Here is a 56873-nt window from a genome sequence, read left to right as displayed (position 1 = left end):
TCCACGAGCCGAGGAACACGAAGATCGACAGCGTCGCCAGGGCGGGCTTGACCTGCGGAATCACGATCCGCCAGAAGATGTACCACTCACTGGCGCCGTCCACCCGGGCCGCTTCGAGCAGCTCGTCGGGCACGGTCGACATGAACTGCCGCATCAGGAACACCCCGAAGGCTCCTGCCGCGAAGGGCAGGATCAGCGCCGCGTAGGTGTCGATGAGGCTCAGCTTGCTCATCATCACGAACTTCGGCATCAGCATCAGGTTGCCGGGCACCATCAGGGCGGCCATGACGACACCGAAGACCGCCTTCTTGCCGGCGAACTTCAGCTTGGCCAGGGCGTATCCGACCATGGAGCAGAACACCAGGTTGCAGAGGGTCACGAAGACCGCGACGACGACCGAGTTGCCGAAGAAGAGGCCGACGTCCATCCGGTCGAGCAGTTCGCTGAAGTTCGCCAGTGTCCACTCGGTGGGCAGCCAGGCCGGCGGGCTGGCCGACAGGTCCGCGGGCGTCTTGAACGCGGCGAGCGCCATCCACAGGAACGGGCCGGTCATGACCAGCAGGCCGAGGCTGAGCAGGACGTAGGTCAGGGCCCGCCGCATCCGGGTACGGCGGTCCCGGGCCGCGTAGCCGTCGCTGCGCGTGGCGGGCGCCGAGGTGTCGGTGAGTGAGCTCATTTCGTCCTGTCCTTCAGGAGCCGCAGTTGAAGCAGCGTCACGGCCAGGATGATCACGAACAGCGTGTACGCCATCGAGGACGCGTAGCCCATGTGGAAGAAGTCGAAGCCCTCGCGGTACATGTACAGCGAGACGGTGAGCGTGCTGTCGGAGGGGCCGCCGTCGGTCATCACGAACGGCTCCTCGAAGACGTTGAGGAAACCGATCGTCGTCATCACCGCGACGTACAGCATCGTGGGCGTGAGCAGCGGGACCGTGATCTTCCTGAACTCCTGGAACGCGCCCGCGCCGTCCACCCGCGCGGCCTCCCGCACCTCGGTGGGGATGGCCTGCAGTCCGGCCAGGAAGAGGACCATCGCGGTGCCCATGTTCCGCCAGACCGCCATCACGATCAGGGACGGCATGGCGAGCGCTTCCGAGCCGAGGAAGTCCGGGGCGGTGAACCCCAACTCCCGTGCAAGGCCCGCGATCAGGCCCTCGGAGGGATCGAGGACGAACTTCCACACGACGGCGACCGCGACGATCGCGGTCACCACCGGCGCGTAGAACCCGACGCGGAAGAACGTACGGAACCGTTCGATGCCCGAGTTGAGGAGCACGGCGGCGAACAGGCCGCTGCCGATGGTGAGCGGCACCCCGAGGACGACGAAGTAGGCGGTGTTGAACAGCGCCTTCAGGAACAGCTCGTCCTGGAACAGCTTGGTGTAGTTCTCCAGGCCGATGAACTCGGCGTCCATCGGGTTGGTGACGTTGCGCAGGCCGAAGTCGGTGAAGCTCATCAGGAGCGTCGCCGCGATCGGGAACGCCATGAAGGTGAGGAAGAAGGCCAGGAACGGCGTCGAGTAGAGCCAGCCGGCGAGGTTGTGCCGGGAGAGCCGGTCACGGCGGAGCTTCGGGGTGCCGTCTGCGGACCTGTCGCTCGCGGGGGTCCTGGGCGCCGGTGCCTTCCCGCCGGACGCGGCCCGCTCGGCGGAGGCAGAGGAAGAGGAAGAGGCGGAGGCAGAGGTCGTGGGCGTGGTCGTGGGCGTGGACGTGGTCGGAGCTCTCATCGCTCAGGACACCAGGCTCTCGGCGTTCTTCTGCAGCTCCGCGGCGAGCTTCGCCGGGTCGCCGCCCTTGGCGAGCTTCTCCAGGGTGAGGTCGATCTGGTGGGCTATCTCCTCCCACTTCGCGATCGGCGGGATGGCCTGCGCGGCGTCGAGCGAGGCCTTGAAGTCCTCGACGTCGGCCTTCTTGAGCTGCGGCTCGTTCCAGGCGTTCTGGTTGGCGGGCAGCGACTTGGCCATCTCGTACCACTTGGCCTGCGTCTTCGCGTCGGTGAGGAACTTGGTGAACTCCTGCGCCGCGGCCTTGTGCTCGCTGCCCGCGAAGGTGACGAGGGAGGCGCCGCCGATGATGTTGCCCTGCTTGGCGCCGGACGGCAGCGGCACCGTCTCGTACTGGTCGGCGACCTTCGGGACCTGGTCCTCGATGTTCTGGACCATCCACGGGCCGGAGGCGAACATCGGCACCTTGTCCGCGCCGAAGTCCTTGATCACGTCATAGCCGGGGGTGGGGCGGGTGCCGCGCGCGAGGCCCTTGTCGAAGTACTTGGCGTACTCGGTCAGCGCCTTGACGGACTCCGGGGAGTCGAGGGTGGGCCTGCCGTCCTTGTCGACCAGCGTGCCGCCCGCCTGGAAGAGGTACGGCAGCCAGTTCTGCCAGGCGCCGTCACCGCCGGCGGGCAGCGAGAACGCCCACTTCGTGGAGTCGAGCTTCTTGTACCCCTCGGCCAGCTTCAGTTGGTCCGCCCAGGTCTTGGGCTCGCCCTGCACACCGGCCTTCTTCGCCAGGTCCGTGCGGTAGTAGAGGACGCGGGTGTCGACGTACCACGGCACGCCGTAGACCTCGCCGTCCTTCTCGTTGCCCTGCCAGGCGGCCGGGAAGAAGTCCTTCTCCTCGAACACCTCGGTGTCGACGGGTTCGAGGGCGCCCAGCTCGATGAACTCGCCCACCCAGGTCGAGCCGAGCTGCGCCATGTCGGGCAGCTGGTCGGCGGCCGCGGCGGAGACCAGCTTCTGGTGCGCGACGTCCCAGCCGACCGGGGTCACCTTGACGGTGATGCCCGGGTGCTCCTTGTTGAACGTCTTCGCGATCTCCGCGACCCGGTTGCCCTCCTCACCCATGGCCCACACGGTGAGGGTCTGCTTCGCGTCCGCGCTCACCTGCTTCTCGTCGCCGCCGCCACAGGCCGTGAGACCGAGGGACAGGACCAGAGCGGTCGCGGTCAGAGTCGTACGAGACATGGCCGTGCGGGACATGTGGGCTCCTCCTTGAGTACGCGCGCCGCTGTTCTGTAAGCGCATACAGGACTCTCTAGGAACCACAGCTTCCGGACAAGGGTGGCCTGGTAACGGTTCCGTAAACCTGCCGACACCTCGGTGCCCCCAGGAGGACGTACGGACTCTGACGCCCCCTGGGACCCCGGCCCTACGCCCCGCAGCCGCAACTCGCCCGGCGGGCCACGGCGGTCGGCAGGGTCGGCGAGACCACGGGGCGCTCCCGGTCGGCGAGACGGGCGAGGAGCAGTTCCACGGCCCGCTCGCCCAGGCGCGGCATCGGCTGCCGCACCGTGGTGAGGGCGGGCCGCACGAGCCGCCCGAGCGGAATCCCGTCGAACCCGGTGACGGCGAGGTCACCGGGCACCGACACCCCACGCTCGGCGAGGGCGTGCAGCGCCCCGACCGCCATCTGGTCGTTGGCGAACACCAGTCCCTGGAGCCGCGCCCCGTCCCGGTCGAGCAGTTCCAGGGCGGCCTTGCGGCCCGCGGCCAGCGTGAGGTCACCCCGGGTCGCCGGCAGCTCGGGCAGCGGCAGACCGGCGGCGAGGTGGGCGGCCTGGAACCCCCGGAAGCGCGCACCTGCGTCCGGCGAGTCCTCGGGACCACCGATGAACGCCAGGTCACGCAGCCCGTGATCCTCGATGAGATGGCGGGTGAGCTCCATCTGCCCGTCGAAGTTGGCGACGTCGATCCGGTCGACACTCCCCCGCCCCCGCGCCTGGTCCCCGGCGAGGACCACGACCGGCAGCCGCCGCGACACCATGTCGAGCGCGTCGGCGGGCACGTGGTGCGCGAGCACGGCGAGGCCGTCCACCCGCCCCGCCACCTCCGGCAGCACCTCGCCGGCCCGGTCCATCGGCGCGGCGGCGATCAGCAGGGCGTACCCACGCCGGCGCGCGGCCCGCTCCATACCGCGGATGACCTCGTCCCCGTAGAAGCTCAGCTCGACGTCCTCCATGGCGCCGTCCGGCACGGAACCCTCGGCCCGCGCCTCCGCCTGGGCCTCGGCCTCGGGGTCGGCGAAGTCGGGGAAGAACAGGCCGAGCACTCCGGTGGACCTGCTGGCCAGCCCCCGGGCGCTCGCGCTGGGTACGTAGCCGAGCTCCTGCCCGGCCGCCAGGACCTTCTCCCGCGTCGCGGCCCGTACGGTGTCGGGGTTCCGGTAGACGCGGGACACCGTGGCGATGGACACCCCGGCGCGCTCGGCCACGTCGTACACGGTGGGCCCACTCGTCTCACTCACGCTCACGTGCCCCTCGTCTCCGGTCGGCTCCCTGCATGGAAGCGCATTCAGAGTATCCGCGGGTGGGAGCGGGTGACAAACAGGACAGGGCGGGTGGGGTCGCCCAGGCGGGCGGGCACGAGAACCACGCCCACCCGCACACCACCCACCCCCGCCCAACCACCCACCGGAGCGGGCGAGTTGAGGTGGCCCCTCTCCTCACCACCCGTCCAACCTCCGGCCACGCCCCGTCCACCCACGAGCCCTACCTTCCACTGCGCGCGACCCCGTCGCCGCATCCGGTGGCGGGCCGGACTCCACACCCCTCTGGAGTGACAGTGGAACGTCGAACCTTCCTGCGCGGCGCGGTCATCGGCGGCTCGGTGGCCGCCTTCGGTGGTTCGCTGTGGGCCGGTGCCGCCCACGCGGCCCCCGCCCAGCCCGGCGCCGGACCGTACGGGGCGCTCGGCCCCGCCGACGCCAACGGCATCCGCCTGCCCAGCGGCTTCGGCAGCCGGGTCGTCGCCCGCTCCGGCCAGCAGGTCACCGGCACCGACCACACCTGGCACAACGCCCCGGACGGCGGCGCCTGTTACGAGGACGGCGCGGGCTGGATCTACGTATCCAACTCGGAGATCAACCCGGGCGGCGGCGCGAGCGCGGTGGCGTTCTCCTCGACCGGCGCGATCACGGGCGCGTACCGCATCCTCTCCGGCACCCGGCAGAACTGCGCGGGCGGCAAGACGCCGTGGAACACCTGGCTGTCCTGCGAGGAGGTGGACCGCGGCTATGTCTTCGAGACCGACCCGTGGGGCGTACAGGCGTCCGTCCGCCGGGACGCGATGGGCCGCTTCAAGCACGAGGCCGCGGCGGCCGACCCGGTCCGCAGGACGATCTACCTCACCGAGGACGTCACCGACGGCTGCTTCTACCGCTTCACGCCCACGACTTGGGGCGATCTGTCGGCGGGCACGCTGGAGGTCCTCGTGGCGGACTCGGGCACGAGCGGCCCGGTGACCTGGGCCGAGGTCCCCGACCCGAGCGGCGCGTCCACCGCCACCCGCAACCAGGTCTCGGGCGCGAAGCGCTTCACCGGGGGCGAGGGGTGCTACTACGCGGACGACACGTGCTGGTTCACCACCAAGGGCGACAACCGCGTCTGGCAGTACAACGCCGCCGCGCAGACCGTCGAGCTGGCCTACGACGACTCGTTGGTGGACGGCGACGCCCCGCTCACCGGCGTCGACAACGTGACGGGTGCGGCCTCCGGTGACCTCTTCATCGCGGAGGACGGCGGCAGCATGGAGATCTGCCTGATCACCCCGGACGACGTGGTCGCCCCGTTCCTGCGCGTCGACGGCCAGTCGGGCTCGGAGATCACGGGCCCGGCGTTCTCCCCGGACGGGACGAGGCTGTACTTCTCGTCGCAGCGCGGGACTTCGGGGTCTTCGTCGGGCGGGATCACGTACGAGGTGAGCGGCCCGTTCCGGGCCTAAAAATCAGCCCCTCCGGCGTTTGAGGAGCGGGGTCTGGGGCGGAGCCCCAGTTCGGGAAGGCGCGGGGAGGGGAAACGCAAAGGGGGCGCCCCCGCACAAGGGCGCCCCCTTCCGTGGTGAACCGGGACCGGTGCCGGATCGGTGAGGGTCGGGTGACACAGCTCCGGTCCCGGGGTTCAAGGGCCCAGGCGGGCCCTGGTCTCAGCGGCTGTCGCTGCCCTTCGACTCCGCCGCAGCCCGCCCCGCCTCAAGCCGCGCGACCGGAATCCGGAACGGCGAGCAGGAGACGTAGTCGAGCCCCACCTCGTGGAAGAAGTGCACCGACTCCGGGTCACCGCCGTGCTCACCGCAGACGCCGAGCTTCAGGTCGGGCCGCGTCTCACGCCCCGCCTTCACCGCGTTGCGGACGAGCGAGCCGACGCCGTCCTTGTCGATCGTCTCGAACGGCGAGACACCGAAGATGCCCTTCTCCAGGTACGCCGTGAAGAACGAAGCCTCCACGTCGTCCCGGGAGAAGCCCCACACGGTCTGCGTGAGGTCGTTCGTGCCGAAGGAGAAGAACTCGGCGGCCTCGGCGATCTGCCCGGCGGTGAGCGCCGCACGCGGCAGCTCGATCATCGTGCCGAGCGCCAGCTTCAGCTCGACGCCGGTCTGCTCCTGAACCTCCGCGATGACCTTCTCGGCGTCCTCGCGGACGATCTCCAGCTCCTGGACGGTGCCGACGAGCGGAATCATGATCTCGGCGCGCGGGTCGCCCTTGGCGTTCTTGCGCTCCGCGGCGGCCTCGGCGATCGCCCGTACCTGCATCGTGAACAGGCCCGGGATCACGAGACCGAGACGGACACCGCGCAGACCCAGCATCGGGTTCTGCTCGTGCAGGCGGTGCACGGCCTGGAGCAGGCGCAGGTCGTTCTCGTTGGAGTCCTTGCGGGACTCGGCGAGCGCGACGCGGACCGACAGCTCGGTGATGTCGGGCAGGAACTCGTGCAGCGGCGGGTCGAGGAGGCGGACGGTGACGGGCAGTCCGTCCATCGCCTCGAACAGCTCGACGAAGTCCTTCTTCTGCAGCGGCAGGAGGTCCTTGAGCGCGGCCTCCCGCTCGTCCTCGGTGTCGGCGAGGATCAGCTTCTCGACCATCTCGCGGCGCTCGCCGAGGAACATGTGCTCCGTGCGGCACAGGCCGATGCCCTGGGCGCCGAAGCGGCGGGCGCGCAGCGCGTCCTCGGCGTTGTCGGCGTTGGCGCGCACCCGAAGGCGGCGCTTGCCGTCGGCGAACGACATGATCCGGTGGACGGCGGCGACCAGCTCGTCGGCCTCGTCGGCGCCCGCGTGCATCCGGCCCTCGAAGTACTCGACGACCGGGGACGGCACGACGGGGACCTCACCGAGGTACACCTTGCCGGTGGAGCCGTCGATGGAGACGACGTCGCCCTCCTCGACGACGGTGTCGCCGACGGTCATCCGGCGCCGCTTGGTGTCGACCTCCAGGTCCTCCGCGCCGCAGACACAGGTCTTGCCCATGCCGCGGGCGACGACGGCGGCGTGCGAGGTCTTGCCGCCGCGCGAGGTCAGGATGCCCTCGGCGGCGATCATGCCGTCCAGGTCGTCCGGGTTGGTCTCACGGCGGATCAGGATGACCTTCTCGCCGGAGCGCGACCACTTGACGGCCGTGTACGAGTCGAAGACGGCCTTGCCGACCGCGGCGCCCGGCGAGGCGGCGATGCCGCGGCCGATCTTCTCGACCTTGGCGTCGTCGTCGAAGCGCGGGAACATCAGCTGCGCGAGCTGGGCGCCGTTGACGCGCTGCAGCGCCTCGGCCTCGTCGATCAGGCCCTGGTCGACGAGCTGCGTGGCGATACGGAAGGCGGCACCGGCGGTCCGCTTGCCGACGCGGGTCTGCAGCATCCACAGCTGGCCGCGCTCGATGGTGAACTCGATGTCGCAGAGATCCTTGTAGTGGTTCTCAAGCGTCGTCATGATCTCCATGAGCTGGTCGTACGACTTCTTGTCGATCTGCTCCAGCTCCGCGAGCGGCACGGTGTTGCGGATGCCCGCGACCACGTCCTCGCCCTGCGCGTTCTGCAGGTAGTCGCCGTACACGCCGGGCTGGCCGCTGGCCGGGTCACGGGTGAAGGCGACACCGGTGCCCGAGTCGGGGCCGAGGTTGCCGAAGACCATCGAGCAGACGTTGACGGCGGTGCCGAGGTCGCCGGGGATGCGCTCCTGGCGGCGGTACAGCTTGGCGCGGTCCGTGTTCCACGAGTTGAAGACCGCCTCGATGGCGAGGTCCATCTGCTCGCGCGGGTCCTGCGGGAAGTCCCGGCCGGCCTCGGTCTTGACGATCTTCTTGAACTTGGTGACGAGCTTCTTGAGGTCGGCCGCCTCCAGGTCCGTGTCGACGGCGACCTTCTTGGCGGTCTTGGCGGCCTCGAGGGCGTCCTCGAACAGCTCGCCGTCGACGCCGAGCACGGTCTTGCCGAACATCTGGATCAGACGGCGGTACGAGTCCCACGCGAAGCGGTCGTCGCCGGCCTGCTTGGCGAGGCCCTGCACGGATTTGTCGGAGAGCCCGATGTTGAGGACGGTGTCCATCATTCCGGGCATCGAGAACTTGGCGCCCGAACGCACGGAGACGAGCAGCGGGTCGTTGCCCTGGCCGAGCTTCTTGCCCATCTGCTTCTCGAGCGCGTCGAGGTGGGCGGTGACCTCGTCCCGGAGCGCGGCCGGCTCCGCACCGTTGGCGAGGTACTCCTTGCAGGCCTCGGTGGTGATCGTGAAGCCGGGCGGCACGGGAAGACCGAGGTTGGTCATCTCGGCCAGGTTGGCACCCTTGCCACCGAGCAGGTCCTTGAGGTCCCTGTTGCCCTCGGTGAAGTCGTAAACAAACTTCTGGCGGTCTACGTGTTCCGACACGGGCCTGTCTCCTCGGTGCGGCTGCCCTGACGGCGAGGAACATACCCAGATCGAAGGCATCTGGGTACGTCCACTCAGACGTCATAGGGCCGCAACCACCCGTCCGCCAGCAGATCAAAAGTAATGCCCAGGTCATGTCGCGCGCGGCGCGGTGTTCAGGGCGCGAAGTGGACTACCCCCGTAGATCCCGATTTGGCGCTCAGATGAGCGGGGTTCTCCCTCACTTGCGTTCAAGTCTTGAATGGAAAATGGATGGCACTGAGTGCCAGCGTTGGAGAGGTGCAGACGATCAAGATCCGCTCATCTGAGCGTGAGCCCTATCAAGGGTGGCGAGAATCACGCCCCGAACGGGGCTCGTACGGGGCTCGAACGGGGCGCGTCTTCCACGATCCGGACGCCTCCCGGACGCCCCGAGGACGCCTTCCCGACGTGCTGCGGGACGCCCGAGCCACGGCTCAGCCGTCCAGCGCGAAGGCGTTCTTGGCCTGCTCGACGGACTCCTCCGAGGCGGGCCCGCCCGCGTTCTCGGTGGCCAGCGCCTGGTTGAGCGCCACGAAAGGGCGCATACGACGCTCGTACGCGGCATACGCCTCCCCGTGATCGCCGCCCGCCCTCGCCAGGCAGGCGGCCAGCTCATGAGCGCCGACGAGCGCCAGGCTCGTGCCCTGCCCCGACAGCGGGGACGGGCAGTACCCGGCGTCGCCGAGGAGGACGACCCGGCCCCGCGACCAGCGGTCCAGGTGGATCTGGGCCATGGCGTCGCAGTAGAAGTCCGGCGCCGTGCGGGCGGCCTCGGCCAGGCGGGCGCCCTCCTCCCAGGGCAGCGCCGCGAGCCGCTCCGCGACGCGCCGCCGCAGCGCCTCCGCCGTCCGCAGGTCGGCGCTCAGCGGCTCGGACTCGAAGCCGAAGGCGATCCTGAGCTCCGCGTTGTCGCGTACGGGCATGACGCCGAAGCCGATGTCGCCGTCCCGCAGCCACACCTGCCAGTCGTCCAGGCCGAGGAGGTTCTCCGCGCCGAACACGGAGACGTACGAGCCGAGGTGGCGGACGAACCGCTCCTCCGGGCCGAACGCCAGGCGACGCACGGTGGAGTGCAGGCCGTCGGCGCCCACGACCAGGTCGAAGGTGCGGGACGGGCCGTGCGCGAAGTCGACCCGTACGCCCGACTCGTCCTCGTCGAGCCCGGTGACGCTGTCGCCGAAGAGGTACTCCACATCCGCGCGCGTCCGCTCGTACACGATCCGCACCAGGTCCTCGCGCAGCACCTCGATGTCGCCGCTGTCCAGCCGGCCGCTGCTGTAGGCCACCTCGGTGGAGCGGTGGAGCTCCTTGCCGTCGGGGGCCAGCAGCGACATGCCGCGCATCCGGGTCCGCACGCGGTCGAGCTGTTCCGACAGACCCATGCGCTCCACGACGCGCAGGGCGACGCCGCGGATGTCCACGGCCTGGCCGCCGGAGCGCGGGCTCGGGCTGCGTTCGACGACGGTGGGCACGAAGCCGTGGTGGCGCAGCCAGTGCGCGAGAACGGGTCCGGCGATGCCGCCGCCTGAGACGAGAACGGTTCGCATGAGGGCTCCTTCAGCGGTGTGTACGGTGTACGCCCTGAGTAAGGTACGACCCGCCCACACGGCCCTCAACTGGGCTTTCCCTTCGCTGTACTAGGGCAGAAGACGCCCGCCGCCCGGTCGCCGCTGCTAGCCTCTGCACTAGTACAGGAGCGAAAGGCGGTCGGGTGTGACGAAGGCCACAGGGGCGGCTGGCGCTCCTCCCTATCTGCGGATCGCCGCCGAGATCCGGCGGCGTATCGCGGACGGTGAACTCGCGCCCGGGGACCGGGTGCCGTCGACCCGGCAGATCTCCGCGCACTGGGGCGTCGCGCTCGCGACCGCCACGAAGGTCCTGACGACCCTGCGCCTGGAAGGGCTCGTGGAGGCCCGCCCTCGGGTCGGCACGGTCGTCGCCCCTGCCGCCCCGTCCGCGCCCACGTCCGCGCCCACGTCCACGTCCACATCCGCGCCCGCCGCGCCGACCGCCGCGGCGGCCCGTGACCGACCCGCCCCGGACGCGGAGTTGAGTCTCGGCCGGATCGTCCGCGCCGCCATCGACATCGCCGACGCCGAAGGGCTTGCCGCGTGCTCTATGCGTGCCGTCGCGGCCCGGCTCGGTGTCGCCGCGATGTCGATCTACCGGCACGTGCCGGGCAAGGACGAGCTCGTCCTGCACATGGCCGACGCCGCGTTCGGCGAGGAGACCTACCCGGCGGAGGCGGACGCCCCCGAGGACTGGCGCACCCGGATCGAGCTCGGCGCCCGGACCCTGTGGCGGCTGCACCAGAAGCACCCGTGGCTGGCCCAGATCGGCTCCCTCACACGGCCGCTCCTCGTACCGAATCTGCTGGCGCACGGCGAGTGGATGCTGAGCGCCCTCGACGGCCACGGCCTCGATCCGACCAGGCTGTTCGACATCCACGTCCTGCTCTACAGCCATGTCCACGGCCTGGCGGTGCACCTGGAGATGGAGGCGCACGCCGAGGCGGCCACCGGCCAGTCCGAGGAGCAGTGGATGGACAGCCGCGCACCCGTCCTCGGGGAGCTCACCGAGTCGGGCCGCTTCCCGCACTTCACGAAGGCGGTCGGCTCCTTCGAGAACGGCTACGACCTACGGCTCGACGTGCTCTTCGAGTTCGGCCTCAAGGCGCTGCTCGACGGACTCACCCCGGTGATCGAGGCCGGAAATTCCAGCCCCACCGGCGCACAATCCACTCCGTCCGGCGCACAATCCAGCCCGTCCGGCCCACAATCCAGCCGGTCCGGCGCTCAATCCAGCCGTCCGGCCCGCAACCCAGCCCGTCCGGCGCTTGAGGACGAGCCCGCAGGGCGACAATCAAGCCCGTCCGGCGTTTGAGGACCAGGCCGAAGGGCGACAATCCAGCCCGTCCGGCGCTTGAGGACCAGGCCGAAGGGCGACAATCCAGCCCGTCCGGCGCTTGAGGACCAGGCCGAAGGGCGACAATCCAGCCCGTCCGGCGTTTGAGGACCAGGCCGAAGGCCGAGTGAGGGCGCGGGGTCCGGGGCGGCAGCCCCGGGAGACCGAGCCCCGGACCACCCGCACCGCACTACGACCGAAGAAACCCTCACCCCCCGGACGTGTCCAGCTCCGCCTCCTCGCTGATCCCCGCGCAGTCGTACGGATCCTTCAGCCAGCCGTCCGGCAGGACCACCCGGTTGTTGCCCGACGTGCGGCCGCGGGGGCCGTCCGCGCCGTCCGGCCAGTCCTGGTCGAGGTCCAACTCGTCGAGCCCCGCGCGCAGTTCGGCCAGCGACGAGGTGATCGCCAGGCGCTTGCGCATCTCGGAGCCGACCGCGAACCCCTTCAGGTACCAGGCGACGTGCTTGCGGAAGTCGATGACGCCCCGCGACTCGTCCCCTATCCACTCTCCGAGCAGCGTGGCGTGCCGCACCATCGCGTCCGCGACCACCCGGAGCGTCGGGCGCACGCGGTCCTCGCGCCCCTCGAACGCGGCGACGAGGTCGGCGAAGAGCCACGGCCGGCCCAGGCAGCCGCGGCCCACGACCACGCCGTCACACCCCGTCTCGCGGACCATGCGCAGCGCGTCGTCCGCCGACCAGATGTCGCCGTTGCCGAGGACCGGGATCTCCGGGACGTGCTCCTTGAGGCGGGCGATGGCGTCCCAGTCGGCCGTGCCGCCGTAGTGCTGGGCGGCCGTTCTGCCGTGCAGGGCGATGGCCGTGACGCCCTCCTCGACGGCGATCCGGCCCGCGTCCAGGAACGTGATGTGGTCGTCGTCGATGCCCTTGCGCATCTTCATCGTGACCGGGAGGTCCCCGGCGCCGGTCACGGCCTCGCGCAGGATCGCGCGCAGCAGCGGCCGCTTGTACGGGAGGGCCGAGCCGCCGCCCTTTCTCGTCACCTTGGGCACGGGGCAGCCGAAGTTGAGGTCGATGTGGTCGGCCAGGCCCTCCTCCGCGATCATGCGGACGGCCTTGCCGACGGTGACGGGATCGACGCCGTACAGCTGGATCGAGCGGGGCTTCTCCGTCTCGTCGAAGTGGACCAGCTGCATCGTCTTCTCGTTGCGCTCGACCAGCGCTCTCGTCGTGATCATCTCGCTCACGAACAGGCCCTTGCCGCCGCTGAATTCGCGGCAGAGCGTGCGGAACGGCGCGTTCGTGATGCCCGCCATGGGGGCGAGCACCACCGGTGGCTGCACGGTGTGCGGTCCGACGGCGAGGACGGTGGCGGGCTGCTCCTGGGCGCCCTGGGCGAGCGTGGTCATGCCCCCCATTGTCGCGTACCGAAGCCCGGTCCCGGTCCGCCTGTGGATACTCGTTAGTTAGCCGTACTAGTGAGACGTAGCATGGAACCCATGCCCGAGCCGACCCCCCACGAGCTCACCCAGGAGCCCACCGCCCCCACCGCCCGCCGACGGCTGCTGATCCTCGCCATCTGCTGCATGAGCCTGCTGATCGTCAGCCTCGACAACACCGTCCTGAACGTCGCCCTGCCCTCGATCCGCGAGGACCTGCACGCCGATGTGGCGGGCATGCAGTGGACGATCGACGCGTACACCCTGGTCCTGGCCTCACTCCTGATGCTCGCCGGGTCGACGGCCGACCGGATCGGGCGCCGCAAGGTCTTCAAGGCCGGGCTCGTCCTGTTCACGCTCGGCTCGGTGCTCTGCTCGCTCGCGCCGAACCTGGAGTCGCTTGTCGCGTTCCGCGCGGTGCAGGCGGTGGGTGGTTCGATGCTCAACCCGGTGGCGATGTCGATCATCACCAACACCTTCACCGAACCGCGCGAGCGCGCCCGCGCGATCGGTGTCTGGGGCGGCGTCGTCGGCATATCCATGGCGGCAGGTCCGCTGGTCGGCGGGCTGCTCGTGGACACGGTCGGCTGGCGCTCGATCTTCTGGATCAACCTGCCGGTGGGTCTCGCGGCCCTCCTCCTGACCATCCGGTACGTCCCCGAGTCCCGCGCCCCGAAGCCCCGCCGCCCCGACCCGGTCGGCCAGCTCCTGGTCGTGGCGCTGCTCGGCTCCCTGACGTACGCGATCATCGAGGCGCCCGCCGCCGGCTGGACCTCGCCCGAGACACTGCTGCTCGCCTCGGTCGCCGCGCTCGCCCTGGCCGGGCTCCTGATCTACGAGCCCAGGCGTGCCGAACCCCTCATCGACCTGCGGTTCTTCCGCAGCGCACCGTTCAGCGGCGCCACCGTGATCGCGGTCTGCGCCTTCGCCGCGCTCTCCGGTTTCCTGTTCCTGTCGACGCTGTACCTGCAGGACGTACGGGGACTCGGCGCGCTGGACGCGGGCCTGTGGATGCTGCCGATGGCGGCCCTGACGTTCCTGTGCGCACCGCTGTCCGGGCGGCTCGTCGGCAGCCGTGGGCCGAGACTCTCGCTGCTCGTGGCCGGAGTGGCGATGAGCGCGAGCGGGGTGCTTTTCGCGGCCTTCGACGCGGAGACCTCCGACGTCACGCTCGTCCTCGGCTACGTCCTGTTCGGGCTCGGCTTCGGCTTCGTCAACGCGCCCATCACCAACACCGCCGTCGCCGGGATGCCGCGCGCCCAGGCCGGGGTGGCCGCCGCGGTCGCCTCCACCAGCCGGCAGATCGGCGGCACCCTCGGCGTCGCGGTGATCGGCGCGGTCCTTGCCTCCGGCCTCGCCGGGCCGGGCGGGGCCGGATTCGTTGCGGCGAGCCGGCCCGCCTGGTGGATCATCACCGGGTGCGGCCTCTGCGTATTCGCGGTGGGCGCGCTCACCAGCGGACGCTGGGCCCGTACGACGGCGGCACGGACGGCGCAGCAGCTGGACGAGGCGACACGGGGGCAGTCCGCTCGTGCCGGTGCCGTCGTTCGGCCGCGGCGCCGTCGTGGCTGGTCGCGCCCCGCGGGGAGCCGCTGATGTCACAGCCCCGCGCCCCTGAGACAGCCCCTCCGGGGCCGGTCTCTGCCGACGGTGAGTGATCGCTCACCATCGGCAGAGACCGCATGAACTACGAAGCGGACTGCGCGCGATGAACTACGAAGCAGACTGCGCGCGTTCGCGCATCTTGCGGAGGAGTTCCTGCTTCTTCTCGGCGGCGGTCCTGCGGTCGGCCGCGCTGTCCGCTGCGGCGCCCTGTCCGTCGGTGCGGGACAGCTTCTTGCGCTGTCCGCCGACGCCGAGCAGGTTGTTACGGCTCTTGGCCATGCGTGCTCCCGTTCACGGGTGAAAGGTGGGTGTCGACTCGTCGACGCGTGGCGAGGGGCGGGATCTCGGCCCGCGCGCTCTCACTCGTAGAGCGGAAGCTGGAAGAACATGCCGCGACGGTAGCGGAGGCCGACGCGGGAGCGCACCCGGTTTTCCGGGCGGCGGTCAGCGCTCGCTGTCCAGGTGGCCCATCTGCGCCGCCGGGTACCGCTCGCCCGCCGCCGCGTCCGCCGGCACGGCCTGCTCGATCGCCGCGAGGTCGGACGCGTCGAGCGTGACGTCCAGAGCGCCGAGGGCCTCGTCGAGACGGGTCCGGGTACGGGCGCCGACGAGCGGCACGATGGCCGTGTCGTGGCGCGGCCCCTGGGCGAGCACCCAGGCGATGGCGGTCTGCGCGACCGAGACGCCCTTCACCTCGGCGACCTTCCGCAGCGCGTCCACGAGGTCGAGGTTGTGCCGCAGGTTGTCGCCCTGGAAGCGCGGGCTCATGCCGCGGAAGTCGCCGGGCGCCAACTGCCGGTCGGCGCTGAAGTGGCCGCTGATCAGGCCGCGCGAGAGCACGCCGTACGCGGTGACGCCGATGCCCAACTCGCGGGCGGTGGGCAGGATCTCGGCCTCGATGCCGCGGGAGATCAGCGAGTACTCGATCTGCAGGTCGGAGATCGGCGCCACGGCGGCGGCCCGGCGCAGGGTCCGCGCGCCGACCTCGGACAGGCCGATGTGCCGCACATGCCCGGCGTCGACCAGCTCCTGGATGGCGCCGACGGTCTCCTCGATCGGTACGTCGGGGTCCACGCGGGCGATCCGGTAGATGTCGATGTGGTCGGTGCCGAGGCGCTGCAGCGAGTACGCGGCGAAGTTCTTGACCGCGTTCGGGCGGCCGTCGTACCCGGTGAAGCCGCCCTCGACGGTGCGCAGGGCGCCGAACTTGACGCTGGTGAGGGCGCGTTCGCGGGCCTCGGGGGCGGCGCTGCGCAGGGCTTCGTTGATGAGCAGTTCGTTGTGGCCCATGCCGTAGAAGTCGCCGGTGTCGAGCAGGGTGACGCCCGATTCCAGGGCGGCGTGGATGGTGGCGACGGACTCGGTCCGGTCGGCCTCGCCGTACAGGGCGGACATGCCCATGCAGCCGAGGCCGAGGGCGGAGACCTGGGGGCCGGTGGTGCCGAGGGTGCGGGTGCGCATGGGGGCTCCTTCGAACTCCATGAGGGGTGCTCCATGAGGAGTGGGCGGACCTCCACGATGACACGGTGACTGACAGATTTCAAATTTTGTCATCTGTCAGTCCGTCGTCGCGGGCGCCTCGTTCCCCCGTCCCGCCTGCGGGTACCGTCGACCCCATGGCACCCTCCGCACCCCTGACCGCCGAACGCATCCTCGAAGTCACCGAGGACGTGCTGCGCCGGCACGGCCCCGCGAAGGCCACGGTGGTCGACGTCGCCCGGGAGCTGGGCGTCAGCCACGGCAGCGTCTACCGGCACTTCCGTACGAAGGCGGCGCTGCGGGAGGCCGTGACGAAGCGCTGGCTGGACCGCACGACGGAGCGCCTCGCCCAGGTGGTCGACGGGCCGGGGGACGCCTCGGCGAAGCTGCGCCGCTGGCTCTCGGAGCTGTTCGCGGCCAAACGCCGCAAGGCGGGCGACGACCCGCAGCTGTTCGCCACGTACTCCGTACTGACCGGCGAGCTGAGCGACCTGGTCGACCAGCACATCGACGAGCTGGTCGGGCAGCTCACCGTGATCGTCGAAGAGGGCGCGCGCACAGGCGAGTTCGCGACGGGCGACCCCGCGGTGACGGCGCGAGCGGTGTTCGTCGCGACGGCCCTGTTCCACGATCCGCGGCACGCGGGCATGTGGTCGAGGGAGGGCATCGAGGAGCAGTTCGGCGAAGTGTGCGCACTGTTGCTGCGCGGGCTTCGGCAGGGTTGATGCTCGGGTCGTACGGGGCTCGGTACCGGGGCTGCCGCCCCAGGCCCCCGCTTCCGTCGGCCTGCGGCCTCGTCCTCAAACTCCCCCAGCCTCCGGCCGGGAGGTGCCCCCAGACGGGCTGATTTACGGGCTGACCGTCGCCTGGTGCGCCTCCGCAAGATGCTCCTCCGCCTTCAGCCAAGGCAGGAACTGCGCCCGCCTCCGCCAGTCGCACGTCTCGCAGACGAGGGCGCGCTGCACCCCCGACCTGCTGACGCGGACGATGTGTTCGCGGCCGTGCTGGTCCCAGCGGCTGACCTTGCTGGACTGCATGGCCCTCTCGGGCTGCGTGGACGGCATCCGTGCCTCCTGGCACTCGCGTACGGGGCGGCCGATCTGCGTGCGCCGCCCAGTCTGCAACAGGAGCAACATCAACAGGCTTACGTTGCAGGGTCGTTGTGCGCACGGAAGCTCCGCGTACGCGAAAGGCGCCGAGCCCGTACAGATACGGACCCGGCGCCTTCAGCGAGACGTCGCGGGAGCTCAGCAGCCGATCAGACGGGCCGCGAGGTAGCCCTCGATCTGGTCGAGGGAGACGCGCTCCTGCTTCATGGTGTCGCGCTCGCGCACGGTCACCGCGTTGTCGTCGAGGGTGTCGAAGTCGACGGTGACACAGAACGGCGTACCGATCTCGTCCTGGCGGCGGTAGCGCTTGCCGATGGCGCCGGCGTCGTCGAAGTCGATGTTCCAGTTCTGCCGCAGCGCGGACGCCAGGCCCTTGGCCTTCGGCGACAGCTCCGGGTTGCGGGACAGCGGCAGGACGGCGACCTTGACCGGCGACAGGCGCGGGTCGAGGCGCATCACGACGCGCTTCTCCATCTTGCCCTTGGCGTTGGGCGCCTCGTCCTCGGCGTACGCGTCGAGCATGAAGGCCAGCATGGCGCGGCCGACACCGGCCGCGGGCTCGATGACGTACGGAGTCCAGCGCTCACCGGCCTCCTGGTCGAAGTACGAGAGGTCCTTGCCGGAGGCCTCGGCGTGCGCGGAGAGGTCGAAGTCCGTGCGGTTGGCGACACCCTCCAGCTCGCCCCACTCGGAGCCGCCGAAGGAGAAGCGGTACTCGATGTCGGCGGTGCGCTTGGAGTAGTGGGAGAGCTTCTCCGACGGGTGCTCGTACCAGCGCATGTTCTCCTCACGGAGACCCAGGCCCGTGTACCAGTTCCAGCGCTGCTCCATCCAGTACTCCTGCCACTTCTCGTCCTCACCCGGCTTGACGAAGAACTCCATCTCCATCTGCTCGAACTCACGGGTGCGGAAGATGAAGTTGCCCGGAGTGATCTCGTTCCGGAAGGACTTGCCCATCTGCGCGATGCCGAACGGCGGCTTGCGGCGCGAAGTCTGCTGGACCTGGGCGAAGTTGGTGAAGATGCCCTGGGCGGTCTCGGGCCGCAGGTACGCGACCGAGCCGGAGTCCTGGGTCGGGCCGAGGTGCGTGGCGAGCAGGCCGGAGAACTGCTTGGGCTCGGTGAACTGGCCCTTGTTGCCGCAGTTGGGGCAGTTGACCTCGGCGAGCGACTCGGGCTCGCGGCCGTGCTTGGCCTCGAAGGCCTCCTCCAGGTGGTCCGCGCGGAAGCGCTTGTGGCAGGAGGTGCACTCGGTGAGCGGGTCGGTGAAGGTGGCGACGTGACCGGAGGCCTGCCAGACCTCGGACGCCAGGATCACCGACGAGTCGATACCGACGACATCCTCGCGGGACGTGACCATGTAGCGCCACCACTGGCGCTTGAGGTTCTCCTTGAGCTCGACGCCCAGCGGCCCGTAGTCCCAGGCGGCACGCTGGCCACCGTAGATCTCACTGCAGGGGTAGACGAAGCCACGGCGCTTGCTCAGGCTGACGATGGTGTCGATCTTGTCGGCGGCCACGGTGCTCTCTTCAGTACGGACGGCATCGAATTGATTCAGGTTACCGGCGCTGCCCACCTCCGGGCCAAATCGGTCCCTGTCTGCACGCGCTATGCACCAGCCTGACCTTTATTGACAATCGTTCTCATCTTTGATGAAAATGAGTGTCATGAACGTACGACGCTCCCGAATAGCCGTCCCCGCCGCCGCCCTCGGCCTGCTGGCCCTCTCCGCCTGCGGCAGCTCGAACGCCGCCGACGGCAAGGACGGCGGGAAGCTCGACGTGGCGGCGTCGTTCTATCCGATGCAGTTCCTCGCCGAGGAGATCGGCGGCGAGCACGTCAGCGTGGACGCCCTGACGAAGCCGGGCATCGAGCCGCACGACCTGGAGCTGGCGCCCCGGCAGATCGCCGAGCTCGGCGAGTCCGACATGATCCTCTACCTCGGCGGCATGCAGCCCGCCGTGGACGAGGCCGTAGAGCAGTCCTCCGTCGCGAACAAGGTGGACGCGGCCGGCCTCACCGACCTCGACCTGCACTCCTCGGGCGACGGCCACGACCACGCTAACGGTCACGAGGAGGAGCACGGCCACGGGGAGGAGCACGGTCACGAGGAGCACGGCCACGAGCACGAGGAAGCATCCGGCGAGGGTGAAGCCACCGACCCGCACTTCTGGCTCGACCCGGTGAAGTACGCCGAGGCCGCCAAGGGCGTCGGCAAGGCCCTGGAGAAGGCCGACCCCGACCACGCCGCGGACTACAAGAAGAACACCACCGCCCTGGTGGAGAAGCTCGACGGCCTGAACAAGGACTTCGAGGACGGCCTGAAGGACACGAAGACGAAGACCTTCATCACCTCGCACACCGCCTTCGGCTACCTCGCCGAGCGGTACGGCCTGGACCAGGAGGGCGTCACCGGCATCGACCCGAAGGCCGAGCCCAGCCCCGCCCGTATGAAGGAACTGCAGCAGGTCGCCAAGGAGGAGAAGGTCTCCACGATCTTCTTCGAGACCCTCGCCAGCGACAAGACGGCCAAGACCCTCGCCGCGGACACCGGCCTGAAGACCGGCGTCCTGGACCCGCTGGAGGGAATCACGGACCGGTCGAAGGGCGATGACTACATCGAGGTCATGCGCGCCAACCTGACCGCCCTGAAGACAGCGCTCGGCGCGAAGTGACATCGCTTACAGCGGCAGCGGAGGCGCACATGGACACCCAGGAACAGGAAAACGAGGGCCGCGAACCCGTCATATCCCTCACGGGAGCCAGGGCGACCCTCGGCTCGCGCCCCGTGCTGCGCGGCGTCGACCTCACCGTGCGCCGCGGCGAGGTCGTCGCCCTGCTCGGCGCCAACGGCTCCGGGAAGTCCACCGCCGTACGCGCGGTGGTCGGCCAAGTACCCCTCAGCGACGGCTCGTTGGAGCTGTTCGGCACCGACCTGAAGCGCTTCCGCCAGTGGTCCCGGATCGGGTACGTGCCGCAGCGCACCACCGCCGCCTCCGGTGTCCCGGCGACCGTCCGCGAGGTCGTCTCCTCCGGCCGTCTCGCCCGTACGAAGCTGGGTCTGCCCGGCCGCGGGGACAAGGCCGCCGTGCTGCGCGCCCTGGAGCTCGTCGGCATGGCGGACCGGATCAAGGACTCCGTCAACGCCCTCTCCGGCGGGCAGCAGCAGCGCGTCCTGATCGCCCGCGCCCTGGCCGCCGAGCCCGAACTCCTGATCATGGACGAGCCGATGGCCGGGGTCGACCTGGCCAACCAGGAGGTGCTCGCGGGCGCCCTGCGCGAACAGGTCGCCGCCGGCGTCACCGTACTGCTCGTGCTGCATGAACTCGGGCCCCTGGAGCCGCTGATCGACCGTGCCGTGGTGCTCCGGGACGGCTGCGTGACGCACGACGGCCCGCCCCCGAAGGCAGTCGGCCAGCATGCCCTGCCGGGCCACGACCACGTACATCCGCATGCGGCGCACGCCGTCGAGCCGATCCGGACGGGGCTGTTGACCTGATGCTGGAGATCCTGAACTACGACTTCATGCAGCGGGCGCTGATCGCCGCCACGCTCGTCGGCATCACGGCGCCCGCCATCGGCACGTATCTGGTGCAGCGGCGCCAGGCGATCATGGGTGACGGCATCGGGCACGTCGCGATGACCGGTGTCGCGCTCGGCTTCCTGATGAACACCAGCCCGGTGTGGATGGCCACGCTCGTCGCGATCCTCGGCGCCGTCGGCATGGAGATGGTCCGCTCCCGCGGCCGCACCAGCGGTGACGTGGCGCTCGCGATGCTCTTCTACGGTGGCATGGCCGGCGGCGTCATGCTCATCAACCTGTCGCCCGGCAACTCGACGGCCAGCTTCAACACGTACCTCTTCGGCTCGATCACCACGGTCTCGCCCGAGGACGTGACGGCCATCTGCGTCCTCGCGGCGTTCGTCGTCGCGATCACGCTCGGGCTGCGGCGGCAGCTGTTCGCGGTCTGCCAGGACGAGGAGTTCGCGCGGGTCACCGGGCTTCCGGTGCGGCTGCTCAACCTGCTGATCGCGGTGACGGCCGCGGTGACCGTGACGGTCGCCATGCGGATCGTGGGCCTGCTGCTCGTCAGCGCGATGATGGCGATCCCGGTCGCGGCGGCGCAGCGCGTCACGCGCGGCTTCGTCACGACGCTCGCGCTCGCCATGACCATCGGCGTCACCGTGTCCCTGACCGGCACGGCCGCCACGTACTACGTGGACGCGCCGTCCGGTGCCGCGATCGTGCTGCTCGCCGTCGCCGTCTTCCTCGTCCTGGCGCTGCTCGCGGCGCCGCTTGCCCGCAGGAGGGCGCGGAGCAGGGCGGCCGCCGAGGCAGCGGAGGTTACGGACGCCCTGGAGTGCACGCTTCCGCCTGCTCGGCGGACGGAGGACAATGTCAAGGTCTGAGCCGCACCCCGGCCCTCACCGGGCCGGAGCGGCGCAGCCCGCGACGCCGTCGACGTAAGGCATGCCTTACGTTCCGGGCCGACCTGGCACAATGGCCCGGCAGCGACGTGAGGAGGTCCCAGTGACAGCGCCCGTACGCGGCCGGTCGACCCGGCAGCGAGCCGCCGTGGCGGCTGCCCTGGACGAGGTGGACGAGTTCCGCAGCGCCCAGGAGCTGCACGACATGCTCAAGCACAAGGGCGATTCGGTCGGCCTGACCACGGTGTACCGCACCCTGCAGTCCCTCGCCGACGCCGGCGAGGTCGACGTGCTGCGCACCGGCGACGGAGAGTCGGTCTACCGCCGCTGCTCCACCGGCGAGCACCACCACCACCTGGTGTGCCGGGTCTGCGGCAAGGCCGTCGAGGTCGAGGGACCGGCGGTGGAGAAGTGGGCCGACGCGATCGCGGCGGAGCACGGGTATGTGAACGTCGCCCACACGGTGGAGATTTTCGGTACGTGTGCGGAGTGCGCGGCCGACGGCAAGAGCTAAGGGTTTCGCGGGGGCCCCGCCCCCGGCCCCCCGCCGGGGCTCCGCCCCGAACCCCAGGCCTTCACCGGTCGTAACAGTCGTACGACCCGTCCTCGTTGCGGCCGACGCTCTCGTGCTCCCAGCACGGCAGCATCGGCGCGAGCACGAACGTCCGCCAGCCGAGCACGGCGACCAGGCACAGGCCGAGTACCTCGGCCGTGCGCGGGACGCATCGGGGCTGCGCCCCGGACCCGGCTTCGTCGTTCGGCAGCCGCGCCGTCGTGGCTGGTCGCGCCCCGCGGCGGAGCCGCAAATGTCACAGCCCCGCGCCCCTATCGGGGCACAACTCAGCCCTCCGTCGGGCGCCCCCGCATGTCCCGTTCCATCCGCTCCAGCTCCTCGTTCGGCACCGCGCCGCCGAAGCGGCGGTCACGTTGGGCGTACTCGACGCACGCCCGCCACAGGTCGCGGCGGTCGAAGTCGGGCCACAGGACGTCCTGGAAGACCATCTCCGCGTAAGCGCTCTGCCAGAGCAGGTAGTTGGACGTGCGCTGCTCGCCGCTGGGGCGCAGGAACAGGTCGACGTCCGGCATGTCCGGGTAGTACAGGTACTTCGCGAACGTCTTCTCGCTGACCTTCGACGGGTCGAGCCGCCCCGCCCTCACGTCCTCCGCGAGCGCCTGCGCCGCGTCCGCGATCTCCGCGCGGCCGCCGTAGTTCATGCAGAAGTACAGCGTCAGCTTGTCGTTGTCCTTGGTCTGCTCCTGGGAGACCTCCAGCTCCTTGGCGACCGACTTCCACAGCTTCGGCATCCGGCCGACCCACCGCACGCGCACGCCAAGGTCGTCGAGCTGGTCACGCGTCTTGCGGATGAAGTCCCGGTTGAAGTTCATCAGGAAGCGCACCTCGTCCGGCGACCGCTTCCAGTTCTCCGTGGAGAAGGCGTACAGCGAGATCGCCCCCACGCCCATCTCGATCGCGCCCTGCAGTACGTCGAGGACGCGCTCGGCACCCACCTTGTGGCCCTCGGTGCGCGGCAGCCCCCGGTCCTTGGCCCAGCGGCCGTTGCCGTCCATGACGACGGCGACATGGCCCGGCACCAGCTCGCCGGGGAGCTTCGGCGGCTTCGCCCCCGACGGGTGCGGCTCGGGCACCTTGTACTCGCGCCGCGACCGGCCGCCCAGAATCCCGCGTCGTGCCATGGTGGTTACTCGCTCCCGCTCTCTGCTTACCAGGTCTTGCCAGCCTCTTGCCAGCTCTTGCTAGGTCTTCTCGACGTACCGCAGCGAGCGCAGTCCGCGCTCCAAGTGCCAGTGCAGATACGCCGACACGAGCCCGCTGCCCTCCCGGACGTGCCGCGCCTCGCAGGCGTCCGCCGTCGCCCAGTCCCCGGTCAGCAGGGCACCGAGCAGGCCGATGGCCTCCGCAGAGGGTACGACGCTTCCCGGTACCCGGCAGTCGGCGCAGACCACTCCTCCCGCCGCGACCGAGAAGAACCGGTTCGGTCCCGGCATGCCGCACTTCGCGCAGTTCACGAAGCTCGGCGCGTACCCGTTCACCGCGAGCGAGCGCAGCAGGAACGCGTCCAGGACAAGATGCGGGGCGTGCTCGCCGCGTGCCAGGGTGCGCAGTCCGCCGACGAGCAGCAGGTACTGCTGCACCGCCGGCTCGCCCTCGTGGTCCGTGAACCGCTCGGCCGTCTCCAGCATGGCCGTACCGGCGGTGTAGCGGGCGTAGTCCGTCACGATCCCGCCACCGTAAGCAGCGATCGTCTCACTCTGCGTGCACAACGGCAGCCCGCGGCCGATGAGTTCACTGCCGCGCGCGAAGAACTGCACGTCCACGTGCGAGAAGGGTTCGAGCCGCGCACCGAACTTGGACTTCGTACGACGCACACCGCGCGCCACGGCCCGCACGCGCCCGTGTCCGCGGGTGAGCAGCGTGATGATGCGGTCGGCCTCGCCCAGCTTCTGGGTGCGCAGGACGATCCCATCGTCACGGAAAAGGCTCATGCGTTCATTGTCGCGTACGGGATGTGGCGCCGGGGGCGGTGGGCCGAGGTCGGAGGGGTCACAGGGGGTGGCTAGCGGGAGCCTGCCGTGCGCTCCTTGTGGCCCTTGTAGTCGGGGTGGCCGATGTGGTTCGGCTCACGTTCCACCTCGCCGAGCCAGAGCGGCTGCGCGTACCGCTGTACCGCCTCCGCAAGGGCCGACTTGTTCTTCCGGCCGACCGGGATGCGGTAGCGCAGGCGCGGCAGGTCCGGGTGCAGGGGCTCCTCGTCGCGGACCAGGTGCCACAGGACCGGGTGGTCCGGGTCGATCGGGCCGTTCGGGCACAGCTCCAGGGAGTACACCAGCTGCGACTTGCCCTTGCCCGCACGGCTCCAGTGCACACCGGCCCCGGCGAGGGTGTCCCACGGGACGACCTTGTTGCCGGTGGGGTTGCTGATCCAGACGCCCACGTGGTCGACGGCGATGAACGCGTTCCGGGCCTTGATGCCGCGCTTCAGGAACAGTCCCGCGACGATCAGCGGGATCAGGCCGACGCCGATGGCGCCCCAGCCCCCGTTGCTGGGGGAGCCGGTGGCGCCCAGTACGGCCATCAGCCCGGCGCCGATGAAGAACAGCGCGAAGACGGAGCAGCCCGCCGCGCCCTTCACGGACTGCTGCATGACCTCACCGCCCAGCTTGACGACGGAGGCGGTGGGGGCGGGGCCGTGTGCGTAGGGACTGGACATGGGCATGCAGTGTACGGAACGTCCTCCCCCTAGGATTCGGTGCCATGGACATCCGGGGGAACTCACCACAGGGGCAGGGCCCGACGCCCGATCAGGCTGAGCTGCGGGCGGCGTTCGAGCGGCAGAGTCAGGCGGGACGCGCCCGCGGTCGCTCGCTGGACGCGCGGACGTCTCGCTGGGCGGGGATGATCGCCTCCGTGCTGCTCGGCCTGGGCGCGGCCACGATGCTCGTGACACGGCTCAGCCAAGGTCAGCCGGCGGGGCTGTGGACCGCATTGGGTGCCGTGTGCCTGCTCCTGACGGTCGTGGGCTGCCTGCTCGCCAAGGCGGGCCGTACCCGCTGGACCGTGGCAGCGCTGGTCATCGCTCTGGCGCTCGCCCAACTCGGAGACATGCCCGCCCTCCGCCCCAACTGATCCCCTACGACCCGTACTCGCTGCTGCGGTCGGGGTGAGGCGGCCGGCTCAGCGGGCGTTCCGGGCATTGCGGGCGGCACGGGTGCGTTCGCGGTGGCCGCGCAGGTCGGGCAACTCGCCGTACCCGCGCTCGCGTTCCACCAGGCCGAAGTACAGGTGCGGCAAGTACCGCTGGAAGGCCTCGTGCAGGCGGGTTCGGGGGCGCGTCGCGTTCGCGGGGATGCGGAAGCGGAGGCGGGGCAGGCCGGGGTGGAGTGGTTCGTCGTCGCGGATCAGGTCCCGGAGGACCGGGTCGTCGGGGTCTGCGTGCCAGGCGGGGCACAGCTCCAGTGTGTACGTGGGGAGGCCGCGCCAGTCCCGCGTCCAGTGGAAGCCGACGGCGCCGAGGGAGTGCCAGGGGATGTGGCGGGTCCCGTGCCGGTTCCGCAGTCGTATGCCTGTTTCGTCGAAGCCCAGGAACGTTGTGCGGCGGTGGTCGAGCACGAGGGACACCACCGCACCGACACACATCAACGCGAGCCCCCCGAAGGCGATACGGGTCCCCGTGACGGCGCCGGTCCTGGAGCCCACCTGCCCCATGGCGACGGCCATCAGGGTGCAGACCAGGAACACCCTCCCCGCACCCGGCGGACTCAGGATGACAACAGTGGACCTGTGCCCGGGACCCCTCGGAAAGCTCATGGCGCTACCCTCACATGACATGGGCACACGGGGTGAACAGCCTTACGAGAATGATGTGTTGGAGCAGATCCACCGGGCTCGGGCCGCTCGGCGGGGGATGGCAGCGGCGGCAGCGGTGCTCGCCCTGCTCGGTCCCGCCGTGGTCTGGTTGCGGGTGGCGCGCGGCGCGCCGTGGGGGTGGTGGATCGTTCCGTGCGGGGCGGCGCTCCTGCTGTGTGTCGGGGCGGCCGGGCTCGCCCGGTTCGGGCGGACCAAGCGGGCCCTCGCCATGATCCTCGCCGGGCTCGCCCTCGTACTCACCGGGGACCTGCTCGCGACCGCCGCGGTCACGTGACAACGGTCAGCTGACCGTCACCGTCCCCTCCCTGTGGTCCAGGCGGATCGCCACCCGGCGGCCGTCCGCCGTGATCCGGGTGCGTACCTGCGTGCCGACGGGGAGGTCCGGGGCGCGGATGCCCGCGTCGAGGCGGGCCCGGTCGAGGATCGCGCGCATCGTCACCGGGTCCGGGCGGGTGCCCAGGTACCAGGCGTGGCCCGTGCCGTAGGGGTTGCGGGTGGCGGCGGGGCGGCCGTCGGCGTACGTCAGTATCGGGGCCGCGCCCTCCAGGGCCAGCTCCTCCGACCACAGCGTGCCCTCGCCTCCGCCGCCGAACCGCAGCGCGCCGCCCTCCGGCAGCGGCTCGAACTCCTCGACGCGCAGGCCGAGCAGCTCGCGGAAGGGCGCCGGGTAGCCGCCGAGGTGGACGCGGTCGTGCTCGTCGGTGATGCCGGAGAAGTAGGACATCAGCAGGGTCCCGCCCGACGACACATACGTGTGCAGGCGGTCCGCCGTCTCCTGCGAGACCGAGTACAGGTTGGGGACGAGCAGCAGCTTGTACGCCGACCAGTCGCGGTCCACCGGCACCACGTCGCACGGCACCGACGCGTCGTACAGCGGCCGGTGGTGGGCGTGGGCCGCGTCCAGCATGCGGGCGTCGGCGCTGGGGTGGGCGTCCTGCTCCAGGGCCCACCAGTTCGGCCAGTCGAGGAGGAGGGCCGCCTCCGCGCGTTCCGGGACCGAGCCCAACAGCTCGGGGTGCGCGGCGAGTTCGGCGCCGAGGGCCGTGGCCTCGCGGAAGATCCGGGTCTCGGGTCCGCCGTGCGGCACCATCGCCGAGTGGAACTTCTCGGCGCCGCCGCGGGACTGCCGCCACTGGAAGAACAGCACCGAGTCCGCGCCGTGCGCCACCGCCTGCCAGCTGTCCAGGCGCATCCGCCCCGGCTGCTTGCGGCCGTTGCGCGTACGCCAGTTGACCGCGCTCGGGGCCTGCTCCATCAGCAGCCACGGCTGCCCGTCGCGCAGTCCGCGCATCACGTCGTAGGAGAAGGCCGCCTCGTGGACGGAGTCCGGGTCGTGCGGGTCCGGGTACGAGTCGTACGAGACGACGTCCATCTCGCGGGCCCAGGTGAACAGGTCGAGGGTCTTGGCGACGGGGACGAAGTTCGTCGTGACCGGCACCCCGGGCGTCACGGCGTCCAGGACCGCCTTCTCCGCGCGATAGCACTCCAGGAGCTCGTCCGAGGAGAAGCGGAGGTAGTCGAGCTGCTGGGTGGGGTTGCGGAAGGAGGGGGCCGTGCGCGGGGTGTGGATCTCCTCCCAGTCGCCGTACCGCTGGGACCAGAAGTCCGTGGACCAGGCCGAGTTGAGGGCGTCGAGCGTGCCGTAGCGGGCGCGCAGCCAGCGGCGGAAGGCGGCCGTGGACACCTCGCAGTGGCAGTGCCGGGAGATGTGGCAGCCGAACTCGTTGCCGATGTGCCAGAGGGCGAGCGCCGGATGGCCGGCGTACCGCTTCGCGAGCTGTTCGACGAGGCGCGTCGCGTACTGCCGGAAGACCGGGCTCGACGGGCACCAGTGCTGGCGTGAGCCCGGGTGCAGCCGGGTGCCGTCGGCCGTCATCGGGAGCGTCTCTGGGTGCAGCCGGGCCAGCCAGGCCGGCGGTGACGCGGTCATCGTGGCGAGGCAGACGGCGACTCCGGCGTCCGCGAGGCGGTCCAGGTGGCCGTCCAGCCAGCCGAAGTCGTAGGCGCCGGGGGCGGGTTCGGATTTCGCCCAGGAGAAGATGCCGACGGTCGCGAGGTTGACGCCCGCCACCCGCATCAGCTCGGCGTCCTCGGCGTGCGTCTCGGGGCCCCACTGCTCGGGGTTGTAGTCGCCGCCGTACGCGATCGAGTCGAGCCTGTCGTAGAAGTGGGCGAGCCTGGCGGGGCCGCCCGGCTGCTCTGCCCGCGTTCCGAACTCGCCCTGTCCATACGTCATTTGACCCCCAGTGCCTCTTGTCCCGACCCAGGCCCTTCCCGCCGGATCATGCCGCAGTCGCGGGGCCTGGCGCGCTCAGCCTGACCGATTGGTGCGGGTGGACCGGATGCGGCCTGATCCGCCGGGAAGGACCTGGCATCGATACCCCGGAAATGGCGGCTCATGGCTCGCTGTGCGCCCGGCACGTCGTGCTCGCGCAGCGCCGTGAGGATGTCCCGGTGGCGGCAGGCGGTGACCGCGGGTGCCGGGTCGCGGGTCCAGCCGCGGGCCTTCGCCACCCGGTGGAAGACGTGCCAGAACGCGGCGAGGAGCTGCGGAACGAGGGCGTTGCCGAGGGTCTCGTAGAGCGTCTCGTGGAACTCGCGGTCGAGGTCGGGGAAGGCTTCGCCGGCGCGGGCGGCCTCTTCCATCCGGCCGACTATGGACTCCAGGCGGGCGAGCTCCGCGTCGTCGATGCCGCCCGCGACCCGGTGGATCAGGCCCTCCTCCAGGACCTCGCGGACCTGGAGGATCTCGGTGAGCGCCGCGTGGTCGTCGGTGACGCGGGCCAGGGTGCGGAAGGTGAGCCCGTCCACGAGCGGGGTGAGCGAGGCCTGGCCGACGTAGGTGCCGTAGCCGTGTCTGATCTCCACGATGTCCAGGGCCTGCAGTGCCTTCAGCGCCTCGCGCACGGAGTTTCTGCTCACCCCGAGGCTCTCCATCAGCTCCGCCTCGGTGGGGAGCGGGGCGCCGGGGGGAAGTCTGCGGTCGAGGATCAGCTGCATGACGTCCCGGCGGATCTGGGTGCCCACGCGCCGTTCCCGGGCAGAGGCGTGCCTCGTGTTCCTTGGCTCCTCGGACATGCGGCACAGCGTACGACCGAAGGACGTCCCACGTCCCACCTCGGGAGCGAACTCGTACCCAGCGGTTCCGGTGCCGATCCTTGCGCGATCTCTTGACCGGCCACGGCGGCGCTCCTATGGTCGCGCTACCCCTAGACGTAGGACGTGGGATCTCCCAACCGCCCACTCTTTCCCGGGACTTGGAGACACCGTGAGCGACGCGACCTCCGGACGGGCGCTGCACCGCCGGTCCTTCCTCAAGCACACGGGCGCCGTCGGCGCGGCCGCCGCCATCACCACGACCCTCTCCGCCTGCTCGGGCGGCCCGGAGTCGACGACCGGCGGCGGGGGCGACGGAAAGGGCTCCCTCGACACCCTGACCGCCGTCATCGGCTACGGCAACGACGGCAGCTGGGACCCGACGCAGACCGCGTCCGCGTTCTCGATGGCGGCCAACCACCACATCTACGAAGGCCTCCTCGACACCGACCCGATCAGCCGCGAGCCCTACGCGGCGCTCGCCACCTCGCTGCCCAAGGACCTGAAGACGGCGACGCGCTGGCAGTTCACGCTGCGCTCCGGCGCGAAGTGGCACGACGGCGAGCCCGTCACCGCCGACGACGTGGTCTTCACCTTCGAGAGGATCCTCGACCCGGACACCGTGAGCCTCGCCCAGGGCTTCTTCCTGTCCTGGCTGAAGGAGGTCAGGAAGGTCGACGCGCGGACGGTCGAGCTGGTCCTGAAGTTCCCGTTCCCGGACGGCGCCGCGCGGCTCACCCTCGCCAAGATCATGCCGAAGCACGTGTTCTCCAAGGCGGGCGCGTGGGAGAAGGCCATCGCGGGCCTCGCCGTCGGCTCGGGCCCGTACCGGCAGACCGCGCACCACGCCAAGTCCAACACCACCTTCGAGGCTTATCCGGACTACAACGGCCCGCGCAAGGCCACCTTCAAGAAGATGAACTGGCTGACGATCGTGGACGCCGCGCCCCGCGTCGCCAAGATCTCCGGCTCCGGCGCGGGCGCGCAGATCGCGGACAACGTCCCGTACGCCAACATCGCCCAGCTGGAGAAGGACGGCCTGAAGGTCGAGGGCGGGGCCGGGATGAACAACCTGTTCCTGATGTTCAACACGGCCCACAAGCCCTTCGACGACGTCCGCGTCCGGCAGGCCCTGCACTACGCCATCGACCGGGACAAGATGATCTCGGCCGCGCTCAGGGGCCACGGCAAGGCGTCCACCTCGTTCCTCGACGAGGCCAACCCCTCGTACCGCGCGGCGAAGACGGTCTACGCGTACGACCCGGAGAAGGCCCGGCAGCTGCTCAAGGACGCCGGGGTGACCAAGCTGAAGATCAACCTGATGGCCGTGAACGTCAGTTGGATCGTGGACTGCCTGCCGACCATCGAGGAGTCCTGGCGGAAGATCGGCGTCGAGACCACGCTCGCACCGCAGGAGACCGCCGCCCTGTTCACCAAGCTCGACCAGAAGAAGGACTTCCAGGTCGTCGCGGCCGCGTCCAACCCGAACCAGTTCGGCGTCGAGGCCGACCTGATCATGCACTACAACTACGGCCCCTCGAACCTCTGGATGCGGTACGCCCGTTGGGCCAGGAACTCCGAGGCCAAGAAGCTCTTCAAGCTGATGGAGCAGGCCACCCGCGAGGCCGACGCCGAGAAGAAGAAGCGGATGGTCCAGGAGTACATCGACGTCGTCGCGGAGAACGCCGTGATCTACCCGGTCGTCCACAACGAACTCATGACGGCCTGGGACCCGGACCGGCTCAGCGGCGTCCGCGCACAGCCGTACCCCGGCATCAACCTGCTGCAGGCAAAACCCGCCGACTAGGCCTCCAGGCCTCCAGGCCTCGCGGAGCGGGAGTTCACATGGTTCAGACCTACGTCACGGGGGCGTGAATCCGCATGGTTCAGATCGCCAGGATCCTGGTCCGCCGTATCGCCCTGCTCGTCCCGCTGATGCTGGGCATCGTGCTGTTCGTGTTCCTCGTCATGCAGTTCTCGGACATCGACCCGGCCGCCGCGTTCTTCATGGGCGCCAACCCCACCCCGGAGCAACTGCACCAGTTCCGGGAGGAGAACGGCCTGCTCGACCCGCTGCCGGTGCGGTACGTGGCGTTCGTCGGCGAGCTGCTCCAGGGCGACATGGGCATCAGCGTCCTCACCCGGGCGCCGGTGCTCGACCAGGTCAGCACCGCTCTGCCGCTCACCATGCAGCTCACGTTCCTGGGGCTGGGCATCGCGGTGGTGATCGCCCTGGTCCTCGGCGTCACCGCGGCCATCCACCGCGACCGGTTCCCGGACCAGCTGATCCGGGTGCTCTCCCTGACCGGTGTCGCGGCACCCGGCTTCTGGCTGGCGCTCCTGATGATCCAGTATCTGGCGGTGGGCGCGGGCTGGTTCCCGACGAGCGGATACGTCAACCCGGCGGACTCGTTCACCGGCTGGCTGCGGACCATGACGCTGCCCGCGTTCGCCCTGTCCCTGCCGGTCGCGGCCCAGCTCACCCGGATCGTGCGGACCGCGGTGGTGGAGGAGCTGGACAAGGACTACGTCCGCACGGCGATCGGCAGCGGGCTCCCGCCGGTCGTCGTGGTCGGGCGGAACGTGCTGCGCAACGCCTTGATCAATCCGCTGACGGTGCTCGGCCTGCGGGTCGGCTATCTGCTCGGCGGCGCCGTGGTCATCGAGACGATCTTCGCGCTTCCCGGTATGGGCAACCTGATGATCACGGCCGTGAAGAACGGCGACCCGGCCGTCGTCCAGGGCGTGGTGATCACCACGGCCGTCGGCTTCGTCGTCGTGAACCTCGCGATCGACATCCTGTATCTCCTGGTCAACCCCCGGTTGAGGAGCGCCGCGTGAGGAACCTGCTGGCCTTTCCCCGTCCGAGGAGCGCCGCTCCCTGTCCGGGGAGCGCCGCTCCCTGTCCGAGGAGCGCCGCGTGAGGACTCGTAAGCAACTGGCGGAGGCGCTGTCCAGGCCCGGCGTCCGGCTGCGCGGGTTCCGGCGCCTGCCGCTGCTCTCCCGGATCGCGGTCGGGGTGATCGGCGTCGTCGTCCTGATGGCCGTCCTGGCCCCGCTGCTCGCCCCGCACGACCCGCTCGACCAGGCCGCCATGGCCGACGGCAGCGGCAGCCCGTCGGCCGCGCACTGGATGGGCCAGGACAGCCTCGGCCGGGACATCCTCAGCCGGCTGATGTACGGGGCGCGGCTCTCCCTCGTCATCGGCCTCGGCGCGACCGTGCTCGGCCTGGTCGCGGGCGCGGTGCTCGGGGCGATCGCGGCGACCTCGCGCAAGTCGGTCGACGAGTTCATGATGCGCTGCCTCGACATCGTCATGGCGTTCCCGGGGATCGCGCTCGCCGCCGTGCTGATCGCGGTGTTCGGCGGCAGCATCCCGGTCCTGATCCTCGCCATCGCGTTCCTCTACACCCCGCCGATCGCCCGTGTCGTCCGCGCCAACGTCATGGACCAGTACGGCGAGGACTACGTGACCGCCGAACGCGTCATCGGCGCCCGCACGCCGCACATCGTCCTCAAGCACGTGGCCGTCAACTGCGCCGCGCCGATCCTGGTGTTCTGCACCGTGCAGGTCGCCGAGGCGATCGTCTTCGAGGCCTCGCTGTCGTTCATCGGGGCGGGGGTGGCGCCGCCCGACCCGTCCTGGGGCAGCGTCATCGCCGACGGCAAGAACATGGTGCTCACCGGCGGCTGGTGGGCCACGGTCTTCCCGGGTCTGCTGATGCTGGTCACCGTGCTCGCCCTGAACGTCCTGTCCGAGGGCGTCTCGGACGCCTGGGCCGCCCCGGCCGCCCGTGACGTGCCGTCCCGGCGGGCGCGTACGCAGGACAAGCTGGAGGCCGCGGAGCCGGGCACCGGCAAGGTCCTGGAGCTGCCGGGCCTGACGGAGGCGGCGGCCCGCCTGCGCTCCCGAGCCCGCCCGCTCCCCTCCGGGCCGCCCGTCCTGGAGGTCACCGACCTGGCCATCGGCTTCGACGCCCGGCACGGCGGTACGGACATCGTCGACGGCATCAGCTTCGACGTGCGGCCCGGCGAATTGCTCGGCCTGGTCGGGGAGTCCGGCTGCGGCAAGTCGCTGACCGCGCTCACCGTGATGGGCCTGCAGCCGAAAGGCGCGCGGGTGCGGGGCCAAGTGATGTTCGACGGACGGGAGTTGACCGGACTCCCGATGAGCGCCCGGCGCCGCCTCCTCGGCCACGACATGGCCATGGTCTACCAGGACGCGCTGTCGTCCCTGAACCCGTCGATGACGATCCGGGCCCAGCTGAAGCAGGTCGTCCGCAGGGGCGGGGCGCGTACGGCCGTCGAACTCCTCGACCTCGTCGGCCTCGACCCGGACCGCACCCTGCGCAGCTACCCGCACGAACTCTCCGGCGGCCAGCGCCAGCGCGTCCTGATCGCCATGGCCCTGTCCCGCAACCCGAAGCTGATCGTCGCCGACGAGCCGACGACGGCGCTCGACGTCACGGTCCAGGCCCAGGTGATCGAGCTCCTCCTTCGCCTGCGCGAGGAGTTGGGCTTCGCCCTGATCCTGGTCTCGCACGACCTGGCCCTGGTCGCGGACGTCACGGACCGGGTGGTGGTGATGTACGGCGGCCAGATCGTGGAGACGGGCGTGACGGCCGACCTGGTGGCCGCGCCCTCCCACCACTACACGCGCGGGCTGCTCGGCTCCGTCCTGTCCCTGGAGTCGGCGGCGCAGCGGCTCACGCAGATCAGGGGCGTCGTGCCGTCCCCGGCGGACTTTCCTGCGGGGTGCAGGTTCGCGGATCGGTGTCCTTCTGCGAGTGCTGTCTGCGGTACGACCCCTCCGGCCCTCCGCGGGCCGTCCCGTACGCATGCGGTCGCCTGCCACCACCCGGCCATCGCGTTGACGGCTCCGGCGGCACGGGGGAGCGAGGCGGTCAGGTGAGCGCGGTCGGCCCACGGGTTCCTTCCCCCACCCCGCCCCGTCCCGAAAGCTTGCAGCAGCTTCGGGGGCTCCGCCCCCGGACCCCCGCTCCTCAAACGCCGGAGGGGCTGATTTTGCCTCGGAGGGGCGGGTTCTTAAGGGGCGCGGGGCTGTGTCATTTGCGGCTCCGCCGCGGGGCGCGACCAGCCACGACGGCGCGGCAGCCGAACGATGACCGCAGTCGGAGCGGGGGCCTGGGGGCGCAGCCCCCAGAGCTGTCCGCAGGACTTCAGGGAAGGGGCGGGGTGGGGAAATCCCACGCACGACGACGAAGGCGAGGCCGCCAGGTGACCGACAACGCACTGGTCCAGCTCAAGAACACCCACGTAACCCACCGAGCCCGCTCCGGCGGCCTCCTCTCCCGCGACCGGGTGCACGCCCTGACGAACGCCGACCTCACCGTCACCCCCGGCGAAACAGTAGGCATCGTCGGCGAATCCGGCTGCGGCAAAAGCACCCTCGCCAAGGTCCTGGTCGGCGTGCAGCAACCCACCACCGGCACCGTGGAGTTCGGCGGCAAAGACCTCTGGACGATGCCCCCCGCCGAGCGCCGCGCAGCGGTCGGCACCGGTGCGGGCATGATCTTCCAGGACCCCTCGACCGCCCTGAACCGCCGCCTCACCGTACGCCGCATCCTGCGCGACCCCCTCGACGTCCACCGACGCGGCACACCGGCCGAACGGGAGGAACACGTCAGGGAGTTGATGTCCCTGGTCGGCCTGCCCGAGGTGCTCGCCGACGGTCTGCCCGGACAGCTCTCCGGCGGCCAGCGCCAACGGGTGGCGATCGCCCGCGCCCTGGCCCTGAACCCCCGACTCGTCGTCGCCGACGAGCCGACCAGCGCCCTGGACGTCTCCGTCCGCGCCCAGATCCTCAACCTCCTCCTGGACCTGAAGGACCGCCTGGGTCTCGCCCTGGTCTTCGTCTCGCACGACATCCAGACGGTGCGGCGGATGAGCGACCGCGTGATCACCATGTACCTGGGCCGGATCGTCGAGGAGTCCCCCGCCGGCGAGGTCCTCACCCGGTCCCGCCACCCGTACACCCGCGCCCTGTTCTCGGCCACGCCCGGACTGCTCGATCCGATCGACCCGATCCCGCTGGCCGGCCCGGTTCCGTCCGCGACGCGGCCGCCCAGCGGGTGCCCGTTCCGGACCCGCTGCTGGAAGGCGGACGCGGAGTGCGCGGAGAGCATGCCGGACTTCACGGGTTCCGAGGGGGCGGGGAGCCGCTTCCGCTGCCACCACCCCGTGGACGACGGCCAGTCGACCCACGAACTCGTCACCCAGGCCGCCGCCACGGCCGCGCCCCAGGAGGGTTCATGACGCTTCCGGCCACTCCGACCTCGCTGACCGGTGTCGTCCCCCCTGTCTGCACTCCCCTGACACCGGACCACGAGGTGGACGTCGGCTCCCTGGTCCGGCTCGTGGACCATCTGGTGGGCGCGGGGGTGGACGCCCTGTTCGTCCTCGGCTCGTCCTCGGAGGCGGCGTACCTGCCCGACCGCCATCGCCGTACGGTCGTCGAGACGGTCACCGCCCACGTGGCCGGTCAACTCCCGGTCCTCGCGGGGGCGATCGACATGACGACGCCGCGCGTACGGGACCACGTGGACGCCGTGGCGGTGGCGGGCGCGGACGCGGTGGTCGTCACGGCGCCCTTCTACACGCGTACGCACCCGGCCGAGATCGCCACGCACTTCCGCACCCTGGCCGCCACCTCCCCGGTCCCGGTCTTCGCGTACGACCTGCCGGTCTCCGTCCACACGAAGCTGCCCGGTCAGCTCCTCCTGGACCTCGCGGCCGAGGGCGTCCTCGCCGGGGTCAAGGACTCCAGCGGCGACGAGGGCGCCTTCCGCGAACTCCTCCTGGGCGCCCGCGCGCGTGCGGACGTGTCCGGCTTCAGCGTGCTGACCGGCGCGGAACTCACCGTCGACTCGGCCCTCGCGATGGGGGCGGACGGGGTCGTGCCCGGCCTCGGCAACGTGGACCCGGAGGGGTACGTACGCCTGTACGCGGCCTGCCGCGCGGGGGACTGGGACCGGGCGAGGGCGGAACAGGAGCGGCTGTGCGCGCTGTTCGGCATGACCGGGGCCGGCGACCCGTCCCGCATGGGCGGCTCGTCCTCGGCCCTCGGCGCGTTCAAGGCGGCGCTGCACCTGCGCGGCGTGATCGACTGCCCGGCCACCGCGCTACCGCAGGTCCCGCTGTCTCCCCAGGAGGTGGGCGAGGTCGGGAAGTACCTGGCGGCGGCGGGGTTGCTCTGAGCCCTGTCTAGGACTCCCCCAGTTCCCGCACCGCATACCGCCGGAACTCGATCCGCTCGTACGTCCCCGTGTCCCCCGTCTCGTAGAGCAATCCGACCGTACGCCCCTCCACCTGCACGAGGTCCGAGTACGCCGCGGGCAGCTCGGAGACGGTGAGGGCCTTCTCGAAGGTCCGCCCGGAGTCGTCGCTGCGCCACACCGCCATCGCCCGCCGAGCGGTCGGCACGGACGGACCGGAGAACAGCAACCCGCCCCGCCGCCCGGCGAGTTGCAGCACGCTCGCCTGCACGATCGGCACGTCGTTCAGCGTCGGCTGGACCTGGTACGGCCGGTCCAGGGACTCCCCGCCGTCACTGGAATAGGAGTCGAGCCGATTCCCGGCGCTCGGCCCGTGCTGGTCCCGTGCGCTGAAGTACAGTCGCCCGTCGGGGAGTTGGGCCGCGAGTGACTCGTTCGCGTTGTTCACGCCCTCGTACGCGTCCTCCACGAACCCCAGCTCCCAGTTGCGGCCGCCGTCGTCGCTGTAGAGGGCGTGCGCGCCGTAGTACTTGGCCTCCTGGCCGGTGTCGGAGGAGCCGGCGGGCGGCGCGGAGGAGTGGTTGGCCGGTACGACGAGCCGTCCGGCGTGCGGCCCGCGCGTCAGGGCGATCGCGTGGCCGGGCCCGGTGGCGTACCAGCGCCAGTGTCCGGGCTTCACGTCGGCGGTGATGTCACGCGGCCGGGAGAACGACCGCCCGTCGTCCCGGCTGGTCTGCGCGAACACCCGTCGGCTCTGCTCGGCCGTGACCTCGCCCCGCATGATCTGCGCCTCGCTGACCTGCCCGCTGTTGTACGAGGTGAGCAGCACGACGCGACCGGTGCGCGGGTCGACGACGGGCGCCGGGTTGCCCCGCGTGTCCCCGTCCCCGGCGGCGACCACGCTGAGCGGCCCCCACGTACAGCCCCCGTCCGTGGACCGCTTCACGACGACGTCGATGTTCCCGGTGTCTCCGGCGCCCCCGACCCGCCCCTCCGCGAAGGCGAGCACGGCCCCGGACCTCGTTCGCAGGGCGGCCGGGATGCGGAAGGTGTCGTATCCGTCCTCCCCCGCCCGGTACGGAACGGACACCGCGCAACCGGCGGCATCAGGGCGGGACTTGGCCGCCGCGGGGCCGGCCGTCGTGGCGGCTGCCGCGAAGGCGACGGCGAGGACGAGCAGTCGACTGGTACGCAATCCGGACGTAGGACGTCTCATGTCCGGTGAAGCTACAGCGCATGCGAGAGCACGGCAATACCCCGACGGGCAGCGGGAGTTGAGAGCGGTGAGTGCGGCGAGCGGCGGGAGTGGCGAGCGGCGGGCGCGAAGGGCTGGGAGGGCTAGGACGGCGTCCGGGCGGACTCCAGGACCCGCTCCACCTCGTCCGCCCCGATCGTCAGCGCGTTGCCGACCGTCGCGAGCACCTCGCGCTCGGCCGCCGTGTACGGGCCGTCCGCGAGGGCGATGCGGGCCGCCTGGAGGAGGATGGACTCACGGCCCGCGGGGGCGAGGTGGGGCGCGAGGGGGTCGAGGGCCTCGTGGAGCTCTATGGCGAGGGTGACGCCCGCGTCGTCCACGGGGCTGTCGCCGGTCGTGACGCGGCCGGTGTCCGCGGCGAGAGCGTCGACGAGGTTGCTCAACTGGTCGCCGGTGCAGTCGACGTACCCGGCGGAGCGCACCGCGCCGACAGCGATGTCGAGCGCTGTGCGGGAGGCGGTGCCGCCCGCGGTGAGGACGGCGAGGGCGACGGTGTGCACGGCGTCTCTGAGCATGGCCGAGAACCGTACGGTGGTCGGGTGGTCCAGGCAGTCCGTGCCGAAGCGCTGCGCGCAGGACACGCACTCCACGACCGGTCCGGCGACGCCGCGCGAGAGCAGCGGGAAGCCGAGCACGAGGAAGCGTCGACGGCCGGTGCGGCGCTGGTAGTTGCGGTCGCCGCCGCAGCCGGGGCAGAAGAACTCCCCGTCCCCGACGGTGGTCCACGCGGTGCGGATCCCCCAGATACGTGGTTCTCCGACACGTCGTCCCAGGCCTGGCAGCACGCCGCACCTCCGCAACACTTCGGCAACGTCGCCGTATTTACGTGATGTTAGCCACACCGATGATGCGCCGTCAGCACCTTGAGCAGCACATGGCCAAGACCAGTCGGAGGCGAACAGGCACGGAACGGAAAAGGCCCCGCTCATCGGACAGATGAGCGGGGCCCGAGCGCCAGGGGGCGTGGCTGCCTTACCTGCCCGCGCGGTTGACGGCGGAGACGACCGCCTTCAGGGAGGCACGCGTGGTGTTGGCGTCGATGCCGATGCCCCACATGACCTTGTCGTCGATGGCGCACTCGATGTACGAGGCGGCCTGCGCGGAGGCGCCCTCGCTCATCGTGTGCTCCTGGTAGTCCAGGAGGCGTACGTCGATGCCGATGGCCTGCAGCGCGTCGAAGAAGGCCGAGATCGGGCCGTTGCCGGTGCCCTTCAGGGCGGTCTCCTGGCCGTCCACGACCGCGTCGACGGTCAGGGTGTCCACGCCGTCGGTGTCGGTGGTGGTCTGGCCGGAACGCAGCTGGAGGCGCCCCCATCGAGCCGCAGCGTTGGCCTCGTTGGGCAGGTACTCGTCCTGGAAGGTCTCCCAGATCGCGCCCGGCGTGACCTCGCCGCCCTCGGCGTCGGTCTTGGTCTGGATGACCTTGGAGAACTCGACCTGCATCCGGCGCGGCAGGTCCAGCTTGTGGTCGTTCTTCAGGACGTACGCGATACCGCCCTTGCCGGACTGCGAGTTGACGCGGATGACCGCTTCGTACGAGCGGCCGACGTCCTTCGGGTCGATCGGCAGGTACGGGACGGCCCACTCGATGTCGTCGACGGTGACGCCCTTGGCCTTCGCGTCGGCCTCCATGGCGTCGAAGCCCTTCTTGATGGCGTCCTGGTGGGAGCCGGAGAAGGAGGTGTAGACCAGGTCGCCCACGTACGGGTGGCGCGGGTGGACCTCCATCTGGTTGCAGTACTCCCACGTGCGACGGATCTCGTCGATGTCGGAGAAGTCGATCTGCGGGTCGACGCCCTGCGAGAACAGGTTCATGCCCAGGGTGACCAGGTCGACGTTGCCGGTGCGCTCGCCCTGGCCGAACAGGCAGCCCTCGACGCGGTCGGCGCCGGCCATCACGGCCAGCTCGGCGGCGGCGACGGCGGTGCCCCGGTCGTTGTGCGGGTGGACCGACAGGACGACGTGCTCGCGGCGGGACAGGTTGCGGCCCATCCACTCGAAGCGGTCCGCGTGCGTGGAGGGGGTCGAACGCTCCACCGTGGCGGGCAGGTTGAGGATGATCTCGCGGCCCGGGCCCGGCTGGTAGACGTCCATGACGGCCTCGCAGACCTCCAGGGCGAAGTCCAGCTCGGTGTCCGTGAAGATCTCCGGCGAGTACTGGTAGCCGAATTCGGTCTCCGGGCCCAGGATCTTCTCCGCGTACTCCATCACCAGGCGGGTGCCGTCGACGGCGATCTGCTTGATGTCGTCCTTGGAGCCGCGGAAGACGACGCGGCGGAAGACCGGCGCCGTCGCGTTGTACAGGTGCACCGTGGCGCGCCTGGCGCCCTTCAGGGACTCCACGGTCCGCTCGATCAGGTCCTCGCGGGCCTGGGTCAGGACGGAGATCGTGACGTCGTCCGGGATCGCGCCCGGCTCCTCGATGATCGAGCGAACGAAGTCGAAATCGGTCTGGCCGGAGGCGGGGAAGCCGACCTCGATCTCCTTGTAGCCCATCTTGACCAGCTGGTCGAACATCCGGCGCTTGCGCTCGGGCGACATCGGGTCGATCAGGGCCTGGTTGCCGTCGCGCAGGTCGGTGGAGAGCCAGCGGGGTGCCTTGGTGATCCGGTTGGCCGGCCAGGTGCGGTCCGCGATGTCCACCGCGTCATAGCCGCTGTACTTGTGGATCGGCATGGCGGAGGGCTGCTGGAAGTTCGGCATTGCGTAGGGCTCCTCGTGGGGTCCGCGGGGGACGGCCGACGGTCGTTCGTGCACCACTCGACTCCGCGGGGAGGGGGTCGGCCTACGACTACAGGCCCTCGCCGCGGCAGCTAAGAAGAAGCAGCCCGAAACGCATGATGAGAGGGAGCGTAGCCGAGACCGTCCGGTGTGCGTCGACCCGTATCAGTATGCGGGACCACCTTGAGGTAACGGCTCGAACGTGACGATTCCCTCTATTTCGTCAATCCTGGTAGCGGGTAGTGACATGACGATCACGCAATGCCACGGTGGATGGATGGACACCACCCGAACGGGCCTTGAGCCCGTCTACTGCACCATCGTCCCGCCCCACCTCCTCGACCGGCTCTCGCAGGCCGAGAACGCGGCCGTCGCCGGGGCCGCGCGCCACACCCTCCTCCAGGACGAGGCGAACCGCTCCCGGCGTCTGACCACGGCCGCCGCCACCGTCCGCCCCACCGTCGCCCGCGCCGCCGACGCGAAGCCGAACCGCACGATCCACGACGCGCGGAACGGCACGGAACTGCCCGGCACGAAGGTCCGCGCGGAGGGCGGGGAGCCCAGCCAGGACGCCACCGTCAACCGTGCCTACGCCGGACTCGGCGCCACCTTCGAGCTCTTCCTGAAGAGCTTCGAGCGCGACTCCATCGACGGCAACGGCCTCCCGCTGATCGCGACCGTCCACTACGACGAGAAGTACGGGAACGCCTTCTGGGACGGCAAGCAGATGGTGTTCGGCGACGGTGACGGCGAGATCTTCCTCGACTTCACGATCCCGGTCGACGTCATGGCGCACGAGCTCACCCACGGCGTCACGCAGTACACCGCGAACCTCGCCTACTCCGGCCAGTCCGGCGCGCTCAACGAGTCCGTCTCCGACGTCTTCGGCTCGCTGGTCAAGCAGTACACCCTCGGCCAGACCGCCGACCAGGCCGACTGGCTGATCGGCGAAGGCCTGCTCGCCCCCGACGTCCAGGGCGTCGCGCTGCGCTCGATGAAGGCCCCGGGCACGGCGTACGACGACGACGTCCTCGGCAAGGACCCGCAGCCCGGGCACATGGACGACTACGTCGACACCGAGCAGGACAACGGCGGTGTGCACATCAACTCCGGCATCCCCAACCGCGCCTTCCACCTGTTCGCCACCCGCCTCGGCGGGAACGCCTGGGAGCGCGCGGGGCAGCTCTGGTACGACGTCCTGACCGGCGGCGAACTGGCCATGGACTGCACCTTCACCGACTTCGCCAAGGCCACGATCGACCGGGCGGCCGAGCGGTACGGCCGCGGCGACGAGCACGAGGCGGTCGTGAAGGCCTGGTCCGAGGTGGGCGTGCCCACCGCGTAGGCCGTGCGGGGACCGGCTGTGGGGAGTAGACAGAGACCATGCGAATCCACGTCAAGCGCACGGGCGGCTTCGGTGGCATCGAGCGGAACGCCGAGGTCGACACGGCGGAGCTGTCCGACACCCAGGAGTGGCAGGCCCTCGCCGACCAGGCCGTGTCCGAGGCCAGGTCCACCCCGCCGGTCGGTGTTCCGGACGGGTTCACCTACCAGATCACGGTCGGCGAGCACACCGTGTACTGCTCGGACCCCCGGCTCACCGACTGCCAGCGCAAGCTGATCTCCAGAGTCCTGAAGGAAGGCTCGTAGGGCGGTTCCGCGGCGGCGGGAGAGAGGCGGGCGGGAGGCAGGCGAGCGGCGGGCGGGAGGCGGGCGAGAGGCGGGCGGGGTCGCGGGCGGAAGTCCAACAACCCGCCCGCCTCTACCCGTTGACACCGTACTCGCGGGTACGGATGATCCCGCGCATGGCAGCCAGCGCGAGCACGAGCCCCAGCCCCGGCACGAGCAGCACCGCCCTCCCCCGCTTCCCCGGTGACTTCCTCTGGGGCGTCTCCACCTCCGCCCACCAGATCGAGGGCGCCGCCGACCGGCGCGGCCGCTCCGTGTGGGACGCGTTCACGGCCACACCCGGCCGGGTGAAGGACGGCACGACGGCCGATGTGGCCTGCGACCACTACCACCGCTACCGCGAGGACGTCGCCCTGATCCGCGACCTCGGCGTCGGTGCGTACCGCTTCTCCGTCTCCTGGCCCCGGGTGCAGCCCACCGGCGCGGGCCAGGTCAGCGAGCGGGGCCTGGACTTCTACGACCGCCTGGTGGACGAGCTGTGCGCCGCGGGCGTACGCCCCGTACCGACGCTGTTCCACTGGGACACCCCGCTGGTCCTGGAGGAGGCGGGCGGCTGGCGGCGGCGGGACACGGCGGAGCGGTTCGCGCAGTACGCGGCCGTGGTGGCCGCGCGGATCGGGGACCGGGTGCCCACCTGGATCACCCTCAACGAACCCGCCGAGCACACCCTGCTCGGGCACGCGCTCGGCGAGCACGCGCCGGGGCACCGGATGCTCTTCGACGCGCTGCCCGTCGCCCACCACCAGCTGCTCGGCCACGGCCTCGCCGTCCAGGCGCTGCGCGCGGCCGGCGCGGACCACATCGGCATCGCCAACTCGCACGGCCCGACCTGGCCCGCGTCCGACGACCCGGCCGACCGCGAGGCCGCCGACTTCTACGACCTGCTCCTCAACCGGCTCTTCGCCGACCCGCTGCTGCTCGGCCGCTACCCCGACGGCATCGCCGAACTCCTCGACGCCCCCGGCCTCGACGCCGACCTGAAGCTGATCTCCGCGCCGCTCGACTGGTACGGCGTCAACTACTACCAGCCGACCCGGGTGGGCGCGCCCGGTACCGGCCCACAGGAGTTCTCCGGAGTCGCGATCCCGCCCGAACTCCCCTTCGCGCCACGGGAGATCGATGGCTATCCGCGCACCGACTTCGGCTGGCCCGTGGTGCCCGAGGCGTTCACCGAACTGCTCCTGGACCTCCCCCGGCGCTACGGCGACCGGCTCCCGCCCCTGATGATCACCGAGAACGGCTGCTCGTACGACGGGCTCGACGACCAGGAGCGCGTCGCCTTCCTCGACGGCCATCTGCGGTCCCTGCACCGGGCGTTGGCGGCAGGTGTCGACGTACGCGGCTACTTCGTCTGGTCGCTGCTCGACAACTTCGAGTGGGCGGAGGGCTACCGGCAGCGCTTCGGCCTGGTGCACGTCGACTACGACACCCTGGAGCGCACCCCGAAGGCCTCGTACGCGTGGCTGCGTGAGGCCCTTCGGGCGCAGAGATGACGGCCCTGGCCGAACCCGTCACGCGGGTCCGCCCCGCCTGGACCTCGACGCTCTGCCTCGCCAACGGCGCGATCTGGGTGGGCTGGTACGGGCCGTTGCAGATCCTGCTCGCCCTCCAGGCCGCCGAGCTCGCCCCGGCCGGCACGTCCAAGGAGGCGGTCCTCGCCTGGGTCACGGGCATCGGCGCGGTCGTCTCGCTCGCCGCGAACCCGCTCTTCGGCGCGGCCTCGGACCGTACGACGGGACGCTTCGGGCGGCGCGCGCCGTGGATCGTCGCGGGTGCGGCGGGCGGCGCGGCGGCCCTGCTGCTCACCGCCGCGGCGGACTCGGTGGTGGCGCTGACGCTCGGCTGGTGCCTGGTCCAGCTCACCCTGAACGCCGCGTTCGCCGCGGTCACCGCCGCCGTCCCCGACCGGGTGCCCCGGCTCCAACGCGGCTCCGTGGGCGGCTGGTTGGGCGCCACGCAGCTCCTCGGCGTGGTCCTCGGCACGGCCCTCGCCACCGCCGTCGGCGGCATCGGCACGGGCTACGCGGCCTGCGCGCTGTTCACGGCGCTCGGGGTCCTGCCGTACGTGCTGCTGCACCGCGAGCCCGCACTCTCGGTGGAGGACAGGCCCGCGTTCGCCTGGCGGCCGTTCCTGCGCGGCTTCTGGATCAGTCCGCGCCGCCACCCCGACCTGGCCTGGGCCTGGCTCACCCGGTTCCTGATCAACCTGGGCAACACGCTCGTCCTGCTCTATCTCCTCTACTACCTGCGCGACGGGCTGCGCCACCCGGACCCGGAGCAGGGCGTCCTTGTCCTCACGGCGGTCAACGGCGCCACGATGCTCGCCACGGTGGTGGTCGGCGGCGCCTGGTCGGACCGGATCGGCCGCCGCAAGCCGTTCGTCGTCTGGTCGGGGCTGCTGATGGCGGTGGCGACGGCGCTGCTCGCGCTCTGGCAGACGTGGCCGGGCGCGATCGTCGCGGCGATCGTCCTGGGCCTGGCGTTCGGCGTCTTCACGTCGGTCGACTTCGCGCTGATGACGGACGTCCTGCCGCGCGCCGCCGACCGCGGCAAGGACCTCGGCGTGATCAACATCGCCAACTCCCTGCCCCAGGTCGCGGCCCCGGCACTGGCGGCGACGGTGGTGGCCCTCGGCGGTTACCGGGTGCTGTATCTGGTGGCGGCGGGGGTGGGGGTTGTGGGGGCGGTGTTGGTGGGGCGGATCAGGGGCGTCAAATAGAGCCCGTCCGGCGGTTGAGGACGAGCCCGGAGGGCGATCGACCTGGCCCCGGTCCCGGCCCAGGAACGGTCGACCTCAGAACCCGAGCTTCCGGAGCTGCTTGGGGTCCCGCTGCCAGTCCTTCGCCACCTTCACATGCAGGTCCAGGAAGACCGGCGTGCCGAGCAGCGCCTCGATGTGCTTGCGGGACTTCATGCCGACCTCCTTCAGCCGCTTGCCCTTGGGGCCGATGATGATCCCCTTCTGGCTGGGCCGCTCGATGTAGACGAACGCGTGGATGTCGAGCAGCGGCTTGTCCGCCGGGCGGTCCTCGCGGGGCAGCATCTCCTCGACGACCACGGCGATGGAGTGCGGCAGTTCGTCCCGTACGCCTTCGAGCGCGGCCTCGCGGATCAGCTCGGCGACCATGACCTGCTCCGGCTCGTCCGTGAGGTCGCCCTCCGGGTAGAGCGGCGGGCTCTTCGGAAGGAGCGGCGTGATCAGCTCGGCGAGCAGGTCGACCTGGTTCTCGCCGACGGCGGAGACCGGCACGATCTCCTGCCACTCGAAGCCGAGCTCCTTGCCGAGCTGGTCGATCGCGATGAGCTGCTCGGCGAGCTGCTTGCTGTCGACCAGGTCGGTCTTCGTGACGATCGCGATCTTCGGAGTCTTCTTGATCCCGGCGAGCTCCTTGGCGATGAACCGGTCCCCGGGGCCCAGCTTCTCGTTGGCCGGCAGGCAGAAGCCGATCACGTCGACCTCGGCCCAGGTCGTGCGGACGACGTCGTTGAGCCGCTCGCCGAGGAGGGTGCGCGGCTTGTGCAGACCCGGGGTGTCGACGAGGACGAGCTGGGCGTTCGGGCGGTGCACGATGCCGCGGACCGTGTGCCGGGTGGTCTGCGGGCGGTTGGAGGTGATGGCGACCTTCGTGCCGACGAGGGCGTTGGTCAGGGTCGACTTGCCCGCGTTCGGCCGTCCGACGAAGCAGGCGAAGCCCGCGCGGTGGTCGGTGGCCTGGGGCTCGGACTCGGCCGGGGAAGGTGCGCTCATGGCGACCATTGTCCCCGATGCGGGAACGGGCGCCGACCGGGCCCGGCGGCTTCGCCCGCGGCCCGGTCGACTGGAGGGTTCTGTCCGCTGCCGGTCAGTCGAAGACGAACGGTCCGGGCGCGAGTCCTTCGGTGGAGTCGCAGGTCACGGTGATGCCCGAGACCACCAGCTTGAGGGAGCCCGGGTGGTCGAGGGAGTCACCGGAGGCGACGGTCCCGGCCAGCGGTCCCGAGTTCACACCGCCGCCGGCCTCCATCGCCGGGTTGCTCTTGCCGGTGAAGGTGGCGGTGGAGCCGTCGGCCTTCGTCATGGTGAGAGTCGACTCGACGGTGTTCGCCTCGACGGCCACCGGCGTGGTGATCTCCGACGAGGTGACGGTGATGGTGGCGCTCGTGCCGCTCTGGGTCGCGGTCAGGGTGACCCCGCCGCTGCCGTAGATGCCGCAGTCGGCCTTGGTGGTGGCCTCGCCCGGTGCGACGGCGGCGGCGCCGGGTGCCAGGACGAAACCGGCGAGGGCGAGGGAGCCCGTGGCGAGTGCGACGCCCAGGGCTCTGCTCCTGCTCGTACGGGTGCGCTTCATCGTTCACCTTCCCGTTCGTGGGGGAGTGCTCGTGGGGGTGAGCTGGTCAGGTGCGGTGCGCGCGCATAGGACATTGAGGCGCGGGCGGCCTGGGATCACAAGGCCAAGTCCCTTGATTCTTAAGCGACTTGGGAAGACTGCTCAGCTTTGGCGAGAACACGGCGGAGGGCGGCCGGAAACCGGCCGCCCCCCGCATCGGCAGCTTTTCAGCCCGCGCTGACCGTCGCGACGACCTCACCGTCGAGCCCGGCCAGAAGCACCGGCGTCTGAGCGCCGCCCAGGTCGCGTACGGCCGCGCGGTCCTCGTCGGAGACCTCCCCGGCCTCGCTGACGACGGCCGCCGCCTCCAGGGACTTGGCCCCGCTGGCCACGGCCATGGCGACGGCGGTGCGCAGCGCGCTCAGCTTCAGCGAGTCGAGGTCGACGCTGCCGGCGACGTACGTACGGCCCGTCTCGTCCCGTACGGCCGCGCCCTCCGGCACGCCGTTGCGGGCCCGGGCGGAGCGGGCGAGGGTGACGATCTTGCGGTCCTCGGGACCGAGGGCGTTTTCGCTCATGCAGTGAGCATACGAAGCCGGTGGCTCACCAAGACGACAGGGCCAGGCCCAAGCCACGGGGCTCCGCCCCGGACCCCGCTCCTCAGCCGGAGGGGCTGTCTTTGAGAGCCGACGGCTCGACCAGGACCGTCGCGATCCGGTTCCGTCGGCCCGCCGCCGCCTCCGCCGTGAGCCGCAGCCCGCGCCCGTCCGGCAGCTCCACGACCGTCGTCGCGCCCGCGATCGGCACCCGGCCGAGGGCCTTGGCGAGCAGTCCGCCTACGGTCTCCACGTCCTCGTCGTCGAACTCCTCGATGCCGTACAGCTCGCCCAGGTCGCCGATGTCGAGCCGGGCCGTGACCCGGTACGTGTCGTCGCCGAGGGGCTCCACGGGCGGCAGCTCCCGGTCGTATTCGTCGGTGATCTCGCCGACGATCTCCTCCAGGATGTCCTCGATCGTGACGATGCCGGCCGTGCCGCCGTACTCGTCGATGACGACCGCGACGTGGTTGCGCTCCTGCTGCATCTCGCGCAGCAGGTCACCGGCGTTCTTGGTGTCCGGCACGAACGACGCGGGCCGCATCGCCGTCGACACCAGCTCCGACTCGGCGTCCCGGCTGATGTGCGTCTTGCGCGCCAGGTCCTTGAGGTACACGATCCCGACGACGTCGTCCTCGCTCTCCCCGGTGACCGGGATGCGCGAGAAGCCGGAGCGCAGGGCGAGCGTGAGGGCCTGACGGATCGTCTTGTACCGCTCGATCACGATCAGGTCGGTGCGCGGGACCATGACTTCGCGTACGAGGGTGTCGCCGAGCTCGAAGACGGAGTGCACCATGCGGCGCTCCTCGTCCTCGATCAGGGACTCCTTCTCCGCCAGGTCGACCATCGCGCGCAGCTCCGCCTCGGAGGCGAACGGGCCGCGCCTGAAGCCCTTGCCGGGCGTGAGCGCGTTGCCCAGGAGGATCAGGAGCGGCGGGATCGGGCCCATGATCCGGGCGAGCGGGAGCAGGACGTACGCCGCGGCCGTCGCCGTGTTCAGCGGGTGCTGGCGGCCGATCGTGCGCGGCGAGACACCCACCGCGACGTACGACACGAGGACCATCACGCCGATCGCGACGGCCAGCGCCTCCCACGTCTCGGGGAACTCCTGGAGGCACGCGTACGTGACGAGGGCCGCGGCGGCCATCTCGCAGCCGACGCGGACGAGCAGCGCGACGTTCAGATACCGCGTCGGGTCCGCCGCGACCTGGGCGAGCTTCGCGCTGCCGCGGCGCCCGGAGCGCACGGCCTCCTCGGCGCGGAAGCTGGACACACGCGCGAGGCCCGCCTCCGCGCAGGAGGCGAGCCACGCGACGACGACCAGCAGGACGGCGCCGAGAACCAGTGCGGCGCTCACGAGACGGTGGGCGCCGGGGAGGGACCGGTGAGGCCCTTCTCCGCGCGCCAGCCGTCGACGATCGCGGACTGCAGGCCGAACATCTCGGCCTTCTCGTCCGGCTCCTCGTGGTCGTACCCGAGGAGGTGGAGCACTCCGTGGACGGTGAGGAGCTGGAGTTCCTCGTCCATGGAGTGCCCCGTCTCGGCCTCCTCGCCCTGCTTCTTGGCGACCTCGGGGCAGAGCACGATGTCACCGAGGAGTCCCTGCGGGGGCTCCGCCAGGTCGTCGTCCCGGCCCGGCGGGCGCAGTTCGTCCATCGGGAAGGACATGACGTCCGTCGGGCCCGGGAGGTCCATCCACTGGATGTGGAGCTGCTCCATCGCCTCGGTGTCCACGACGATCACCGAGAGCTCGGAGAGCGGGTGGATCCTCATCCGCGCGAGCGCGTAGCGGGCGATGTCGAGGATCGCCTGCTCCTCGACCTCGGTGCCGGACTCGTTGTTGACGTCGATCGACATGTGCTTGGTTTCTCGCTACTTCCCGTGGCGGCGACGGGGCGGCTTGTTCGTCCCGTTCTCCGTGCCGTTCTCGTTGTCGTACTTCTCGTACGCGTCGACGATACGGCCCACCAACTTGTGCCGGACCACGTCGTGGGACGTGAGACGGGAGAAGTGGACGTCCTCGACGCCGTCCAGGATGTCCTGGACCTGGCGCAGACCGGACTTGGTGCCGCCGGGCAGGTCGACCTGGGTGACGTCACCGGTGACGACGATCTTCGAGTCGAAGCCGAGGCGCGTCAGGAACATCTTCATCTGCTCGGCGCTGGTGTTCTGCGCCTCGTCGAGAATGATGAACGCGTCGTTCAGGGTCCTGCCGCGCATGTACGCCAGCGGCGCGACCTCAATAGTCCCCGCCGCCATGAGACGCGGGATCGAGTCCGGGTCGAGCATGTCGTGCAGCGCGTCGTAGAGCGGGCGCAGATACGGGTCGATCTTTTCGTAGAGCGTGCCGGGCAGGAAGCCCAGGCGCTCGCCGGCCTCGACGGCGGGGCGGGTCAGGATGATGCGGTTGACCTGCTTCGACTGCAGCGCCTGCACGGCCTTGGCCATCGCGAGATACGTCTTGCCGGTACCGGCGGGGCCGATGCCGAACACGATCGTGTGGTGGTCGATCGCGTCGACGTACCGCTTCTGGTTGAGGGTCTTGGGGCGGATCGTGCGGCCGCGGGACGAGAGGATGTTCTGCGTGAGCACCTCGGCCGGGGTCTCTGCCGCACCCTCGCCGTTCTCGCCCGCCCTGAGCATGGCGATCGAGCGTTCCACTGCGTCCTCCGTCATCGGCTGTCCGGTGCGGAGCACCAGCATCATCTCGTCGAACAGGCGCTGGATGAGGGCGACTTCGGCCTTGTCGCCCACGGCGCTGATCTCGTTGCCCCGGACATGGATGTCGGCCGCCGGGAAGGCCTTCTCGATCACGCGCAGCAGTACGTCCCCCGAGCCCAGAACGGTCACCATCGGGTGCTTCGCCGGTACGGAGAAGTGGGCTCGTGCCTGACCCTGCGCAGGGGTCTGAGCTGTCGGTGTCTGAGTCATGGGCCGGCTCTGTGGCCTGCTCGTCCTCCTCGATGCGGGGCTGACGCCGCGCGGCTGCTTCTGCTGCTACCAGAGTACGTCGGGGCACCGACAACACCGATAAGTTTTTCGACCGCTCGCCCCGGCGAAAGCCCGCTAGCGCGCCCGCGAAAGCCCGCTAGCGCGCCCCGAACCCGATCGTCGGCACCGCACGCCGCAGCGGCCACGGCCGGACCACGTCGGGCAGCATCGCGTCGAGGAACGCGTACCGCCGCAGCGCCGCCGGCTCCTGGTCGTCGTACGACTGCACATGCCGCCACCACGCGGCCACCTCGACCCAGCCGGGCGCCGACAGGGAACCGCCGAACTCCTGCACCGACAGGGCCGCCGTCAGGCCGGCGAAGGCGAGCCGGTCGGCGAGCGGCCAGCCCGCCAGGGTGCCGGTGACGAAGCCCGCCACGAACACGTCGCCCGCGCCCGTCGGGTCGAGGGCCTCCACCTCGATCGCGGGCACCTCGGCGGTCTCGCCGGTGCGCCCGTCCACCGCGTACGCGCCCTCGGCACCGAGGGTGACGACGGCGAGCGGCACGTGTGCGGTGAGCGCGCGGGCGGCGGCGCGCGGGCAGGACGTGCCGGTGTAGCGCATGGCCTCCTCGGCGTTCGGCAGGAACGCCTCGCAGTGCCGCAGGTCGGGCAGGGCCGCCAGGTCCCAGCGGCCGCTGTCGTCCCAGCCGACGTCGGCGAAGACCCGGGTGCCGCGCTCGGCGGCCTTCGCGACCCACTCCTCGCTCGCGCCGGGCGCCAGGGAGGCGACGGCGGCACGCGCGCGTGGTGGCGTCTCCGGGGCGGGCTCCTGCGGCGGCGGGGCCTCGTGCCCGTGCGAGATCATCGTCCGCTCGCCCTCGTACGCGAGGGACACGGTGACCGGCGAGTGCCAGCCTTGCACGGTGCGCGACGGCTCCAGGTCGATGCCCTCGCCCTTCTCCAGGGCGTCCCAGCAGTACTCGCCGTAGTGGTCGTCGCCGAAGGCCGCGGCGAGCGAGGTGCGCAGGCCGAGGCGGGACAGGGCGGTGGCCATGTTGGCTACGCCGCCGGGGCTCGATCCCATGCCCCGGGCCCAGGACTCGGTGCCGCGCACGGGTGCCGAGTCGAGGCCGGTGAAGATGATGTCCAGGAAGACGGTGCCGGTGAGGAACACGTCGCACGCCGGGTCGTCGGGTGCGCGCACCGCCGCCAGCGGATCGAGGCAGGTCGTGTGGTCGAGCCGGATGCCGGGCGGGCAGCCGCCGTTCGCAGTCTGTTGGTCGAAACTCACCGTGCGCTCCCCGTACATGATGCGTGCAGGTCAGGCCAGTGTGCATCAACGCCGTCCGGCACGGCCGGAATGCCGGTGGAAGGGCGGAGACTTCGCCAGGTCGCCAGGTCGCCAGGTCGCCGGGACGCCGGGTCGCCAGGACGTGTTGGGGCGGCTCAGCGGCGCGGGCGGCCCGCCCCGAGCGGCACGGGGTGGCCCGAGCGGCATGGGGTGGCCCGAGCGGCATGGGGTGGCTCAAGCCGCATGGGTGGCTCAAGCCGCATGGGGTAGCTTCCGCGGCATGAGGCTGACGATTCTCGGTGGCGGCGGATTCCGGGTCCCTCTCGTGTACGGCGCCCTGGTGGGCAGCGAGATCACGGAACTCACCCTGTACGACACGGATCCGCTGCGGCTCGGCGTGATCCGCTCGGTCCTCGACGGGCTGCCGCCGGGCCCGCGGGTCAGGGTGGCCGAGGGGCTCGACGACGCGCTGCGCGGCGCGGACTTCGTGTTCTCCGCGATCCGGGTCGGCGGCACCGCGGGCCGCGTCCAGGACGAGCGGCTGCCGCTCGCGGAGGGCGTGCTCGGGCAGGAGACGGTGGGCGCGGGCGGTGTCCTGTACGGGCTGCGCACGGTGCCCGTCGCCCTGCACATCGCGGAGCGGGTGGCGGCGGTGGCGCCTGACGCGTGGGTCATCAACTTCACCAACCCGGCGGGCACCGTCACGGAGGCGATGGCCTCGGTCCTGGGCGACCGCGTCATCGGCATCTGCGACTCCCCGGTCGGCCTGGTGCGGCGGGCGGCGCGCGCGGCGGGCGCCGACCCGGACTCGGTCTCGTACGACTACGTGGGCCTCAACCACCTCGGCTGGCTGCGGTCGTTGACGGCGCCGGACGGCCGCGACCTGCTGCCCGGCCTGCTCGCGGACTCCACGGCCCTCGGCTCCTTCGAGGAGGGCAAGCTGTTCGGCGCGGAGTGGCTGCGCGCGCTCGGCTCCCTGCCCAACGAGTACCTGCACTACTACTACTTCCGCCGCGAGACCCTCGCCGCGGTGCGCGCCGCCGACGAGACCCGCGGCGAGTTCCTCGACCACCAGCAGGGCGAGTTCTTCGCCCGCGCGGCCGAACACCCGGACCGCGCGCACGCGTTGTGGGAGAGCACGCGCCTGGAGCGCGAGGAGACGTACATGGCGGACAGCCGCGCCGCGACCGGCGGCTGGCAGCGGGACTCCTGCGACCTGGACGGCGGCGGCTACGACCGGGTCGCGCTCGCCCTGATGCGCGCGATCGCCTCCGGCGGGGGTACGCGGCTGATTCTGAACGTCAGGAACGGGTCGACGGTACCGGCGCTTCCCGCGGACGCGATCGTGGAGACGGTGTGCGAAGTGGACTCCCGGGGGGCCCGCCCGGTGCCGTGTGCTCCGCTCGGGGAGGCGGAGTTGGGGTTGATGCTGCAGCTGAAGGCGGTGGAGCGGGCGACGGTGGAGGCGGCGGTCTTCAAGGACCGGGACGCGGCGTTGCGTGCGCTTGCGTTGCACCCGCTGGTGGATTCGCCGGCGGTGGCGGGGCGGATCCTCGCGTCGGTGTCGGCCGAGGCCTGATGACTCCCCTACCCGCCCCTTCCCGACTGTGTCCGATCTGCGGCTGGCGCCGCGTGGCTGCGGCGCTTCGGGGGCCAGCCCCCGGACCCCCGCTCCTCAAACGCCGGAGGGGCTGAATTGTGCCCCGTAAGGGGCGCGGGGAACTGCGCGACCAGCCACGACGGCGGGTCAGTCGAACTCGTACGCCTCAACCTCCGCCAAGTACCGCTCCCGCAAAGCCTCGTCCTCCTCCAGGAAGGACGCCAGGAACGAGTTCCGGGCCAGTTCGCGCAGCTGGTCGTGGTCGAGGGCGAGGGCCTCGCGGACCGCGTGGAACGTATCGCCCACGTACCCCCCGAAGTACGACGGATCATCCGAGTTGACCGTGCACAGCAACCCCGCGGCCATCATCCGCGGCAGCGGGTGGTCCTCAAGGACGTCCACCGCGCGGAGCCGCACGTTCGACAGCGGGCACAGAGTCAGCGGGACGCGGTCCCGGACGAGCCGCTCGACCAGCGCGGGGTCCTCCATGCACCGCAGCCCGTGGTCGATCCGCTCGACGCCGAGCACGTCCAGGGCCTCCGTGATGTACGCCGCCGGCCCCTCCTCCCCCGCGTGCGCGACCCGGCGCAGGCCGAGCGCGGCGGCCGCCTCGTACACCTCGCGGAACTTGGCGGGCGGGTGGCCGACCTCCGCCGAGTCGAGGCCGACGCCGGTGATCCGGTGCAGATACGGCTTCGCGGCCTCAAGGGTCGCGAGGGCCGACTCGGCGGACTCGTCGCGCAGGAAGCACATGATCAGGCGAGTGGAGATGCCGTGCCGCTCCCTGCTGCGGTCGAGGGCGCGGGCGAGGCCCTCGATCACCGTGCCGATGGCGACGCCGCGCGCGGTGTGCGCCTGCGGGTCGAAGAAGATCTCCGCGTGCCGTACGCCCTGTTCGGCGGCGCGCGCCAGATAGGCGTCGGCGAGCTCCTCGAAGTCGGCCTCGGTGTGCAGCACTGCCATCAGTCCGTAGTACAGGTCGAGGAAGGACTGCAGGTCCTCGAAGAGGTACGCGCGGCGCAGCTCCTCGGTGTCGGCGTAGGGCAGTTCGACGCCGTTGCGGGCGGCGAGCGCGAAGGCCAGTTCGGGTTCGAGGGTGCCTTCGATGTGGAGGTGGAGTTCGGCCTTGGGAAGGTGCATGTGCGTACTTTCGCGAGCGGGTCAGGTATGGCGCTTGGGCACAGGGACGGTCGACAGGTCGGCCGCCACGGTCAGTTCCCCCGTGAACCCGGCGGCGCGGGCCTGCCGGGCGAACTCCTGCGGGTCCGCGTACCGCTGGGAGAAGTGCGTCAGGACCAGGTGCCGCACGCCCGCGTCGCGCGCCGCCGCCGCGGCCTGCCCGGACGTCAAGTGGCCGTGGTCGCGGGCGAGTTGCTCGTCCTCGTCGAGGAAGGTCGACTCGATGACGAGCAGGTCGCAGCCCTCGGCGAGCGCGTGCACGCCGTCGCAGAGGCGGGTGTCCATGACGAACGCGAACCGCTGCCCGCGCCGCACCTCGCTGACGTCCTCGATCCGCACCCCGCGCAGCTCACCCGCGCGCTGCAGCCGCCCCACGTCCGGTCCCGCGATACCGCGCTCGGCCAGCAGTGCGGGCACCATCCGCCGCCCGTCGGGCTCGACGAGCCGGTACCCGAAGGACTCCACCGGGTGCGACAGCCGGTGCGCTTCGAGGGTGTACGCGGGCGTGGCGGCCAGCACTCCGTCGGCGCCGACCGGGGCCTCGGTCAGCTTGACGGTCTCGCGGTAGGCGGTGGCGTAGCGGAGCCGGTCGAAGAAGTGCTGCCCGGAGCGCGGGTAGTGGGCGGTGACCTCGTGCGGCACGCGGTCCAGGTTGATCCGCTGGATCACCCCGGCGAGGCCGAGGGAGTGGTCGCCGTGGAAGTGCGTGACGCAGATCCGGTCGATGTCGTGCGCGGCGACTCCGGCACGCAGCATCTGCCGCTGGGTGCCCTCACCGGGGTCGAAGAGGATGCCCTGGCCGTCCCAGCGCAGCAGGTAGCCGTTGTGGTTGCGGTGCCGCGTCGGCACCTGGCTGGCGGTGCCGAGGACGACGAATTCTCGTACGGACAAAGTGAGTTACCAGTTACCGGTTCTTGGGTCTGGGGTTTTCGGCTCGCCGGTTATCCGGGGGGCCACTGCATGCCGCGGCCGCCGAGGAGGTGGGCGTGCGCGTGGAACACGGTCTGACCGGCGCCGCTGCCGGTGTTGAACACCACGCGGTAGCTCTCCAGCTTCTCCTCCGCGGCGACCACTCCCGCCTCGCGCAGCAGGTCGGCGGTGATCTGCGGTTCGGCGGCGGCGAGGGTGGCGGCGTCCGGGTAGTGGGCCTTGGGGATGACCAGGACGTGGGTGGGTGCCTGGGGGTTGATGTCGCGGAAGGCGTACGTGGTGTCAGTCTCGCGTACGACGGTTGCGGGCACCTCGCCTGCGATGATCTTGCAGAACAGGCAGTCGGCGTTTGCCTCACCGGCCATGGGGTCGGCCTCCTCGGTGCGCGTTCGGTCTTGTACGTGCGCATCGTATCCGGCGACCAGGCCCCCGAAAGGGGCGCGGGGAACTGCGCGACCAGCCACGACGGAGCCGCAGCCGAAAGATGGCAGAGATCAGCCTCTCCGGCGTTTGAGATGGGGGTCCCCCCTGCTCGAGCGAAGCCGAGAGCTTGGGGGAGGGGGGCCGGGGGCGGAGCCCCCCGGGGGTTACAGGGGCGGGAGTTCCGGGGGCCGCTTCGCCGGGTTCTCCGCCAGCACCGCCAACGCCATCCGAACCGCCTCGTCCAGCTGAGGATCGCGTCCGGACGCGTAGTCCTGGGGTGCCGTGACGACCTCGACGTCCGGGTCGACGCCGTGGTTCTCCACCGACCACCCGTAACCCTCCAGCCAGATCGCGTACTTGGGCTGCGTGACAAGGGTTCCGTCGACGAGGCGGTAGCGGCTGTCGATGCCGACGACGCCGCCCCAGGTCCGCGTACCCACCACGGGACCGATGCCGAGGGCCTTGATCGCGGCGTTGACGATGTCGCCGTCGGAGCCGGAGAACTCGTTGGCGACGGCGACGACGGGCCCGCGCGGCGCGTCAAGGGGGTAGCTGTAGGCCGCCTGTCCGCGCGGCAGGTCCCAGCCGACGATGCGGCGGGCCAGCTTCTCCACGACGAGCTGCGAGGTGTGCCCGCCGCGGTTCTCGCGTACGTCGACGATCAGGCCCTCCTTGGCCACCTCCACCCGCAGGTCGCGGTGGATCTGGGCCCAGCCGGGCGCCTGCATGTCGGGGACGTGGAGGTAGCCGAGGCGCCCCTCGGACTTCTCGTGCACGTACGCCCGCCGGTCCGCGACCCACGCGTGGTACCGCAGCGGCTCCTCGTCGTCGATCGGCACGACCACCGCGTGCCGCGGATCGCCGCCGCCGGACGGGGAGATGGTCAGCTCGACGGGCCGGCCCGCGGCGCCCACGAGCAGCGGCCCCGGACCGGTGACGGAGTCGACGGGCCGCCCGTCGACCGCGAGCAGCGCGTCCCCCGGGCGCACCGCGACGCCGGGTGCGGCGAGCGGCGAGCGGGCGTGCGGGTCGGACGTCTCGGAGGCGAGGACGCGGTCGACGCGCCAACTGCCGTCCTCATGCAGGGAGATGTCGGCGCCGAGCAGTCCCTGCCGGGTGTCGGAGCCGCCGTACCCGCCGGGTCCGCTGACGTAGGCGTGCGAGGTGCCGAGCTCGCCGTGGAGTTCGTAGAGCAGGTCGACGAGGTCGTCGTGGGTGGCGAGGCGGTCGACGACGGGGCGGTACCGCGCGCAGACGGCCTCCCAGTCGACGCCGCCCATGTCCGCGCGCCAGAAGTGGTCCCGCATGAGGCGGCCGGTCTCGTCGAACATCTGCCGCCACTCGGCGACGGGGTCGACGTTCTGGCGGATACGGGACAGGTCGACGGTGATGTGGCTGTCGCCGTCGTCGTCGGCGGGGGCGCGGCGGTCGCTGGGGACCACCTTCAGCTGGTCGCCGCTGCGCAGCAGGACGCGCTTGCCGTCGCCGCTGACGCTGAAGTGGTCGGCGTCGGAGTGGAGTTCCTCGATCCGGCGCTGGGCCAGGTCGTACCGTTCGAGCGCGGTCTGCGGGCCGAGGTCGTCCAGGCCCGCGCGGTTGGCGCCGAGCGCGCCGCGGACCGGGTGGCGCAGCCAGAGCAGGCCGTCCTTGGCGGC

General features: G+C 70.9%; 52 protein-coding genes (2 of these 52 cut by a window edge). 20 read left to right on the top strand and 32 right to left on the bottom strand.

The annotated features are described in order from the left end of the window. From QIT00_RS21545 to QIT00_RS21530, 4 genes are all read right to left on the bottom strand, one after another. Window positions 1–601, bottom strand: the 5' portion of a protein-coding gene (locus QIT00_RS21545; protein ID WP_282537008.1) for a carbohydrate ABC transporter permease. Its footprint begins 215 nt before the window's first position; only the first 601 of its 816 coding nucleotides appear in the window; its start codon is at window positions 599–601; its stop codon lies beyond the left edge, outside the window. Between the two features lie 71 nt (window positions 602–672). Then, window positions 673–1725, bottom strand: a complete 1053-nt coding sequence (locus QIT00_RS21540; protein ID WP_282536971.1) for a carbohydrate ABC transporter permease — start codon at window positions 1723–1725, stop codon at window positions 673–675. A 3-nt stretch (window positions 1726–1728) separates the two neighbouring features. Then, the gene (locus QIT00_RS21535) at window positions 1729–2976 is read right to left on the bottom strand and encodes a sugar ABC transporter substrate-binding protein (protein ID WP_282536970.1); all 1248 of its coding nucleotides are present in this window, start codon (window positions 2974–2976) and stop codon (window positions 1729–1731) included. A 169-nt stretch (window positions 2977–3145) separates the two neighbouring features. Continuing rightward, the gene (locus QIT00_RS21530) at window positions 3146–4216 is read right to left on the bottom strand and encodes a LacI family DNA-binding transcriptional regulator (protein WP_282537007.1); all 1071 of its coding nucleotides are present in this window, start codon (window positions 4214–4216) and stop codon (window positions 3146–3148) included. Window positions 4217–4557: 341 nt separating this feature from the next. On the opposite strand from QIT00_RS21530, the gene QIT00_RS21525 reads away from it, so the two are divergent. Continuing rightward, window positions 4558–5715 carry an alkaline phosphatase PhoX gene (locus tag QIT00_RS21525; protein WP_282536969.1) on the top strand — a complete coding sequence of 386 codons (1158 nt, stop codon included), beginning with the start codon at window positions 4558–4560 and terminating at the stop codon, window positions 5713–5715. Between the two features lie 201 nt (window positions 5716–5916). Here the strand turns inward: QIT00_RS21525 and ppdK are convergent, their stop codons facing one another. Further along, a complete protein-coding gene (gene ppdK, locus QIT00_RS21520; protein WP_282536968.1) occupies window positions 5917–8628 on the bottom strand; it encodes a pyruvate, phosphate dikinase in 2712 nt (903 codons plus the stop codon). Between the two features lie 455 nt (window positions 8629–9083). Then, window positions 9084–10196 carry an FAD-dependent monooxygenase gene (locus QIT00_RS21515; RefSeq protein ID WP_282536967.1) on the bottom strand — a complete coding sequence of 371 codons (1113 nt, stop codon included), beginning with the start codon at window positions 10194–10196 and terminating at the stop codon, window positions 9084–9086. A 166-nt stretch (window positions 10197–10362) separates the two neighbouring features. Here QIT00_RS21515 and QIT00_RS21510 point away from each other — a divergent pair, with 166 nt between their 5' ends. Beyond that, complete coding sequence (locus QIT00_RS21510) at window positions 10363–11532, top strand: TetR/AcrR family transcriptional regulator C-terminal domain-containing protein (RefSeq protein WP_349017199.1); 1170 nt, start codon at window positions 10363–10365, stop codon at window positions 11530–11532. Between the two features lie 229 nt (window positions 11533–11761). Here QIT00_RS21510 and dusB read toward each other — a convergent pair whose 3' ends face one another. After that, window positions 11762–12925, bottom strand: a complete 1164-nt coding sequence (dusB, locus tag QIT00_RS21505) for a tRNA dihydrouridine synthase DusB (RefSeq protein ID WP_282536966.1) — start codon at window positions 12923–12925, stop codon at window positions 11762–11764. Between the two features lie 90 nt (window positions 12926–13015). Here dusB and QIT00_RS21500 point away from each other — a divergent pair, with 90 nt between their 5' ends. Then, the gene (locus QIT00_RS21500) at window positions 13016–14551 is read left to right on the top strand and encodes an MFS transporter (protein WP_282536965.1); all 1536 of its coding nucleotides are present in this window, start codon (window positions 13016–13018) and stop codon (window positions 14549–14551) included. A 117-nt stretch (window positions 14552–14668) separates the two neighbouring features. Here QIT00_RS21500 and QIT00_RS21495 read toward each other — a convergent pair whose 3' ends face one another. Continuing rightward, complete coding sequence (locus QIT00_RS21495; RefSeq protein ID WP_282536964.1) at window positions 14669–14839, bottom strand: DUF6243 family protein; 171 nt, start codon at window positions 14837–14839, stop codon at window positions 14669–14671. Window positions 14840–15004: 165 nt separating this feature from the next. After that, entirely contained in the window at window positions 15005–16021 is a 1017-nt protein-coding gene (locus QIT00_RS21490) for an aldo/keto reductase (RefSeq protein WP_282536963.1), read from the bottom strand. A 155-nt stretch (window positions 16022–16176) separates the two neighbouring features. Here QIT00_RS21490 and QIT00_RS21485 point away from each other — a divergent pair, with 155 nt between their 5' ends. Further along, window positions 16177–16764 carry a TetR family transcriptional regulator gene (locus tag QIT00_RS21485; RefSeq protein ID WP_282536962.1) on the top strand — a complete coding sequence of 196 codons (588 nt, stop codon included), beginning with the start codon at window positions 16177–16179 and terminating at the stop codon, window positions 16762–16764. Between the two features lie 123 nt (window positions 16765–16887). On the opposite strand, the gene QIT00_RS21480 is transcribed toward QIT00_RS21485, so the two are convergent. Together QIT00_RS21480 and QIT00_RS21475 are read right to left on the bottom strand one after the other, a co-directional pair. After that, window positions 16888–17103: a hypothetical protein gene (locus tag QIT00_RS21480; RefSeq protein ID WP_282536961.1), complete on the bottom strand. Its 216-nt coding sequence runs from the start codon at window positions 17101–17103 to the stop codon at window positions 16888–16890. A 183-nt stretch (window positions 17104–17286) separates the two neighbouring features. Beyond that, window positions 17287–18666, bottom strand: a complete 1380-nt coding sequence (locus QIT00_RS21475; protein WP_282536960.1) for a glycine--tRNA ligase — start codon at window positions 18664–18666, stop codon at window positions 17287–17289. A gap of 148 nt (window positions 18667–18814) precedes the next feature. Between QIT00_RS21475 and QIT00_RS21470 the strand changes: the two genes are divergently transcribed. The 4 genes from QIT00_RS21470 to QIT00_RS21455 all read left to right on the top strand — a co-directional run bounded on the left by QIT00_RS21470 (window position 18815) and on the right by QIT00_RS21455 (window position 22089). Next, window positions 18815–19822 carry a metal ABC transporter substrate-binding protein gene (locus QIT00_RS21470; protein ID WP_282536959.1) on the top strand — a complete coding sequence of 336 codons (1008 nt, stop codon included), beginning with the start codon at window positions 18815–18817 and terminating at the stop codon, window positions 19820–19822. A gap of 29 nt (window positions 19823–19851) precedes the next feature. Beyond that, complete coding sequence (locus tag QIT00_RS21465; RefSeq protein WP_282536958.1) at window positions 19852–20646, top strand: metal ABC transporter ATP-binding protein; 795 nt, start codon at window positions 19852–19854, stop codon at window positions 20644–20646. A gap of 2 nt (window positions 20647–20648) precedes the next feature. Further along, on the top strand, window positions 20649–21557 hold the full coding sequence (locus QIT00_RS21460) for a metal ABC transporter permease (protein ID WP_282537006.1): 909 nt from the start codon (window positions 20649–20651) through the stop codon (window positions 21555–21557). Window positions 21558–21678: 121 nt separating this feature from the next. Continuing rightward, entirely contained in the window at window positions 21679–22089 is a 411-nt protein-coding gene (locus QIT00_RS21455) for a Fur family transcriptional regulator (RefSeq protein WP_282536957.1), read from the top strand. 61 nt (window positions 22090–22150) lie between these two features. Here the strand turns inward: QIT00_RS21455 and QIT00_RS21450 are convergent, their stop codons facing one another. The 4 genes from QIT00_RS21450 to QIT00_RS21435 all read right to left on the bottom strand — a co-directional run bounded on the left by QIT00_RS21450 (window position 22151) and on the right by QIT00_RS21435 (window position 24805). Next, complete coding sequence (locus QIT00_RS21450) at window positions 22151–22381, bottom strand: hypothetical protein (protein WP_282536956.1); 231 nt, start codon at window positions 22379–22381, stop codon at window positions 22151–22153. A gap of 34 nt (window positions 22382–22415) precedes the next feature. After that, window positions 22416–23270 carry an isoprenyl transferase gene (locus QIT00_RS21445; RefSeq protein WP_282536955.1) on the bottom strand — a complete coding sequence of 285 codons (855 nt, stop codon included), beginning with the start codon at window positions 23268–23270 and terminating at the stop codon, window positions 22416–22418. A gap of 60 nt (window positions 23271–23330) precedes the next feature. Further along, window positions 23331–24080 carry a DNA repair protein RecO gene (recO, locus tag QIT00_RS21440; protein WP_282536954.1) on the bottom strand — a complete coding sequence of 250 codons (750 nt, stop codon included), beginning with the start codon at window positions 24078–24080 and terminating at the stop codon, window positions 23331–23333. Window positions 24081–24151: 71 nt separating this feature from the next. Then, entirely contained in the window at window positions 24152–24805 is a 654-nt protein-coding gene (locus QIT00_RS21435; protein WP_282536953.1) for a hypothetical protein, read from the bottom strand. A 44-nt stretch (window positions 24806–24849) separates the two neighbouring features. Here QIT00_RS21435 and QIT00_RS21430 point away from each other — a divergent pair, with 44 nt between their 5' ends. Continuing rightward, window positions 24850–25221, top strand: coding sequence for a hypothetical protein (locus QIT00_RS21430; RefSeq protein WP_282536952.1), 372 nt, complete (start codon window positions 24850–24852; stop codon window positions 25219–25221). Window positions 25222–25269: 48 nt separating this feature from the next. On the opposite strand, the gene QIT00_RS21425 is transcribed toward QIT00_RS21430, so the two are convergent. Beyond that, the gene (locus tag QIT00_RS21425; protein ID WP_282536951.1) at window positions 25270–25833 is read right to left on the bottom strand and encodes a PH domain-containing protein; all 564 of its coding nucleotides are present in this window, start codon (window positions 25831–25833) and stop codon (window positions 25270–25272) included. Between the two features lie 88 nt (window positions 25834–25921). Between QIT00_RS21425 and QIT00_RS21420 the strand changes: the two genes are divergently transcribed. Next, window positions 25922–26236, top strand: a complete 315-nt coding sequence (locus tag QIT00_RS21420) for a hypothetical protein (RefSeq protein ID WP_282536950.1) — start codon at window positions 25922–25924, stop codon at window positions 26234–26236. A gap of 6 nt (window positions 26237–26242) precedes the next feature. On the opposite strand, the gene QIT00_RS21415 is transcribed toward QIT00_RS21420, so the two are convergent. Both QIT00_RS21415 and QIT00_RS21410 read right to left on the bottom strand, forming a co-directional pair. Further along, the gene (locus QIT00_RS21415; protein WP_282536949.1) at window positions 26243–28198 is read right to left on the bottom strand and encodes a beta-galactosidase; all 1956 of its coding nucleotides are present in this window, start codon (window positions 28196–28198) and stop codon (window positions 26243–26245) included. After that, window positions 28195–29040, bottom strand: a complete 846-nt coding sequence (locus QIT00_RS21410) for a FadR/GntR family transcriptional regulator (RefSeq protein ID WP_282536948.1) — start codon at window positions 29038–29040, stop codon at window positions 28195–28197. The genes QIT00_RS21415 and QIT00_RS21410 overlap by 4 nt, the downstream gene beginning before the upstream one ends. Window positions 29041–29230: 190 nt before the next feature. Here QIT00_RS21410 and QIT00_RS21405 point away from each other — a divergent pair, with 190 nt between their 5' ends. The 5 genes from QIT00_RS21405 to QIT00_RS21385 all read left to right on the top strand — a co-directional run bounded on the left by QIT00_RS21405 (window position 29231) and on the right by QIT00_RS21385 (window position 36275). Next, window positions 29231–30865: an ABC transporter substrate-binding protein gene (locus tag QIT00_RS21405; RefSeq protein ID WP_282536947.1), complete on the top strand. Its 1635-nt coding sequence runs from the start codon at window positions 29231–29233 to the stop codon at window positions 30863–30865. Between the two features lie 74 nt (window positions 30866–30939). Continuing rightward, on the top strand, window positions 30940–31899 hold the full coding sequence (locus QIT00_RS21400) for an ABC transporter permease (RefSeq protein WP_282536946.1): 960 nt from the start codon (window positions 30940–30942) through the stop codon (window positions 31897–31899). A gap of 79 nt (window positions 31900–31978) precedes the next feature. Next, entirely contained in the window at window positions 31979–33970 is a 1992-nt protein-coding gene (locus QIT00_RS21395) for a dipeptide/oligopeptide/nickel ABC transporter permease/ATP-binding protein (RefSeq protein ID WP_282536945.1), read from the top strand. A gap of 326 nt (window positions 33971–34296) precedes the next feature. Beyond that, window positions 34297–35334: an oligopeptide/dipeptide ABC transporter ATP-binding protein gene (locus QIT00_RS21390; protein ID WP_282536944.1), complete on the top strand. Its 1038-nt coding sequence runs from the start codon at window positions 34297–34299 to the stop codon at window positions 35332–35334. Then, entirely contained in the window at window positions 35331–36275 is a 945-nt protein-coding gene (locus tag QIT00_RS21385; RefSeq protein ID WP_282536943.1) for a dihydrodipicolinate synthase family protein, read from the top strand. Before QIT00_RS21390 ends, QIT00_RS21385 begins: the two co-directional genes overlap by 4 nt. Before the next feature lie 7 nt (window positions 36276–36282). On the opposite strand, the gene QIT00_RS21380 is transcribed toward QIT00_RS21385, so the two are convergent. From QIT00_RS21380 to leuA, 3 genes are all read right to left on the bottom strand, one after another. Then, window positions 36283–37509 carry a sialidase family protein gene (locus QIT00_RS21380; RefSeq protein ID WP_282536942.1) on the bottom strand — a complete coding sequence of 409 codons (1227 nt, stop codon included), beginning with the start codon at window positions 37507–37509 and terminating at the stop codon, window positions 36283–36285. Window positions 37510–37631: 122 nt separating this feature from the next. Continuing rightward, window positions 37632–38333, bottom strand: coding sequence for a TerB family tellurite resistance protein (locus QIT00_RS21375; RefSeq protein ID WP_282536941.1), 702 nt, complete (start codon window positions 38331–38333; stop codon window positions 37632–37634). A gap of 187 nt (window positions 38334–38520) precedes the next feature. Beyond that, window positions 38521–40251 carry a 2-isopropylmalate synthase gene (leuA, locus tag QIT00_RS21370; protein ID WP_282536940.1) on the bottom strand — a complete coding sequence of 577 codons (1731 nt, stop codon included), beginning with the start codon at window positions 40249–40251 and terminating at the stop codon, window positions 38521–38523. A gap of 295 nt (window positions 40252–40546) precedes the next feature. Here leuA and QIT00_RS21365 point away from each other — a divergent pair, with 295 nt between their 5' ends. The 4 genes from QIT00_RS21365 (at window position 40547) to QIT00_RS21350 (ending at window position 44677) form a co-directional block, all read left to right on the top strand. Beyond that, entirely contained in the window at window positions 40547–41614 is a 1068-nt protein-coding gene (locus QIT00_RS21365) for a M4 family metallopeptidase (protein WP_282536939.1), read from the top strand. 38 nt (window positions 41615–41652) lie between these two features. After that, on the top strand, window positions 41653–41919 hold the full coding sequence (locus QIT00_RS21360; protein WP_282536938.1) for a protealysin inhibitor emfourin: 267 nt from the start codon (window positions 41653–41655) through the stop codon (window positions 41917–41919). Between the two features lie 155 nt (window positions 41920–42074). Continuing rightward, a complete protein-coding gene (locus tag QIT00_RS21355; protein WP_282536937.1) occupies window positions 42075–43451 on the top strand; it encodes a GH1 family beta-glucosidase in 1377 nt (458 codons plus the stop codon). After that, window positions 43448–44677, top strand: coding sequence for an MFS transporter (locus QIT00_RS21350; protein ID WP_282536936.1), 1230 nt, complete (start codon window positions 43448–43450; stop codon window positions 44675–44677). Before QIT00_RS21355 ends, QIT00_RS21350 begins: the two co-directional genes overlap by 4 nt. Before the next feature lie 75 nt (window positions 44678–44752). Here the strand turns inward: QIT00_RS21350 and era are convergent, their stop codons facing one another. The 7 genes from era to QIT00_RS21315 all read right to left on the bottom strand — a co-directional run bounded on the left by era (window position 44753) and on the right by QIT00_RS21315 (window position 51041). Next, on the bottom strand, window positions 44753–45715 hold the full coding sequence (gene era / locus QIT00_RS21345; protein WP_282536935.1) for a GTPase Era: 963 nt from the start codon (window positions 45713–45715) through the stop codon (window positions 44753–44755). 85 nt (window positions 45716–45800) lie between these two features. Next, window positions 45801–46286 carry a hypothetical protein gene (locus QIT00_RS21340; protein WP_282536934.1) on the bottom strand — a complete coding sequence of 162 codons (486 nt, stop codon included), beginning with the start codon at window positions 46284–46286 and terminating at the stop codon, window positions 45801–45803. Between the two features lie 206 nt (window positions 46287–46492). Then, window positions 46493–46843, bottom strand: a complete 351-nt coding sequence (locus QIT00_RS21335; protein WP_282536933.1) for a cytidine deaminase — start codon at window positions 46841–46843, stop codon at window positions 46493–46495. 82 nt (window positions 46844–46925) lie between these two features. Then, a complete protein-coding gene (locus QIT00_RS21330; protein WP_282536932.1) occupies window positions 46926–48218 on the bottom strand; it encodes a hemolysin family protein in 1293 nt (430 codons plus the stop codon). Then, on the bottom strand, window positions 48215–48718 hold the full coding sequence (gene ybeY / locus QIT00_RS21325) for an rRNA maturation RNase YbeY (protein WP_282536931.1): 504 nt from the start codon (window positions 48716–48718) through the stop codon (window positions 48215–48217). The genes QIT00_RS21330 and ybeY overlap by 4 nt, the downstream gene beginning before the upstream one ends. A 15-nt stretch (window positions 48719–48733) precedes the next feature. After that, on the bottom strand, window positions 48734–49792 hold the full coding sequence (locus QIT00_RS21320; RefSeq protein ID WP_282536930.1) for a PhoH family protein: 1059 nt from the start codon (window positions 49790–49792) through the stop codon (window positions 48734–48736). A 157-nt stretch (window positions 49793–49949) separates the two neighbouring features. After that, window positions 49950–51041 carry a carbohydrate kinase family protein gene (locus QIT00_RS21315; RefSeq protein WP_282537005.1) on the bottom strand — a complete coding sequence of 364 codons (1092 nt, stop codon included), beginning with the start codon at window positions 51039–51041 and terminating at the stop codon, window positions 49950–49952. A gap of 325 nt (window positions 51042–51366) precedes the next feature. Here QIT00_RS21315 and QIT00_RS21310 point away from each other — a divergent pair, with 325 nt between their 5' ends. Continuing rightward, window positions 51367–52665, top strand: coding sequence for a family 4 glycosyl hydrolase (locus QIT00_RS21310; RefSeq protein ID WP_282536929.1), 1299 nt, complete (start codon window positions 51367–51369; stop codon window positions 52663–52665). A gap of 168 nt (window positions 52666–52833) precedes the next feature. Here QIT00_RS21310 and QIT00_RS21305 read toward each other — a convergent pair whose 3' ends face one another. The 4 genes from QIT00_RS21305 to QIT00_RS21290 all read right to left on the bottom strand — a co-directional run. After that, window positions 52834–53826, bottom strand: coding sequence for an adenosine deaminase (locus QIT00_RS21305; RefSeq protein ID WP_282536928.1), 993 nt, complete (start codon window positions 53824–53826; stop codon window positions 52834–52836). A gap of 21 nt (window positions 53827–53847) precedes the next feature. Then, entirely contained in the window at window positions 53848–54756 is a 909-nt protein-coding gene (locus tag QIT00_RS21300; RefSeq protein ID WP_282536927.1) for a ribonuclease Z, read from the bottom strand. A 50-nt stretch (window positions 54757–54806) separates the two neighbouring features. Next, window positions 54807–55160 (bottom strand): histidine triad nucleotide-binding protein, encoded by a 354-nt coding sequence (locus QIT00_RS21295; RefSeq protein ID WP_282536926.1) that lies wholly within the window; start codon window positions 55158–55160, stop codon window positions 54807–54809. 222 nt (window positions 55161–55382) lie between these two features. Continuing rightward, window positions 55383–56873, bottom strand: the final stretch of a protein-coding gene (locus QIT00_RS21290; RefSeq protein ID WP_282536925.1) for a S41 family peptidase. It continues 1833 nt past the right edge of the window; the window shows 1491 of its 3324 coding nt (coding positions 1834–3324); its start codon lies off the right edge, out of view; it ends in the stop codon at window positions 55383–55385.

The organism is Streptomyces luteolus, assembly GCF_029968015.1.
Taxonomy (GTDB): Bacteria; Actinomycetota; Actinomycetes; order Streptomycetales; family Streptomycetaceae; genus Streptomyces; species Streptomyces luteolus.
The sequence above is the reverse complement of the archived record's forward strand: the minus strand, read 5'-3'. Positions and strand labels throughout refer to the sequence as shown.

Bases quoted from the DNA above. Each gene is read 5' to 3' on its own strand.
- QIT00_RS21540 (WP_282536971.1), bottom strand. From the start codon at position 1,725: ATGAGAGCTCCGACCACGTCCACGCCCACGACCACGCCCACGACCTCT.
- QIT00_RS21535 (WP_282536970.1), bottom strand. From the start codon at position 2,976: ATGTCCCGCACGGCCATGTCTCGTACGACTCTGACCGCGACCGCTCTG.
- QIT00_RS21515 (WP_282536967.1), bottom strand. From the start codon at position 10,196: ATGCGAACCGTTCTCGTCTCAGGCGGCGGCATCGCCGGACCCGTTCTC.
- dusB (WP_282536966.1), bottom strand. From the start codon at position 12,925: ATGACCACGCTCGCCCAGGGCGCCCAGGAGCAGCCCGCCACCGTCCTC.
- QIT00_RS21500 (WP_282536965.1), top strand. From the start codon at position 13,016: ATGCCCGAGCCGACCCCCCACGAGCTCACCCAGGAGCCCACCGCCCCC.
- QIT00_RS21495 (WP_282536964.1), bottom strand. From the start codon at position 14,839: ATGGCCAAGAGCCGTAACAACCTGCTCGGCGTCGGCGGACAGCGCAAG.
- QIT00_RS21490 (WP_282536963.1), bottom strand. From the start codon at position 16,021: ATGCGCACCCGCACCCTCGGCACCACCGGCCCCCAGGTCTCCGCCCTC.
- QIT00_RS21485 (WP_282536962.1), top strand. From the start codon at position 16,177: ATGGCACCCTCCGCACCCCTGACCGCCGAACGCATCCTCGAAGTCACC.
- QIT00_RS21480 (WP_282536961.1), bottom strand. From the start codon at position 17,103: ATGCCGTCCACGCAGCCCGAGAGGGCCATGCAGTCCAGCAAGGTCAGC.
- QIT00_RS21470 (WP_282536959.1), top strand. From the start codon at position 18,815: ATGAACGTACGACGCTCCCGAATAGCCGTCCCCGCCGCCGCCCTCGGC.
- QIT00_RS21465 (WP_282536958.1), top strand. From the start codon at position 19,852: ATGGACACCCAGGAACAGGAAAACGAGGGCCGCGAACCCGTCATATCC.
- QIT00_RS21445 (WP_282536955.1), bottom strand. From the start codon at position 23,270: ATGGCACGACGCGGGATTCTGGGCGGCCGGTCGCGGCGCGAGTACAAG.
- recO (WP_282536954.1), bottom strand. From the start codon at position 24,080: ATGAGCCTTTTCCGTGACGATGGGATCGTCCTGCGCACCCAGAAGCTG.
- QIT00_RS21435 (WP_282536953.1), bottom strand. From the start codon at position 24,805: ATGTCCAGTCCCTACGCACACGGCCCCGCCCCCACCGCCTCCGTCGTC.
- QIT00_RS21430 (WP_282536952.1), top strand. From the start codon at position 24,850: ATGGACATCCGGGGGAACTCACCACAGGGGCAGGGCCCGACGCCCGAT.
- QIT00_RS21420 (WP_282536950.1), top strand. From the start codon at position 25,922: ATGGGCACACGGGGTGAACAGCCTTACGAGAATGATGTGTTGGAGCAG.
- QIT00_RS21415 (WP_282536949.1), bottom strand. From the start codon at position 28,198: ATGACGTATGGACAGGGCGAGTTCGGAACGCGGGCAGAGCAGCCGGGC.
- QIT00_RS21410 (WP_282536948.1), bottom strand. From the start codon at position 29,040: ATGTCCGAGGAGCCAAGGAACACGAGGCACGCCTCTGCCCGGGAACGG.
- QIT00_RS21400 (WP_282536946.1), top strand. From the start codon at position 30,940: ATGGTTCAGATCGCCAGGATCCTGGTCCGCCGTATCGCCCTGCTCGTC.
- QIT00_RS21385 (WP_282536943.1), top strand. From the start codon at position 35,331: ATGACGCTTCCGGCCACTCCGACCTCGCTGACCGGTGTCGTCCCCCCT.
- QIT00_RS21380 (WP_282536942.1), bottom strand. From the start codon at position 37,509: ATGAGACGTCCTACGTCCGGATTGCGTACCAGTCGACTGCTCGTCCTC.
- leuA (WP_282536940.1), bottom strand. From the start codon at position 40,251: ATGCCGAACTTCCAGCAGCCCTCCGCCATGCCGATCCACAAGTACAGC.
- QIT00_RS21365 (WP_282536939.1), top strand. From the start codon at position 40,547: ATGGACACCACCCGAACGGGCCTTGAGCCCGTCTACTGCACCATCGTC.
- QIT00_RS21360 (WP_282536938.1), top strand. From the start codon at position 41,653: ATGCGAATCCACGTCAAGCGCACGGGCGGCTTCGGTGGCATCGAGCGG.
- QIT00_RS21355 (WP_282536937.1), top strand. From the start codon at position 42,075: ATGGCAGCCAGCGCGAGCACGAGCCCCAGCCCCGGCACGAGCAGCACC.
- QIT00_RS21350 (WP_282536936.1), top strand. From the start codon at position 43,448: ATGACGGCCCTGGCCGAACCCGTCACGCGGGTCCGCCCCGCCTGGACC.
- era (WP_282536935.1), bottom strand. From the start codon at position 45,715: ATGGTCGCCATGAGCGCACCTTCCCCGGCCGAGTCCGAGCCCCAGGCC.
- QIT00_RS21340 (WP_282536934.1), bottom strand. From the start codon at position 46,286: ATGAAGCGCACCCGTACGAGCAGGAGCAGAGCCCTGGGCGTCGCACTC.
- QIT00_RS21335 (WP_282536933.1), bottom strand. From the start codon at position 46,843: ATGAGCGAAAACGCCCTCGGTCCCGAGGACCGCAAGATCGTCACCCTC.
- ybeY (WP_282536931.1), bottom strand. From the start codon at position 48,718: ATGTCGATCGACGTCAACAACGAGTCCGGCACCGAGGTCGAGGAGCAG.
- QIT00_RS21320 (WP_282536930.1), bottom strand. From the start codon at position 49,792: ATGACTCAGACACCGACAGCTCAGACCCCTGCGCAGGGTCAGGCACGA.
- QIT00_RS21310 (WP_282536929.1), top strand. From the start codon at position 51,367: ATGAGGCTGACGATTCTCGGTGGCGGCGGATTCCGGGTCCCTCTCGTG.
- QIT00_RS21305 (WP_282536928.1), bottom strand. From the start codon at position 53,826: ATGCACCTTCCCAAGGCCGAACTCCACCTCCACATCGAAGGCACCCTC.
- QIT00_RS21295 (WP_282536926.1), bottom strand. From the start codon at position 55,160: ATGGCCGGTGAGGCAAACGCCGACTGCCTGTTCTGCAAGATCATCGCA.